Consider the following 57049-nt stretch of genomic DNA (forward strand, 5'->3'; position numbering starts at 1 on the left):
AGTGACAATCTCTTCCGGTTTATGACGCTTGATTCCCATATCTGATCCTCCGTTTCCTAACTATAGGGGCGGACCACTTCAAAGGGGGAGGATCAGCAAGGGCATCTTCCAATTCAACGCCGAGATACCGGACGGCGCTGTCCATTTTTGTATGCCCAAGTAGGAGCTGGACCGCCCTTAGGTTGCCAGTCTTCTTGTAGATCTGTGTGACTTTGGTCCTTCGCACCGAATGCGTTCCATACGCGCTGGCCTCCAGACCGATCGACATGACCCAATCCCGGACGATCCGGGCATACTGGCGTGTCGAGATGTGCAGACGTTCATGGAACCGACCCGGCCATAGGTACTCCGAGCCGACCATGAGTTCATCCTCCATCCACTTTTCTACAGAGGCGCGTGTGCCTTCGGATATCTTAAACCGCACGGGTTTCTTGTTCTTGCTTTGTAGTACAGATGCCCGTTCTTTGATCTGACCAGACGCCATGACGTCGACGACTTTCATCTTCACAAGGTCGCAACCGCGCAGCTTGCTGTCGATCGCCATGTTGAATAGTGCAAGGTCGCGATGATTTTCGGCCAATTCAAGTCGGACCCGGATCGCCCAGACATATTTTGGATTCAACGGTCGCTTCTGGCCGACGATCCGCCCCTTGTTCCAAGCGGGACGGAGTGCGCGAATGGCTGGTAGGTTCAGTGTGGTTTCCATGGCTGATCCTCCGATCCGCCATGTCCTCCCAGAACGACAACCCCGCGTTGCCATTTCGACGGTAGCACAAATCTCAAAAGAGCCTTCGGGCCTTAATCTATCCGACGCATCCACAGCATGCATCGCGCCGCGCATTCGACGGGATCAATAACCGTAGTAGACAGTTTGCTTCTAACCGTATCTGCGACTTCGACCATGCCTGCACAGCCAAGAATGATTGCGGATATGTCGTCTTCTTGTTCCGCAAGCAGAGCTTCTTGTGCAACCACCTTACAGGCACGTTTGGTGTTCGTTTCTAATTCCAGAACCGGAATTTCCGACGCGCGGACCTTCGATAAAACGTGATCGAACCCATACCGTTCAATATTTGACTGAATGATGGGCTTTGAGACTGAAAGAGTTGTTATGACGCTGAAACGCCAGTTTCTGAGGGCCGCATAGTGATAGGATGCCTGGCCAATGCCGATCACCGGGCAATCTGCCAAGCCTGCTGCGACCTCAAGCGCAGTGTCATCAAAGCACCCAATAATGATGCCGTTAGCGCCTTGCGAGGACGCTTGCTGGACCAACTTGAGCAATGGCGCGCGCGCAGCTTCTCCGTCGGTGACGCCTTGAATAGCAGGAGGGCCATCATGTGAGGTCCAGCCCTCGAACGCCAACTTGGGAGCTGACCTGCGTGCTTGGGCGAGCATGGCATCAGTCATTGAGCGCGTGCTGTTGGGGTTTATGATGATCACAGCCATCAGATCATGCCTTTGCCAGCATCGGACCCTTGGCGTGCGCGGCGGTGGTTCAATAGCCAAACGACAAGCAGAAAGACACCGATCACAAGCAGGGAAAACACGGTCGTCAGCGTGCCCAAGGCGAACAACACCGGCGTAGTCACGTTAGTCGTCATGCCGAAAATCTCGAGCGGCAGCGTGTTGTAGCTGCCGGAGGTCAGCAAGGTTCGGGCGAATTCGTCGTAGCTGAGCGTGAAGCCGAAGAGAGCAACTCCGATCAGTGAAGGCGCGATAATGGGCAGCACTACATGACGGATGACCTGCCACGGACTTGCCCCCAGATCACGTGCGGCTTCCTCGTAAGAGCGGTCAAAACGATTGAATACAGCGAACATGATCAGCAAGCCGAACGGCAATGTCCAAGTCAGCTGCGCGCCAAAACCGGAGCTCGACCAGTGCACTGGCAGGCCGGATTGTGACCAGATGAGTCCAACGCCCAGAGATATCAGGATTGAAGGGATCACCAGCGACGTAATGATGAGGTAGAACAGGACCGTGGACCCTGCAAAGCGCTTGCGAAAGGCCAGCCCGCCCATGACCGAGACCACAACAGTCGTCACCATCACCATTAGTCCCAGCACCAGTGAGCGGCTGAATGATCCCCATATATCGCCCACGGCTTGTTGTTCGAACAGGTCACGGAACCAATGCAGCGAAACGCCACGCATCGGGAAGGTCAAACCGCCGCCCGGGCCTTGGAACGACAGAATCCCAATCGTCACGGTTGGGCCGTAAAGAAAGATCAGGAACAGCACGAAGAAGGCTGTCAGCGCGTAAAATGATTTAGGCCGCGGCTCCATGATCACAGTTCCTTCCGGATATCGACGAGCCGTAGAAGCGTTCCGATCAGGATAAGAACCGTAACCAGCAGGATCACAGCGGTTGCTGACGCAGACGGGTATTGCAGCAGGGCAATGTCATTCTGGATCAGACGCCCCATGTTGGCGGATTGACTACCTGACATGAAACGCACCGTGATGAAATCGCCCATTACAAGTGCCACGACAAAGATTGTTCCGATCATGATCCCTGGTTTGGTAAGCGGAATGATCACATGCCGAAGCGTCTGCCAACCAGTTGCCCCCGCGTCTACCGCCGCCTCGATCAGAGATTTGTCGATCCGCATCATGGTGTTGAAGATGGGGACGACCATGAACAGCGTGTAGAGATGCACGAAGGCGAGGACGACGCTGAAATCGCTGAAAAGCAGCCATTCCAGCGGTTCATCAATGACACCCATGGAAATCAGCGTCGAATTGGCAATCCCATTGCGCCCGAGAAAGGGGATCCATGAGATCATCCGGATAATGTTCGAGGTCAGAAACGGGATCGTGCAGAGTAAAAACAGCGCGATCTGCCAGGTCAGGCTTCGGATGTGAAACGCCAAATAGTAAGCGACCGTAAACCCGATCAGCAGGGTGAAAGCCCATGTGATCGCGGCGTATTTGAACGTGTTGAAAAAGACCCGGTACGTCACATCCGAGGTCAACAGGAATTCATAATTGTCGAACAGAAATGCAGGGTAGATCGACCATTCAGTAGCGCCCCAGAAACTGACAACTACGATCATGACGATCGGGAGCACCAGAAAGACTACCAGCACAAGCGCTAGTGGCGCCGCCAAAAGCCAACCTATGACTGTATTGTTCCGCAAACCTGCCCCTGCCGTCTGTCCAAGGGTTTCTGTGTGCCGGAGGGCTAAAGCCCTCCGACGTGCATCGCTTAGGCTGCGATGAACTCGTTCCATTTGCGGACCATGTACTGGTTCTCGTCCATGACGGAGTTCCAGCAGACCACAGAGCCCATACGCTCGAGGAAGGAGCCGCCATCGCGGACTTCGCCGGGCCCGGCGAGCTTGGCGCCTGTCGGGGAGACGATATCGCCTTTGGATTCCTTGCCTTCGTACCAGTAGCCCCACTCATCTTCGGACATGAACTCTTTGGAGGTGCTTGGCACAGCAGAGTAATAGCCCTGACGCATCAGATAGCCGCCGACCCAGCCGGAGAGATACCAGTTGATGTACTCATAGGCCGCATCCAGTTCCATGCCCGACAGCGAGGCCGAGAGACCCAAGCCGCCACCCCAGGAGCGATAGCCCTCTTCAAGCGGCTGGTAGACACATGGGATGCCTTGGCTGCGGACAGCCGTGATCGCAGGCGACCACATGGACTGGATGACGACTTCGCCCGATGCCATGAGGTTCACGGATTCGTCGAAGGATTTCCAGAAGGCGCGGAACTGACCATTCTTCTTGGCCTCGGTGAAGATGCCAAGCGTCAGGTCGATCTCCTCTTTGGTCATGTTGCCTTTGTCGGGGTAGGTGTATTCGCCCATGGATTCCACGACGAGCGCCATATCCATGATCCCGATGGACGAGATGTCGAGGATCGAGGCCTTGCCTTTGAACTCGGGGTTCAGAAGCTCAGACCAGTTGTTGATCGGGCGGCCGATCAGGTCGGGGCGAATGCCCAACGTGTCGGCGTTGTAGATCGTCGGGATCAGGGTCATCCACCCCGACTCCTCCTGCACAAAGTCCTTGCCGTTCACACCGGATGTAAAGCCAACCGTGTGCGGCGCAGTGCCTTGTGCGATCGTGCTTTCGGGCGTCAGAAGACCGCTGCGGAAGGTGCCCGCGATGTTGTCGTATTGGGCAATCTTGGAAGTGTCCATCGCCTGCAGGTTGCCTGCGGCCCAGACTTTTTTACAGATAAAGTATTCGATATCCGCGATATCAAAGCTATTGGGCTGTGTCGCCGCTCGTTGGGTCACGCTGTCGGTGTCCAGGGCGGTCATTTCCAGATTGAAGCCCAAATCCTCTTTGACTTTCAGGGCTACGTCGTTCAGATTCGACACCCCGGTGCCAAACTGGCGCAAGGTGATGTCTTTCGTCTCTTGCCCCCATACCATTGGAGCCGGAAGCGCGGCGGCCGCCACCGCCGCGCCACCCGACTTTAGAAGTGAGCGACGCGAATAGCGTACTTTGGAGATTGTCGTCATGGTTCGTCCTCTCTGTTGAACGGTTCGTTATCCAGCCAAGGCATGTGCTGCCTCAGCCTCCCAGTCGAGGCCGATTGCCTCGCCCAACTCCTTCGGATTGCCGAAGAAATCCTTGTCAGACAGCAGCGCGGTAACTTCCTGCGCGCCAGGAACGGCGGCGGTAAGAGCGACATGCGTGCCTTGGTATTCGATGTTTGTGATGGTGCCCGGCAGCTTTGCTCCGGTCTGGTCCGTCACCTTCATGGCATCAGACCGCACAGCGACCAAGCCTTCGGGCATAACAACCACGTTGTGCGATCCCAGAAACCGCGCCACAAAGGCAGTACTGGGCGCGTCAAAGACCGCGCGTGTTTTGCCTGCCTGCTCAATCCTGGCGTCGTTCATCACGACGATCTCGTCGGCCAGCGCCAAGGCCTCATCCTGACCATGGGTGACATGGACAAAAGTTAGCCCCAGTTCCCGCTGCAGCTTTTTTAGCTCTGCCCGCATACGTATCCGCAGAAAAGGATCGAGGGCAGACAACGGTTCATCCAGCAACAAGACATCTGGTTTTGTAATCAAGGCCCGCGCCAGGGCCGCGCGCTGTTGCTGCCCCCCGGAAAGCTGTGCAGGCAGACGGTCCGTCATGGCTGTCATATCAACGAGCTCCAAAAGCTCGTTGGCTCGGGCGTGACGCGTGCCTTTGTCGACGCCTTTCATCGTCAGGCTGAAGGCTACATTGTCAAGCACACTAAGATGCGGGAACAGTGCATAGTTCTGAAACATCATTGCGGTGCCCCGCTTGGCAGGTGGCAATGTCGAGATGTCCCGGCCCCCAAGGGTAATCGCCCCATCCGAAGCAGTTTCATGTCCGGCAATCATACGCAGTGTCGAAGACTTCCCGCACCCTGACGGCCCCAAAAGACAAGCATAGGTTCCCGCATCGAAATGGTAGCTGATCGCGTCAACTGCGACCGTAGCGCCGTAGCGCTTCGTCAGGCTGATCAGTTCGAGATCGATCTTTTGAGTCATGCCGCCCCCAGATGTAGTGCCGAAACGCTGCCTCAAGCCCATTGTTGCAACAAAGGTGAATCTGCCAAACTTGTAAAAGCGCTTCTCCGACCTGCTAGAAATCAAGCAGGGCCATGCAAGTTTGTGCAATAAACAGGCAAAACTTGTATACAATCTGACCTCAGATTGTATGGGGTGTTGCCCCGAACCGGCCCGGTCAGCAGGGTTCTGGCGAAGGAATCGATATGTCAAACATCACCAAAGAGAAGCTAGCTGCAGAAGACATTGCCGCACAGCTGACAAACGCTGTGCATGAGCATCGGCTCAAGCCCGGAGCTAAGCTGCGCGAAGATGAGGTGAGCGACGTCTTTGGCGTCAGCCGGACTGTCGTCAGGCAGGCTTTGCGAGCACTGGCGTTTGAAGGCCTGCTGACAATCGAAAGGAACCGTGGGGCGTTCGTATCAAAGCCTTCGCTGAAGGAGGCCCATGAAGTCTTTCAGGCCCGCGCGCTGTTGGAACCCAGCACAGCGCGAGCCGCCGCCGAGCGCACAACAGCTGCTGATATTGTCCTGCTTGAACGGCACATCAAGGAAGAGCATGAGGCGCTTGATCAAGATCGGCCCGGTCTGGCATTGAAGCTTTCGGGGGACTTTCATCTGGAAATCGCCCGAATTGCGGATCAGCAAACGATTGAGCAATTCCTAAAACAGCTCGTGTCCCGTTCCTCGCTGGTTATCGCGCTCTACTGGAAACGGCGCAATGCCTTGTGCGAAAGCAACGCCCACCACGCCCTTGTTGATGCATTGCGCAACCATGACGGTTCCGCCGCCGAAGAACTTATGAAGGGCCACCTTCTGGACATCTATTCCCAGCTCGATTTGCGCGAATATGATGAGGGGGCAACGTCTTTGAAAGAGGCGTTGCGGAAATAAAGAACTTTCGAAACGCAGTCGGTTTTTTTCACTTAAACGAGACGTCACAGCGAATGTCAGGAATGGGGGCTGCAGCTGCGGCATTGATAGGTGCCAGCCAATGACCGCTCTGGGCCGGTTTGCGCCTGTGATTTCAATCCTTCGTTAGCTGGTAAGGGGATAAACTAGCTTCGAAGTACTCTATGAATTCGAGGGTCAAGAGAGACGGTTTCTTTAGGATTGGCCGAACCAATGAAAGGGAATGCGGTAAAGATGGATAGAACGGTCGGGAACAAAGACCGCTTTCCCTATATTTGACCGCATCCAGCTCGCTGACGATTGCCACTCCTGCGCCGTTGCAAACCAACTCGCAAGCGGCAGTAAATTGTCTAACTTCCACGCGCGGCTGAATAGGAACATGTGCATCGCTAAATGCCTTCGAAATTTGGTGGTAGAAGTCGCTGTCGCGGTGGGGTTGAATGAAGTCTTTGCCAACTAAGTCCTGAGGAGTGACGGTCTCTAGCTTCCCTAGGTCATCTCCCGTCGGAAAGACGCAAACGGTTCGAATGTCCACGTTTATGCTCTCGACTGCGGGGTGACCCGTGAAGCCATCAGTGATCCCAAAATCATATTGCTCGCCGATCATCCACTCCAAGATGCGTTCTGGGCGATCTGGTTCGATCGTCATTCTTACACCTGGTCGCTTCTCCAGAAACTTTGAGACAACACCGGGCAAATGGCTGGTTGCGAAACCGGGCAAACAGGCAACGCGAAGATGACCGGCTTGCCGGTTGGTGATGTCTTTGCTGACCTCCGAAATTTGCGACATCAGTTCCAAAACGCGCTGAATATCCGGCTGTAGCAATCGGGTTTCTTGCGTTGGAATCAAACGACCGTCTCGTTTGTCTAGAAGCTGAAAATCGAACTCTTTTGAAAGGTCAGAAAGCAATCGACTGGTCGCGGGTTGGCTAATTCCAAGGTCCGCGGCCGCAGCTGTCACAGAACCGTTGAGAATCACGGCCATAAGGGCCTCGAGCTGACGGATCCGAAGGGTGCGAGATTTTGACATAATGAGGTACCTAATCGATGAGCTTTCGCTTCATAACATCTTGTTATGCGAATTCAACAATTTGCACGCTTGCATTATGGATCGGTGGAGCTAAGCTCGGAATCTCCAACAGCTGCTGCCAATTCAACACGCGCACAGAAACAATTTCGCATCTGAAAGATGCCAGGGAGGAAACCATGAAAAAGTTATTGATCGGCGCTATTGCCGGCTCAACGTTATTATCGCCAATCGCGGCAATGGCTCAAACCGAAGTTCAATTTTGGCATGCCTTCACAGGTCGACTGGGTGAGCTTGTTGCGGCCCAAGTTGAAGAGTTCAACGCTAGCCAATCCGACTACGTCGTTGTCCAAAGTCATAAGGGCAACTACTCCGAAACACTGAACGCTGGGATCGCTGCGTTCCGCGCCCAAGAACAACCTCACATCCTGATGGTGTTCGAGGTCGGTACGGCCACAATGATGGCGGCCGAAGGTGCGGTTCGCCCAGTCTATGAAGTCATGGGCGAAAGTGGCGCAACCTTTGACCCGGATGCCTACATCGGTGCGGTTAAGGGCTATTACACATCCACAGATGGCGACATGCTATCGCTGCCCTTTAACTCATCCACACCTGTTCTTTGGGTGAACCGTAACGCGTTTGAAGCGGCTGGTGTCGATCCTGACATGGACCTGTCCACTTGGGAAAACGTGGGTGCTGCATTGGATGCATTGAAAGCAGGTGGCGAAGATTGCCCGCTTGTGACCGCATGGCAAAGCTGGATCCATCTTGAAAACTTCTCAGCTTATCATGACGTGCCATTTGCAAGCAAAGACAACGGATTTTCTGGTCTGGATACTGAGTTGATGCTGAATGGCCCAGCTCAGATTGCTCACCTAACTGCGATGCAAGAATGGGCGCAGGACGGCAAGTTCATCTACACAGGTCGGCGAAACGAAGGTGGTGCAAACTTCCGTGCAGGTGAGTGCGCTCTCTTTACCGAAAGCTCTGCCGGCTACGCAGGTATCAGTTCCGAAGCTGAATTCGACTTTGATGTGCGCCCGTTGCCGTACTGGAAGGCCGTTGCGGATGAGCCGCAAAATACGATTATCGGTGGCGCCTCTTTGTGGGTAATGGCAGGGCATGATGCCGAAGAATACAAGGGCGCAGGGGAATTCCTTTCCTTCTTGTCCTCTTCAGATGTTCAAGCATCTTGGCACCAGAACACTGGCTATCTGCCGATCACTGCAGAAGCAGGTGAAGCGACAAAGGCCGCAGGTTTCTATGAAGCCAACCCAGGCACAGACATCGCTGTTATGCAGATGACGGCGAATGAACCAACAGCAAACTCGAAAGGTTTGCGTCTTGGTTCATTTGACCAGATCCGCGGTATCATCGACGAAGAGCTTGAGGCCATCTGGTCTGGCGACAAGTCACCGCAAGAGGCGATGGACAGTGCGAAAGAGCGCGGCGATGCCCTACTACGCCGGTTCGAACAAGCCAACGGCTAATCAGCTAACACTGCGTGCGGGCCGAAATTGGCCCGCACCAAATTTACTGGGGACGAGCATTGGAAAAACGGGTCACATTCCGTGGCTGGCTGCTGCCAATCCTGCTGATCGCACCACAAGTGATCATTTCTGCCGTCTTTTTCTTCTATCCGGCCGGTCAGGCGATTTGGCAGTCATTATTCATCCCCGATCCATTTGGCCTATCATCGCAATTTGTCGGCTTTGGTAATTTCGAATTCCTTCTAAGCGACAAATTCTACCGCAAGTCATTTCTGACGACCGCAATTTTCTCAATCCTCGTAACGCTGTGTTCGATGATCCCAGCTTTGTTCTTGGCTGTGATTGCTGACCGGCTGATAAAGGGCTCCGGCGTGTATCGCACGATGTTGATTTGGCCCTACGCCGTCGCGCCTGCCGTAGCCGGTGTTTTGTGGCTCTTCATGTTCAACACCCGCGTTGGCGTCGTGTCTTGGTATCTCGGGCAGCTCGGTTATGATTGGAACCACGTCCTGAACGGCGGAGAGGCAATGGGCCTTGTCGTGGTTGCGTCTGCTTGGGGCCGCATCAGTTATAACTTTCTCTTCTTCTTCGCCGCCCTGCAATCTGTTCCACGATCGGTGATCGAGGCGGCGGCGATCGACGGCGCCCACTTCTGGAGGCGCTTTTTTGGCATTGTGCTTCCACTCATCACCCCTACGGCATTCTTCCTGCTTGTCGTGAATGTGGTCTACGCATTCTTCGAGACTTTCGGCGTTATCCACACGATCACAGCGGGCGGACCGCAGCAATCCACCACCATCCTGGTCTACAAAGTGTTTTCGGATGGCTTTGTCGGCCAAGACTTGGGGTCGTCCTCAGCACAATCCGTCATCTTGTTGGTCGTCGTTGGGCTGCTGACTGTGATTCAATTCAAGTATGTTGAAAAAAGGGTGCACTACTGATGGCCCAGCAACACGGAATGGTGGAAAAACGAGGGCTTGGTATTTGGATGACCCATGCTTTCATGATCTTGGGCGTCTTGGTGATCTTTTTTCCAATTTGGTTGGCATTTGTGGCTTCAACTGTCACCCAACCTGAGATCGTAAAGCCGCCAATGCCACTTTGGCCGGGTGATCAGTTTTGGGAAAACTACAGTCGGGCGCTGTTCTCTGGCGTGAATGTTCCCGTCGCGACAATGCTCTTCAACAGTCTCGTTATGGCCATTGGCATTGCTGTGGGAAAGATCATTATTTCGCTGCTGTCTGCTTTCGCGATCGTCTACTTCCGGTTTCCGGGCCGTCAAACTTTCTTCTGGATGATATTCATTACATTAATGCTGCCAGTCGAAGTGCGCATCGTTCCTACATTTGAAGTGGTTGCAGGTTTTGGAATGCTCAATAGCTATTATGGTCTGATCTTTCCCTTGATTGCCTCTGCCACTGCGACATTCCTGTTCCGACAGTTCTTTCTGACAATTCCAGATGAGCTTGCTGAAGCAGCACGTGTGGATGGCGCACGACCGATGAGGTTCTTTTGGGACATCGTTGTTCCAATGAGCAGGACGAACATTGCCGCCTTGTTTGTGATCCTCTTTATCTATGGCTGGAACCAGTACCTTTGGCCGCTGCTGATCACCACCGATCCAGAAATGAACACCATCGTGATGGGGATCAAACAAATGTTCCCGTCAGGTGACGATGTCGCTGAATGGCCGGTGATCATGGCGACGTCGATCCTTGCGATGATCCCGCCAGTGATCGTTGTGGTTTCAATGCAAAAACTCTTCGTCCGCGGCCTAGTTGATAGCGAGAAATAACCAATGGCAACTGTCTCCCTCAAGGATATCAAAAAGAGCTTCGGCTCCACCGACGTGATCCACGGGATCGATATGGATATCGAAGACGGTGAGTTCATTGTCATCGTCGGCCCATCGGGCTGTGGCAAATCAACATTGCTGCGGATGGTTGCTGGGCTCGAAACTGTCACGTCTGGCGACGTGATGATCGGTGGGGAACGCGCCAATGACAAGGAACCGATGGATCGTGATATCGCGATGGTCTTCCAAAATTACGCGCTCTATCCGCATATGTCCGTGCGTCAGAACATGGGGTACGGGCTCAAAATCGCGGGACTTCCGAAGGATCAAATAGAAGCCAAAGTTCAAGAAGCGGCAAAGCTGCTGCAGTTGGAGCCACTGCTTGACCGCAAACCCCGCCAATTATCGGGCGGGCAAAGACAAAGGGTCGCGATGGGGCGTGCAATCGTTCGCGAGCCGGCCGTGTTCCTTTTCGATGAACCGCTTTCAAATTTGGATGCAAAGTTGCGCGTCCAGATGCGATTAGAAATCCGAGAGCTGCAAGCAAATCTTGGCATTACGTCACTATACGTGACACATGATCAGGTGGAGGCAATGACAATGGCCGATCGCATGATCGTCATGAACGGCGGTGTCGCTGAACAAATTGGGTCTCCTCTTGAGGTGTATGAAAAGCCGAGAACTTTGTTCGCAGCTCAGTTCATTGGAAGCCCGGCCATGAACATTTTTGATGCGAATATATCGGACGGGAAGGTCAAAATTGCTGATCAAGTGATTGCGCGAACCGACGGCCCTGACGGCGCCGTCAAAGTGGGCATCCGCCCTGAACATTTGGAACAGGATGCCGGAGGACCGATTAGGACCTTTATTCAAATGTCTGAGCCCCTGGGGGCCAACACTTTGCTCCATGGTAAATTGGCAAGCGAAGCTTCGGCGATAACTGTCAGCCTTTCTGGGGTGCATACCATTGACCCAAGCGGAAAAGAGATGGCCTTTAAGGTCACGCCGGAAAATCTCCATTTGTTCGACATCCAGTCAGGGCGACGGCTCGCGAGGTCAACAGGTTCCTAAATTCTGCTTCACTAAGCATCGCTCAATACATCCGTTCGCGTTCACATGACTTTGGCTGCGCGAGATTTGATCCATTGTGCAAGTCGATTGGCGCGAAAGATCAAGGCTGCAAATCACTGCAGCGGATGGTCCATTCGACGTCTATCTTCTTTTCAAAAAATGATCCTAGTCCTGCTTGAGACATGATCTGAATGTCCGGTTCGACGGGCTGCGCTGCAGCATCGCGGGCATCCGGTGAACGTCGGCTTGGGGCGAGGCCAGACCATCCTAAAACAACGAGAAAGGATCAAACGAAAGACCATCGAAACGCGACGCTTGCTTCACAGCAAATCCGCCGCATAATTAAACCAACGAGATGAGCCTGACCCTCTCTTAGCTCAAGCGCCCATCTGTTCCAAAATCCCTGACGACGGACAAAAGCTGGCGGGACTTTTTGCAAGCTTCCGCACAACGTAACGTAAATAAGCCATATTTTTCAGGTGGTTTTGGCGACCCCGGCAGGATTCGAACCTGCAACCTGCCCCTTAGGAGGGATGCGTTCATAGCGCTATTCCTTATGTGATTTCTGCTGCTTGGGTGATTGTACAGGGTCATCCTGTACGTGATTTGTACGAAAACGAGCCCTGATGTCGGCCTCATCGGTCTCTGCGTGGGCATAGATTCGCATGGGCAAATTGGGGTCTGACCAGCGTCCAGCCTTGGCCGCCGTGACGGGATCGACGCCCTGACGGACAACAAGCTCCGTGAAGAAGCCGTGCCGTCCAGCTGGATGCGCTGATAGGTACGGAATGCCCGCCCGCCTGCAAATTGTCTTCCAGCGCGTGTTGTATCCGGTTGAGCTGCCATAGCCAAAAACACGCGCCTTCATCAGTTTACCGGTCTTCCGGTTCTTCGGGCGCTTCGGTGGCAGTGCGAGAAGTTCGTCCATCATCTGAGGCGAAACAGTGATCCAACTTTCCGGATGCCCCTTCTGCGCCTTCACGCGAACTTTGTTTTCGTGCGGTCGAAGGTCATCAGGCTCCAACGATACGGCCTGATCAATACGCGCGGCCGTCTCGAACATGAAACGGACCAGTGCAGCATTGTACGGATCAGCGGCACGGCAAAATGCCTCGATCCATTCCTTATCAGCTGGCGTGCGCTCGACGCGGCTAAGCTTCCCCCGTCGCTTGTCCTGCGCGATCCGCTCGAACTTGTCGTACGGCTTCACGCGGATCAGCGGCGTCCCCTCCAGTTCGTGCGAATTGTTGATGACAGCACTCGCGGGCGTCACAATTTCACGCCACCAGGTATCGGTCGACGCCTTGGGTTTCAGCTTTGGTCCAAGGCTCTTCAATAGCGCGCCAGAAATCGCGCCTAACGACAGGTCGCCGATTGCTTCGACAATCGGGATCAACTGCTTCGCTGCCTTAGGCGATGCGTTGTAGAGCATAATAGCATCGGAGAACGTCTTGCTCGGTTCGTCGCCCACGACATAGCGACGGATCTGACGTTCGGTCTCATGGTTTATCCAGTCCCGTGCGCCCTCTTCTGTAGATGCCTTAGTGCTTCGCCGGTATGGGCCGGCGATTGGCCTGCCGTTGTATTCAATCCACCCCTTGGCCCAGTAGACACGGCCCCTCTTGTAAATTTGGAGCGGCATGACTGGCCTCCTTCAAAAATCGTATCAATCTGCGCGGGCGTGATGAGCATGGTCCGCCCAAGGCGATAGAATGCGCCCGTCTCATTTGCTCGCTCGCGCAAAGTCCGCTCTGAAATATCGATCCCCATCCCGGCCATGACTTCGACCCACTGGGCGGGCGTTTTCCCAAGCCCCAGGATCTGAGAGCTGTCTGAATAGTTGGTCTCTGCCATTTCAGTCGTCCTTGTCCGCTAAAGTTGAATCAGCGACACGCATGGAATCGCTTGTTCTGCACCTTCTGACGTGGTCAGATGGGATTAACTGGAATTTTATGTCATTTTGTGCAGTTTCGCGCAATTTGACAGTCACGTCAATGGGAACCTTGCATGGCGCGGGATTTGAAGGCTGTCTTCTCGGCAATGGGTGCGCGACTTGCGATCGCGCGCAACGAAGTCGGCTTGACGCAAACCGCCATGGCGGACGCGATCGGCGTCTCACACCGCGCCTATCACAGCTACGAAAAAGGCCAGCGCGGCCTTCCTGTTGAGGCCTTGGTAGCGATTTCCGACAAGTTCGACGTGGACGCAGCATGGATCCTTTTGGGCACAAAATCTGTTAGGGCCGCGCATGACTTCGAAGCGCTAAAGAGGATCGAGATTTCGCTCGATCAACACCTCAGTGAGGAAAACATCAAAATTAAGAGCGAGAAGCGCGGAGCAATCGTAGCTCGCTGGTATCAGTCACACGTCGAAGGACGTGAAGTCAGTGACGACGATGTGCACACGTGGATTGAACTCGTCAGGGAGTAAAAAATGAGACACCTGCAGCCAACTAGCCCAAAACTACGCCGTGCAATGATTGAACGTGCAACACGGCGAGCCATCGAACCTCTCAATATCCTAAACGATCTCGCCGTTGTTACGTTTATCGTTTCTGCAACAGGTTTCGTGCGATTTCAGTACTTTGACCCTCTGGATGGATTTACCTTACTTAGTGCCGCTCAGCTTATCATCACGACCATCGCTATGGCGTTTGTGCCATTTTTTTTCGGAGCCATACTCACCCTTGAGCTCGCCCGGCGTCGCTTGGAAGCTATGACCGAATGTTAGGTGAGCTGTGCCAATGTTCTTTACAGATCAATTAACTCGACATGATCCACGCTCTAACAACAATACAATCAGAAAAAACAAAGTACCTGGCGCGCGTACAGTTTCTAACCTATAACAGCCTCATATCAATTGGACTAAACGAATGCGTTTCATCGATCTCTTTGCTGGCTGCGGCGGCCTATCACTGGGCTTATCCCTTTCCGGGTGGAAGGGCGTCTTCGCCATCGAGAAAAATGAAGACGCATTCAAGACACTCATCCACAACTTTCAGAAGAAAAAGAGCATCAGTTTTTCTTGGCCAGAGTGGCTTCCTAAAGAGGCAATGAGTACGTCAGATCTGATTGACAGATACCGCATTGACCTAATCGGACTGCGCGGCACCATAGACATGATTTGCGGTGGCCCTCCGTGTCAGGGCTTTTCTTTTGCAGGTCGCAGGAAAGTTGATGATCCGCGCAATCAGCTTAAGAATGAATACTTAGAGATTGTCGATCTCGTTCGACCCAAATTTCTGATGTTCGAGAACGTAAAGGGTTTCACTGCGCGCTTTCAAAACTCATCGGCCCCAACGCATTCAGAGCAAGTCGAGAAGCAACTTCATGACTTTGATTGGGGGGGGTACAAGACCTTCTCCAAGGTCATAAACGCTTCAGTTTTTGGCGTCCCACAGCCTAGGCCTCGATTTATCCTCATCGCGGTTCGCGCTGACCTACTCCAAGAAGGAGCGACTGTTGATGATCCCTTCGAGGCCATCGAAAGCCATGCAAGAGATTTCAGGGATAGGAAGAAACTCAACGGGCATGAGATAACCGTTAAGGAAGCTATTTCGGACCTAGAAGTGGCATTTTCCGGGACCATACCAAGCGTCGATACCAAAGGCTTTCAGCAAATCGTATACAACCGATCCAAAGGATCCACGTATCAAGCACTGATGAAGGCTGGGGTGAAGAAAGCGGCCTCAGTAAACAGCCTCCGTTTGGCAAAGCACCGACCTGAGACCATCCAAAGGTTTCAAGAAATTCTCGAAACTTGCCCGAAAGGCAAATCGTTGCCAAAAGCATTTCGTGAAAAGTACAACATTCGCAAACAGTGCTTTACCCCGCTGCACCCAGATGAACTGTCGAAAACAATTACAACGCTTCCGGACGACTTACTTCACTATAGCGAACCCCGCATTCTTACTGTGCGTGAATGCGCTCGTCTGCAATCGTTCCCTGATTGGTTTGAATTTTTGGGTAAATACACAACGGGTGGCGCCAGACGTAAACTAGAATGCCCTCGATATACTCAAGTTGGCAACGCGGTTCCCCCGCTCATGGCAGAAGCATTAGGCCATATAATTTTCGAAATGCATGAAAGCATTGGCTAGATGACAAGTGTAAGCAAAGAACTCGCTTTTCGCGCGAACGCGGGCATCAAAGATATTCTTGGTCAAGGACTTATTCTCGATGATAACATCGCGATCATCGAGCTGATCAAGAATGCCAAAGATGCATCCTCTCCGAACGTAAAACTTCGGTTCAAGGATAGGACGAAATCAGCCCCCTCCGAGTTGATCCTTAAGGACTTTGGGGATGGCATGAGCATTGCTGATATTAGCGATAAGTGGCTGAACATCGCCTATTCAGAAAAGAAGGTCGCAAACTCTGAGCGCAACAAGCCTTTCGCTGGGAGCAAGGGTGTAGGACGCTTCTCTTGCGACCGCCTCGGCAAGAAATTGACGCTTTATACCAAGGCTTCCACCGGCGATTTTATCAAGCTACCGATTGAATGGGCTCTTTTTGAAACAGGGATGATCGATGCCGAAATTTCCACAATCAAGCTTCGGTATGAGGTACTATCTAAACAAGAGTTCCTTGATGAGATCGGGGAACCGGACTTCAATACAGGCACGGTCCTAAGGATTTCAGATCTGCGTTCTAGTTGGGATGAACGGAGAATCTTAAGGCTAAGATCAGAGCTTGAAAAATTCATTTCTGACCCAGATTCAAGTTTTGAAGTAACGCTTCAAATCAACGAAGAGCCGGAGCAAAAGATATCAAACTCCGTATTCGAGGATCTAGCGCTACGCACCTACAACATCGAGTCAAACATTGATGCTGCAGGGGATCTATTGACTACCGAACTTCGTTATCACGGGGAACTTGTCTACAGCTACGAAGTTGAAAACCCTTATAAATTTCTGAAGAACATTAGGGTTAGTATTCATTATATGAACTTTAGCTCAAAACTCTTCTTTAAGAGGAAGACTGGATATTCTGCGAACGATTACGGGTCTGTTTTCATGTACTTAAACGGTTTTCGGGTTTCTCCGTTAGGAAACCCGAAAAACGACTGGCTGGGACTAGATCAAAGAAAAACTCAAGGGACGTCGAGATACTTAGGTACGCGCGATGTCATCGGGCAGGTGTCCGTCGTCGATTCTGAGAACCTATTCAAACCAGTCACAAGCCGAGAAGGCTTGGTACAAGACGAACCCTATCGTGAGCTCACAGCTTCAGATCCTGAAGCGAGAGTTAAACTTCGCAATGGCGAGACCGATTATGGCTACATTCCGCACATAATACGCCAACTGGAGCGCTTCATCGTCGACGGGGTTCATTGGGACGGCCTAATGGATCTATCGGATCCAAATCGGAGGAACATCTCCGAGAAGGACATCCGGGCAGACCCAAGCAACTTTGGTATTAGGACGATTGACCAGAGCGCAGTAAAGGATGCCATCGACAAGACACTCAGGACGTCCAATTTCGACATTCGATCGTTCCGCATCAATGAAGAGTTGATCGCGAAATTAGCGCACGAAGCTGAGGACGCCTACAACGAGTACGTACTGTCTTTCATTCAGAACACCACTGATAAGTCGTTTGAAGAGCTAAGCTCTATCGATAAGGGCAATTTTAAGAAGATCGCTCAGCGAAACATGGAGGCGATCAAAGCTGAGAAGGAGGCGCGCCTTGAAGCAATTGCTCAACGAATACGCGCCGAAGAAGCGGAAAGGCGGGCGGAACAAGAGAGGGCTCGCGCTGAACAAGCTGAAAAACAAGAGCATGATGCAAAAGCCCGCGAAGCAACCGCAGCAGCCGCTCGCGACGTTGCTGTTAAGCAAGCTAAGCTAGAAAAAACTGAACGTGAGAAGGTTGAGGCTCGCCTTCGAGTAACTGCCGATGAAAACATGTTTCTTCGTCTGGATGCGACCAAGGATCATGATCACGTATTAAACCTTCACCACCAGACCGCACTTTACAGTTCAATAGCTGCGACAGACGCTGAAAATCTCAAGCACATTCTCCTCGACGAAGACGATTTTGACCGCGATGAAGCACTCGAATACCTCGCATCGATAGAGGAAAGTATTGAAAAGATTTCGAAATTTTCAAACTACGCCACAGGTGGGAAATACAAGGTTGCTCTAAAGTCTGTGAAGGGAAACCTAACCAATTTCGTATCAGAATATCTGGAAGATCTGAAACAAAATCCCTCCGAACTTCGCCGTATCAATGTTGTCAACTCACTGAGTGAAGCCAGTGAGTTCGAGGCCCAGTTTTCGCCGCTAGACGTTATGATCCTAGTCGATAACCTTATATCCAATGCGAAAAGGCACGGTGCGAAAAAAATTGCCTTTCTGCCCTCTCAATCGAAGAGTGGTGTGTTTTGCATTGCCGACAATGGAACAGGATTGGACGCGTCGATCTCTGATCCAAGTCAGATTTTTCACAAGGGCTTTACGACTCGGACCGAGGGGTCAGGTCGCGGACTTTTTCATGTTGCGAACACATTGAGAGCAATCGATTTAGAGATATCAGTTTGCGACGAGCCTATTGATGGATGGTCAGGGCTTGCTTTGGAGGTAACGAGAATTGCTGATTAAGTTTTCGGTATTGTGGGTCGAGGATGACGATAGATGGTACCGAGCTTCGCATCGCGCTCTAGAGCGGTATCTTAAGGATCTTGGGTTTCATCTTGTCGTGACCCGGATATCTGATCCAGAAAATACTCAATGGGATCAACATTTTGTAAACACATCGCAGTATGACCTCATGCTGGTTGATTGGCGAGTTGAAGATACCGACAAGGTTGATAAGCCAGTCGGGGGTGACGTGATCGCGAAAATTCGGGAGCAAGTGCCTTACTCAGACATACTTTTTTACTCCGGCAGCGCTGGCTTGGAGCAAGAAGTATACGACAAGCGGCTGCAGGGTGTGTACACCGCCCAACGAAACGAGGTCCGTGACGAGGCCAGAGAGCTGATCGAGCACCTTTTGCACAAGACACTCCACCCAAAGATTATGAGGGGAATAATAGTCAGTTCGTTGTCCCAGATCGACGACATGTGTTTCAAGATAATCGAGCACAAGTTCAACGAGGAAGGTTGTGACAAGGATGCCTTTGCGGATGGATTTCGGAAAACACTCCTCAAGCAGGCCAAAGGGCAGTTGAAATACAAGGAAAAAGCCGCCGAAAAAGACAACGACGCATTCATAGCCAGCTTACATTCGACGATGATTTTGGACTCGCACAAGCGGGCAAGCAAAATTGTAGAACTAGCTGAGGGTGATCTGCATAAAGATGATCATACGACGCTTTCAAGTTTGCCAGACACAATATCGAAACGTAACTGGCTCGCCCACTGGACTCGCATTGAAGAAACGGATGCACAGATTGTTTTGGCTGAAGACGGAAAGGCAAATTATATTTTCGATCAAACTGAAGCAATTCGCATGCGTAAAGAGATCAACAAAGCCGCCGACATCTTAAGCAAGTACGTCGCAAGCTTGACTAGCGGATAGGCACAGCGATGTTGACAGCGCTTTTCGACATCGACGGGACTTTAGCGAAAATTGACCATAGACGGCCCCTCGTTGTTGGAAAAAATCCAGATTGGAAGACGTTCAACTCTCTAATGGGCGACGACCTTCCAAACGAGCCGATTGTTGACCTATATAGGGCTCTTTGGGAGTCTAATAACTACGAATTGATCCTAGTCTCAGGGCGTGGCGAAGAATTTCGCTCGGTTACCGAGACCTGGCTCACGTGGAATTTGATCCCCTTCGGCAAGCTCTTGATGCGTCCGCACGGGGATTTCAGATCAGATGTTGAAATCAAACAGGACATTTTAGACGGACTTTTGTCCGAAGGTAAAACAATCTCATTTGTCGTCGATGACCGCGACTCAGTAGTAGAAATGTGGCGACGAAACAACATCACTTGCCTACAATGCGCTGAGGGTGACTTCTAAGTGATGGAAATCCTCCGGTAATCCCCCCATCTACTGGAAGTCGAGTAGGAGATTCCAGTCTTCGTCCGGATTGTACCCCTGAGAATTCTCATCTTCGCTGACCCAAGCACCAAAGAAGTCTTCCAATAAACCGTGCGTTCCTAGCGAAACCAGTTCTGATGGATACCTGTATTTCCGAACAAAGTACCCAACACGATGGTAGTCATCATCATCTATCAGCTCCTGCGTCTTTGTGTTGTAACGCATCAGGTCCCAAAGGTTATCTTGCCCTCCAACCTTGAAGGACAACTCCGTGTGTTTTCGAACTGCCGCTTCCAAACAGGATAAGTTAAACTGAGCCAACTCTGCTAAAAATCTCGCCGTTTCGATGGCTTCCTCGACCTTGATCAGATCGTCTTTGAATACACTCAATCCGGTGGCTGGAAATCGGTAAGAAAACAACTCCCTCTGCTTCTGGCCGATCAACAATCTAGATTTGATGGCTAACGCTATGCTCCCATCAACACGCCTGAGTTTGTCTCCAGCTGTATTGATGATATTCTGATGCGTCATTTCTATGGATTTTTCGTCCTTCCATTCGACGCACGGCAGCGTAAAAATGAAAGCCCTCGTACAATTTAGCATCGTATAGTAGTTCAGGTAAGGCAAAGTTATTTTGAGGTTTTCATTGTCAGCGTGGTTTGCAGATGTACCAAGCACGGTCGAAGCGAGAACGAATTTCAAGGCTAAATAGCTGCGGATGAGCCACTCAGCGTTCTTGTCGTCGTCGAAAGACTTTGCAACCGGACCAAATAGCTCTCGTGTTCTCGCCGCATAGTTCTGCAATGATTTATCCGCGATTTTTGTTAACTCTTGATAACGGCAGATTGTATTCAGGCCGGTAAGTGACACTACGTCTTCGTGATCCATTCTTCGCCTTTACCACAGTGATTCAGTTACCTGATCTATCTAGAAAGAACCACTCACCGCCAAAGAAAATACTTGGTGCCAAGCTGATTTGCGGGCACCAAGAAGTGTGGTTCGGCATCGCCACATCAATGTGTCAGCCCTCGATCCGTCTCCACATCCCGCTCTTCTAGCTCTATCTCAATCTCTCTTCGGCGGCTTTCACTAATTTCAAGCTGGTCTCGAGTTGCGTGCGCAGCCTCCCGTAGTTCGAACCCTCGCTCAACAAGCCGTGCAACGCAGCTACGGACGCTGTTTGCGATTGAATGAGCACTGACACGCAGGCGGCCAATCCATCCATCTGGCTCTGCATTCTGGTCGTCGAGCGCGCCTCTAACCCGCTCAATTCCTTTGCTGAGACCTCGCAGGCCGTCACCAACCGCTCGACGCAGGCGAGCAAGTCGCGTTCCAAGGCTGTTAGGGGCTGCGTCATCTAAGGCTCCTTGATCTCGATGCAGATGATTGGTGTTTGCGCCATCGTGCAGGTCTTCAACTCCGTCTGGTTCGGCTCCAACGTAACCCACGTCTGTCCAGCCTGTTCGATCCGCGTCAGACCCAACTCCTTCAATTCCGAGCGCGTGATCAAACCCGTCCAGAACCAACTCGCCATCAGCACTGTTGCGATCCAGACTAAGACCATCCCCACGATCACCCATGGCGAGATCGTCAACCAGCGGCGGATCGTCTCGCTCCGCCTCTCCAACTCGCTCTTGCTGTCGCTGAGAAAGAACCTGATATCGGTCTCGATTGTATGCAGCGCGCTGGTCGCAATGCTGCTGAAATCGCTCCTGAAGTTCTCCAGTTGAGATGCCATCAAGGCGGCGTGGTCGCGCCTGATCGTCTCCAGGTCCGCGTTCAATTTCTCGGCTAGACGGTTCGGCTTGCCAGTCGTCATGGAAAATCTCTCCTTTCAATCGCCAGCGCTCGCCGGTGTCGGGGTCTTGGGCGGTGACGTAATTCTTGCTGGCACGGGGGATCTCGAAACCCGCGTCAGTGAGTGCACCGATCATGCTGGCGCGGTCGTTGATGGTTCCGACGCTGATCTGATCGAGGATCCACTCGTGCAGCTCTTCACGACCTTGCGCGCGCGTCGGTGCTTCAATCGTCGCCCGCACTTCGCGGGCGCGTTCTGGGTCCAAAGGGTCTGCCCAACCGTGCGTCTTGTTCAACAGGTCGCGGAGGCTGGAAAAGGCGGTCTCATGGCCTGGCGGCGCGATGTTCAGCGCTTTGCCGGTGCTGAGTTCAAGGCGTGGCGTGCAGAAGTGGAGCTCGACGTTGCCCTCATGCGAGTGGCGCACCCAGAGACAATCGTATTGATCCCTGTCCAGCCCAGCAAAGGCCAGAGCCTCAAATAGCTCAATGGCCTCTTGCTGGGCGTCGGGACTGGGATCATCGCTATCGGCAAAGCTGATCACGCCTGCGGTGTAGCTCCACTTGTTGGGGCTCGCATCGATCAGGTCGCGGGTCTGATCGGGATTGCCGTGCAGCACCTCGGGCAACGGGTCGCGGATCTTGGTTTGCGGCTGGCCGGTGTCGTCGCGGATCAGGTTGCGGTTCTCATCATAGGCCAGAACTTCGCGCGCGGTCAGGTAGTCAACGGGGGCCGTACCGCCGCCGGTGCCAGTGGAGAAGAACGAGATGATCAAGCGTCACCGCCTGCGTGTGCCGCCACGATCTGCGCTAACTGCCGTTCGATGACCACTAGCTGCGTCGCGACCTTGAGCGCATCGATCTGGCTTGCACGACCAGATTTGACCGCGCCGTTGATCCAGCGGGAGAGCTGGTTGAGGTTGCCGCCGACGCGGGCAATCGCAAAGGTCAGCTTCGGGTCAACACGTGGGACGGGCTTGCGCCGACGTGCCTCGGTCAGCCCCAAGGCCTCCCGCATCAGCGTGGCATTTGGTAGACTAGCGGCGCGCGCTTTGGCCACAAGCGCTGCCTTTTCTGACGGTGTGCATCGAAAGATCACGGTCTCGGAAAGGCTCTCTTTGACGCCGCTTGCGCGCGTCTGGTTGGGGTTTGAAGGGGAGGCTTGCCGCCCCTCACAAGTCCCGCCGATGTAATCGGTGGGTAACCTTGCTCTCTGCTCTTCGTGGGGATCGGTCGCGTTCATGATCTCAGCCCCGCCGCCTCGATTTCAGCAGGGCTAACCAAGTTTGCGGCCAGCAACGCGGTCACTTGGCCGGGTGTGATGTGGCGACACAGCGGATGGTGGTCCGTGACCCAGTCGGCCAAGCCTTTCAGCAACTCGGCCTCTTTGGCCTTGCCCGCTTCTCGTGCCTCCTCAACGTCGTGAAGATATTTCAACCAACGGCCAGAGGTGAACCAGTTGTCGGAGAAGCACACCTTGGATCGTGTGAAACCTTCGCTCTCACTCGCATAGGCCCGCACGGCGTCCTCGAGGTCTTTGGCATCCACGCCGTCGGCCAATGCTTGGCGGATCTGTGAGATGCAAACCGCTTTCCCGCGAACGCGATCCTCGGGATAGGCGGACAAAATCTTCTCAGAAACATCATCCTCCACCGCCGCCTTCGCGTGCGAAGGATTTGGTTTTTGATATGGTTTATATCTGTTCTTATAGGATTTGCCCTCTCGGGCAGATGGCTTGCCCTCAGGGGCAAATGCATCATTTTCCCTTTCGGTCGGATCGATTTGCCCATTTGGGCAAATGGAGTTGCCCAGGGCATACCAGCAGGTCCGATCATAACGATCATCGCTGAAATTACCCTTGATGATCAGCTCTGCGCTAACCAGCTTTTCGAGGGCTGTTCGGATCTGCTTTTCGCTCAGATAAGGGAACAGCTCACCGAAGGCCGAGATCGAGTTGTAGGTCCAATACCGCCCGTCGCGAAGGTTCCGGCGATTGGCTTGGTTCTTCTCGATCCAGAAGGTGATGTTCTGGAAAATCACCGCCGCGTTCAGGCCAACACGTCCGGCGATTTCAGGATCAAAGCTATGGCGGCTCATGATTGACCCCTGAAATACGCACAAACGTGCGAATTTTGTACAGTTTTTGTACGAGAAATCGGCCGTTTTAGCTGATTTCGACCTGAAAGCTCACGGGCCTTTTTGCAGGCTTCCGCACAACGTCCTGTAAATAAGTCATATTTTTCAGGTGTTTTTGGCGACCCCGGCAGGATTCGAACCTGCAACCTGCCCCTTAGGAGGGGGCTGCTCTATCCAGTTGAGCCACGGGGCCTTGCACTGTTCCTCGCCCAGAAAGCTGCGATCGTCAACGCTTTGACTTGGAATGGGTCCGCCCATTGGTTAGACAGTGATAACTGTCAAGAACACAGGACCACCTCTGTGACCGATCCAAGCAAGCGCCCTCTCACTCTTCGCGATGTCTCTGAAGCCTCTGGTGTCAGTGAAATGACCGTTAGCCGGGTGTTGCGAAACAAGGGTGATGTTAGCGCAGCGACGCGCGAAAAGGTGCAGGAAGCGGCAAAACGCCTTGGCTATGTGCCGAATAAGATCGCGGGTGCGCTCGCTTCCCAGCGCGTTAACTTGGTGGCTGTGATCATTCCGTCGCTCGGGAACATGGTGTTTCCAGAGGTTTTATCTGGCATCTCCGAAATGCTTGAAAACACCGAATTGCAACCTGTGGTCGGCGTGACAGACTACCTTCCAGAAAAGGAAGAAAAGGTTCTATTCGATATGCTATCTTGGCGACCCGCCGGTGTGATTATCGCGGGTTTGGAACATTCCGATGCGTCAAGAGCGATGTTGGCGCAAGCTGGTGTTCCCGTTGTTGAGATTATGGACATAGACGGAGATCCGGTCGACGCTTGCGTCGGTATTTCACATCGTCGTGCGGGCCGGAAAATGGCCGAAGCCATTATCGAAGCGGGATATCGCAAAATCGGTTTCATGGGGACCAAAATGCCGCTCGACCACCGTGCCCGGAAACGGTTCGAAGGGTTCACGCGCACGCTCGCCCAAAGTGGTATCGAGATCGCGGATCAAGAATTCTATTCTGGCGGCTCTGCCTTGGCCAAAGGGCGCGAAATGACAGAGACAATGATGGATCGCACGCCCGATTTGGATTTCCTCTATTACTCCAACGATATGATCGGCGCAGGCGGATTGCTGTACTTGATGGAAAGCGGTCGTAAGATTCCAGAAGACATTGGGCTTGCGGGATTCAACGCTGTCGAGTTGTTGGAAGGATTGCCGCAGCAACTTGCGACCATGGATGCTTGTCGGAGTGAGATTGGCCAAAAGGCTGCGGAAATCATCGTCGCTCGTCATCAAGGTCAGGCTGATGTCGAAAACACGGTCAGCTTGCGACCAACGTTGCAGCCTGGTGAAACACTGATCCGCAAAAAGTAAAAAGCCGGAGTTGTGGCTCCGGCTTTGTCTATCTGTGTTTGTGGTCGAAGAGTTCGAAAATCTCTTCCCCTGTTCCAAGGGCCGCGTGAGAGGCGACCGCGATGACTAGGATCGCGCCGCCTGTGACCCAATAGAACCGCGCTGACAGCCGGATCACGCTGGAACCTCGTTACCTGTCACAACAGTTTCAGCTTCTGCTTCAACATCAGCAGCAACGTTCTGTGCTTCTTTTTCGGCTTCCTTGACCACCGCTGTGACAGTACCCGCTGCAATCAGCGCCAGACCGAATGTCAGACCCAGCATCATCAAACCGAAGAGTGCGACGAAGGGCGCTAGAATAACGGCCACGACGATGCCAAAAGATACGGCGAGGAAGTTTTTGATCGAGTTCATTTGTTTGTCCTTTCGTTGTCTATGAAAGGAATATGCGCACCCCACTATACCGTCGCATGGCGTCACTCTTACAAAGATGTAAAGTTACGACTTTTTTGAAAAATCGACTTTGACGATCAATCCGGCGGACTCGCTTTCTGGATTTTCGGACAAGGTCAGCGCCGCTCCATGCACATCCGCAATGGTTTTGACCAATGCAAGCCCAAGCCCTGCGCCATCTTGCGTGCGGCTTTTTTCCAACCGGTACGATGGTTTGATGACGTTTTCATACTCATCCGCAGGAATTCCCGGCCCAGTATCGGCCAAACCAATCGATGCGCCTTCTGCAAACAACGTCAAATCCGACCCGTCCGGCGTATATCGGATGGCATTTTCGATGAGGTTCGCCAAAAGCTGTAACAACAGCACTCGATCGCCGTTGATGATGGTAGGCGATGACAGCTCCAGCTTTAGCACTCTTCCCCCATGCTCCACGACCGGCGCATAAGTATCCTCGATCTCGGTCAGCAAGGCGCCTAGCGCGATGGGTTCAAATTTTGCTTGGGCCGTGCCGGATTCTAATTTCGCGATACGCAGGAAAGCATCGAAAATCGAGATCACCTCATCCGCTTGTTCGAGCGCGGAACCAATCTCCTCAACACTATCGCCTTCGTCGATCTCCGTCGTAAGCGCCTTCTCCAACCTGATCCGCAACCGTGCCAAAGGCGTCTTCAGGTCATGTGCAATATTCGCTGAAAAGTCGCGTGTTTGACGGATCAGCACATCGAGCTGCTCAATCGTATCATCCACCTGATGGGAAAGTTCATCCAAATCGTCACGAGACCGCGTAACGCCGGTTCTGGCGTTTAGGTCACCGTCAGCAGCTGCAGCCAAGGTCCGCGATATCCGCGTCATACGCCGCTGCGAACGCCAACCGAAATAGACGCCCACGCATAGGGTAATCAGGCCGGCACCGAGACCAACAATCCCCATCGCCTGTAAGATGACTTCCAAAAACTCTTCTCGACGGCCAAGGTTGGTTCCCACAACCAAATACTCGTCGCCGACCTGCCCAACGAGGTAAAGCCAATCGCCGTTATCGCGAAGCCTACCATCCGGTCCAGGCCGATGCTCATGGAAACCAAGCCGGACATCGCTCGATTCCGGCAAGACAGAGACATATTCCGTGCCCGTGCGCGGATAAGATGACGCGACGAACCCGCGCTCAGACACATCGGCCGACACAACCACGAAACGGCCGCGCAACTCATCCTCGATGCGGTTTTCAAAGACGCGCTCGAACTCAATGATCGAAAAAACACCTGCCAGAAACAGCAGGACGAGAAATGTCAGGGACAAAACTACGGCCTGCCGCAAAGCGGACAGGCGCGTTATGCGGATCGCGCTAGCCCGTAGGTTCGAAAACATAGCCAGCCCCGCGGCGGGTTTTGATTACGCTGTCGCCAAACGGCTTTTCGATTTTGCCCCTCAGACGGCTGATATGGGTTTCGACAACGCTGGTGGTTGGGTCAAAGTTCATATCCCAAACCTTCTCCAACAACATATTCCGCGTCAGAACACGCCCGTTGGATCGCACAAAAGCCTCCAACAGACGAAACTCCTTCGCGTTAAGGTCGATCACCTCGCCCCGCCGCGTACACCGTTGTTTCAAAAGATCGAGCGAAATGTCCCCTGCCGTCAGTGCCGTGACTTCACCAGTGTCACCACCTGAATTGCGCCGCCCCAATGCGGATACTCGCGCCTCAAGTTCTGTGAACGCAAACGGTTTCGGCAGATAGTCGTCGGCTCCGGCCTGAAGACCCTCAACCCGATCGTCCACATCGCCGAGGGCCGTCAGAAAAATCGCAGGCGTCATGTTCTTGGTCGCGCGCACGGCCTTGAGCACGGAAAGCCCATCCAGCTCTGGCGTCATACGATCCAAGATCAGAAGGTCAAATTCCTGAGTAGTTGCGGCAACAAGCGCATCGCGGCCGTTTTCGTGCCAATCGACAACATGGCCTGCACGGCTAAGCCCGTCGCGCACCCATTCGCCGATTTCCTTGTCATCTTCCAACAGCAAAATCTTCATAGACAAAGAGTTAGTCGAAGTGACCCCAAAGGGCCACCTCAACTTCTGCATCGACCAAGGCCTATGCTTCTTCTTCATCGGACTGGCTGTCGCCATCCTCCAGCTCATCTTTGTCGTGACCTTTGCGGTCATCGCAGTCATCGCGATCCCCCCTTGTGGTCCGACTAACCCGCTCCGCAAACTGCGATGCGTCTTCGACAGTGATCTCTGCGACGACGTCTTCACTGATCCGCGCCGTGTTGGTTTGCGCATATGCGACCGTACCAAGTGCCAATGTTGCGACTGAGCCAGCGATCAAGAATTCACGAAATGCCATTTTATCTTCCTTTCCCTTGTGCGCATTAGTGCGCCGATGAAAGGAACTTAAGTCGAGCACCTAACGCCTGCCTCGCGTCAGCCTTACAAGTTTGTAAGCTTCAAAGAGGGGCCTTGCCCGATAGTCGCAGCAAAGTTTGCCCATCCTTGTGGAATGTTATATTATAACGTAAAGAGCGCTTGAACGAATCTGAGGCCACACCATGGGACAACGCGGCGAACAGCTCCAAGCAGAAATGCTAACGATCATGGACCAAAATTCCGGTCCTATCTCTGCCTATGACTTGCTAGAGAAACTGCGATCAAGCAATGCAAAGATGGCACCTACCACCGTCTATCGCGCATTGGCCAGCCTGACAGAGCAAGGCCGCATCCATCGGCTTGAGTCCATGAATGCTTATGTCCCCTGCCAGCACGACCACCATCACCAATCGTCGATCCTTTCGATCTGCGATGATTGCGGCAGTGTTGAAGAGAATGTAGCCCCTGACGTGCTGAACCAGCTCGAAACCGTCGTGGGCGAAAACGGGTTTTCCGCCAAACGTCACGTGATTGAAGTCCACGGCCTTTGCGGCACATGCGATTCCGAAGAGGCCGTTCAGTGAAACTCGACAGCACAGCCACCCAGCTCCTCTTGGTTGGAGCATTGCCAAGGCTCGCCATCGCTGGAGCTGTTGTTGTGCTGTTGTGGCTCGGATTTATCTGGGCAACAGCCACACCGGGGGGCCTATGACAGCTAGCGTCGCATTTCAGAACCTGACGCTGGGTTATGACAGGCACCCAGCTGTCCATCACCTGGATACAGAGATTTCGGAAGGAAGCCTGACGGCCATCGTTGGGCCAAACGGCGCTGGGAAATCGACCCTTCTTAAAGGAATGATGGGAAGCCTGTCTCCGCTCGAAGGCACCATCGATTTCAGCGGATTTGAGCGTGAAGAGATCGCGTACCTCCCACAGCAGTCCGAAATTGACCGGAGCTTTCCAATCTCGGTTTTGGACCTCGTGTCCATGGGCCTTTGGCGCGAAATCGGCGCGTTCGGCAGGCTAGGTCGTGCCCGGCGCACTCAGGTCAGTGATGCAATCGCGGCTGTCGGCTTGACTGGTTTCGAAAAACGCCCAATCGGTTCCCTATCTGGTGGCCAAATGCAGCGCGCCCTTTTTGCGCGCCTGCTCTTGCAAGATGCAAAGCTTGTGCTCTTAGATGAACCCTTCACGGCCATCGACGCCAAAACGATGCGCGATCTCGTGGAGATCATCGAGAATTGGCACAGTGAAGGCCGGACCGTTCTTGCTGTCTTGCACGACTATGAACTCGTCGGGTCGCACTTCCCTCAAACACTTATGCTCGCCCGCGAGCTGGTGGCGCATGGCCCCACCAATACCGTGCTGACAGCGGAAAACCGGTTCCGTGCGCGGCAGATGTGCGAAGCCTGTAACAGTACGCCCCATATCTGCGGGAAATCTGCTGCATGATTTATGATTTCTTGGTCGCGCCCTTCGCTGACTTTGGGTTCATGCGGCGGGCCTTGCTTGGCTGTATCGCAGTCGCCCTCGGAGCCACCCCTGTCGGCGTATTCCTAATGCTGCGACGAATGAGCCTGACCGGCGATGCCATGGCTCACGCCATCCTACCCGGCGCGGCGATTGGCTATCTGGTGTCCGGCCTCTCTCTCGGAGCAATGACCATCGGCGGCTTGATTGCGGGCATGATCGTTGCTCTTGGTTCAGGCTTTGTTGCGCGCTTCACTGCCCTGCGCGAAGACGCGAGCCTCGCGGCGTTTTACCTGATCTCCTTGGCATTGGGTGTCCTGATCGTTTCGACACGCGGCGGCAACGTCGATCTGATGCATGTGCTGTTCGGAACCGTTCTCGCTTTAGATGACAGCGCGCTCATCCTGCTCTGCTCTTTTGCTAGCATATCCCTAATCACATTGGCGATCTTCTTCCGACCCTTGGTTCTCGAATGCGCCGATCCGCAGTTCCTCCGCTCCGTCAGCAAACTCAGCGCGATCACGCATTTCACCTTCCTAACCTTGGTAGTGATGAATTTGGTCGCTGGCTTCCACGCATTGGGCACACTCATGGCCGTGGGCATCATGATCCTACCCGCTGCAGCCGCGCGATTCTGGGCCCAAGGTATCGGAGGTTTGATCGCCGCAGCCGCTGCCGTCGCAATCCTGTCCAGCTTCATCGGCTTGCTTTTGTCGTTCCACTATAGCCTACCGTCCGGCCCCGCCATTATTCTGGTCGCCGGCGGTGGCTACGTCCTCTCTCTTATTTTTGGCCCGGTTGGAGGCATCGTTGCCCAGAACCTGCCACGTCAACACTTCGAAACTTGAAAGGTTAGTTATGCCGTCTCGTCGTTCCATTTTAATCTCTGCCACAGCGATTTCCGCGCTCACTGTCGCCGCACCCACTTCCGTTTGGGCAGATGAGCCACTTCCGGTCGTTGCGACCTTTTCCATCTTGGGCGACATGGTGGCCGAAATCGGAGGTGAGCATATTGCGCTGACCACACTCGTCGGCCCCGACGGGGACGCACATGTCTACCAGCCAACACCGCAAGATGCGCGTGCTGTTGCTGATGCTGAGTTGCTTTTCATGAATGGTCTCGAATTCGAAGGTTGGCTCGAACGCCTCGCTGAAGCCGCGTCCTTTGATGGCGAGTTGGTTGTTGCGACAACCGGCATCGAACCTATCGAATTCGACGGACACGAAGGTCACGACGACCATGATGACCATGATGACGAACACGCGGATCATGACAAGCATGACGACGATGAAGATCACGAGCACGACGAAGATGAACACGATGATCATGACCATGACGGGCACGACGATCATGGCGACGACAAAGATCACGATGATCACGATCATGACAAAGAAGACGATCATGCGGGCCACGAAGGCCATGATCATGGGGAATTCGACCCACACGCGTGGCAGAGCCTTGATGCAGCGATCATCTACGCCGACAACATCGCAGCCGGCCTAGCGAGGATCGATCCGGACAATGCAGGCGACTACTATGCCAATCGCGCAAGTTTTGTGGCCCAGATCGAAGCCTTGGAGGAAGAAATCCACGCACTGATGGATGCGATCCCAGCGGACAAGCGCACCGTTGTCACGTCGCATGATGCTTTTGGGTATTTCGGGCGGGACCATAACCTCGAATTCCTCGCCCCTCAGGGACTAAGCACGAACAGCGAAGCCTCCGCCGCCGACGTCGCCGCCCTTATCGAGCAAATCAAAGAAGACGGCATTGCAGCGGTATTTGTTGAATCGCTCACCGACAGCCGACTTATCGAACAGATCGCCAACGAAACTGGCGCGACCATCGGCGGAACGCTGTACCCAGGTGCGTTGTCTGGACCTGAGGGCCCTGCTCCGACCTACCTCGACATGATGCGCCACAATGCAACGACGCTTTCGCAAGCACTGAGCAACTGAGCAAAAAAGAAGCGGTCGAAAACCTCGACCACTTCAAGTCTTTCAAAAACCAGCGAGGGCGAACCTCTCGCTGGTTTTTTCCGGGGGAATTACCCTTTGCCTTTCCAAGGCACCAACCACTTTTCAAGCTGACGCATCAGCATATCGATGCTGAAACCGATGATTCCGATCAGGATGATACCCATGATCACGATGTCAGTGTTCTGGAACTTCGACGCCGTCATGATCATCATACCGGCCCCTTTCTGAGCTGCGACCAATTCCGCCGCAACAACTGTACCCCAGCAGACACCCATGGCGACCCGAGCGGCTGTGAAGATTTCAGGCAGAGAGTTCGGGATGATGACATACCGCATGATCTGCCACTTGCTCGCACCCAGTGAATAGGCCGCATGGACTTTGGAAATCCGCACGCCAGAAACACCGGCCCTTGCACCAATGGCCATAATCCAGAGCGCCGCGAGGAACAGTAGGATGATTTTACCTTCTTCACCGATGCCGGCCCAGATGATGACCAGCGGGATCAGGGCAAGTGGCGGTACTGGACGCATGAATTCCACAATCGGATCAAACCAGCCACGGAACCAATCGGACAAACCCATGGCGTATCCCAGAGGAATACCGACCAACGCACCGAGCAAGAAGCCTACGATCACACGGAACAATGAGTACCCAAGGTGCTGCGCAAGGGTGAAGTTACGGAAACCATCCGTGGTGATTTCGCCCATACGCTCCCAAACGCGTTCTGGGGAAGGCAACCAAATGGGCTCCATCTGCCAACCCGTGGAAGGCACGATATTCAACGTACCCTTTTGCGACATGTTCACCTGACCGAACTCAGTGGAAACACTACCACCAGGCTCAATTGGCGTACCGTTCACATGAGAGACAACAGCGCCTTCATCGCGACCAAGTTCGTCGTTAAGGTCAACGCGCAGCAATTCAGATCGATACGCGGCAATTGCAATGCTGTCGTTCTTGGCAAAGCCATCGCCAAGCTCAACCTCTGGCGCTTCGACATCTTCGCCCGTCTGGAACACCAGAAAAGTAACTTCAGCGTCATCGCTCTGATCGCCCGCGGTCGCGGTATAAACAAATGTTCCCTCGCCAGTGAAAGCACCCGGCATATGCATGAAGCCTGGCAAAAGCTTCGACCCTGTGAACGCACCCCAAAGAACGAAGATCAACAGGATCGAAACGACAGACGCGACAGTGTTCGACGTAACCGCGCTTTCATCGCCGAATGTTACCGTCTTAAGCGAGCCGAAATCGCTTTTTGGTGTCAGAACGCGCTTCACCAAATTCCAAATGAACAGGAACAGAAGGATTAGAAGGATGTACCCAGCGATATACGGAATCGCTGCGACAAGGGTGGACAGAACGGCAAGAAGCTCGTTGAACAGTTCGCTAAAAATACTCATGCGCCTGCTCCCTCAGTCCGACCCATAATTTCTTCTTCCATATCCCAGATCATTGAGAGGATTTCTTCGCGCACCTGACCGAAACGCGGGTCTTTCTTGACCTCGCGAAGGTCTTGCCCAACGCCCATATCCGCAAACGGCAAGTTGTATTCCTTATGGATACGACCCGGACGCGGCGCCATAACGATCAGCCTTTCGCCCAACAAAAGCGCTTCTTCAACCGAGTGCGTGATCAAAATGATCGTCTTGCCGGTTTCTTTCCAAAGCTTCAGCACGAGCCCCTGCATCTTTTCGCGGGTCAAAGCGTCAAGCGCACCCAAAGGTTCATCCATTAGGATGACGTCTGGGTCGTTGGCCAAACACCGCGCCAATGCAACTCGCTGCTGCATCCCTCCAGAAAGTTCGTAAATCGCCTTCTCTTTGAAGTCCTGCAGACCGACGACATCCAACAAATGATCGACTTCTTGACTATACTCAGCGGCTTTTTGCCCCTTCATCCGAGGGCCAAAGCTCACGTTGTCACGCACGCTCATCCACTCGAACAAAGCACCTTGCTGGAACACCATGCCGCGTTCTGGGCCTGGTCCTTCAACGGTGTTGCCGTTCAGCTCGATTGTCCCTTCAGTAGGGGCCAAGAAGCCTGCAACGATATTTAACAAGGTGGTTTTACCACAACCCGATGGCCCAAGGACCGACATCAGCTCCCCAGCTTTCAGGTCCAACGACACGTCTTTCAAAGCCTGAACGGATGACCCGTTCGGCAAATCGAAGCGCATCGAGATACTGTTTATTTTGAGTCCCGACATTCCCTACCCCGTTCTATACTCAGAGAAGCTCCGCCGGTACGAGCTTGCCAGAATATAGAGGCTGTGTGCCGAGCGCCGCAAAAGCGACGCCCGGCGGATCTTCAAGCTTACATGGAGCTTACAGTCATCAGCGCGTCTTTAGAGATCGCACCTTCGTAGCTGTCCAATGCGGATGGAATAGAACCCGCACCCACGAAGACATCTGCAACGCCTTTCATGAAGGATGCAGCATTGCCGCCCAACCATGCTTCGGAAAGCTGATCTTCTACAGTTGGGAAGACGAACGTTGCCATTGTTGCAGCTGTCGCATCTTCGTCCATACCAGCGTCCTTTGCGATCACTGGCAGCATTTCAGCCTGCATATCGCCCGCATTCCACATTTCGTTCGCTTTGGCAGTAACTTCTGCAAACTTCGCTACCATTTCTGGGTTTTCAGCGATGAAGGATGCTGGCGCAGTGGTTGCGTCAAACACGAGGATGCCCAGCGCTTCTTTCTCCGCACCAGTCAAAAGAACGTTGCCATGCTCTGTCATGCGACGCAGCGCACCGCCCCAACCACAGGCCATATCAACCTGACCCTGAGCGATCGCAGCAGCACCATCTGCTGGAGCCATGTCAACGATTTCCATTGAAGCAAGGTCAACGCCGAAGTGTGCCATTTGAGACAGGAAGCCGTAGTGCGCAGCCGTACCGAGCGGCACAGCAACTTTCTTGCCAGCAAGCTCGGACGCAGAGTCTTTGTCGATCTCAAGTCCGGATGCCACAACACAGTTGTCGTTGTCAGCGTAGGAAACAGCAACGTCGATGATCTGAAGGTCTTGACCCGCAGATGTTGCAACCACGAATGGTGGGATACCTTGCGATACAGATATCTGTACGTCGCCAGACGCCATCGCTGCAGACATCGCAGTACCGGTGTCGAAGCTGACCCAGTTGATGTCGACGCCAAGCGCTTCTTCATACATCTCGTTCACTTTTGCGAACTGGAATGGCATTGGCCACTCAAGGAAGTACGCAACAGTGATTTCGCCGTGGCCATCCGCCATAACAGCAGATGAAGAAACGGTCATCGCAAGACCAGCTGCGATGCTCAAAACAGTTTTTTTCATGATATTCTCCCGGTTGGTTATTTGAAGCTTTCTCGCGCCAAGCTCCGTATGCGGAACTTTATTTCCACGCACGAATGCTAGTTGTCACATTATTGTTGCGTCAAATGTTTTCTCTCTACATTCGACCAGTCCGAAGCCCCCTGTATAGGATTCTTGAACGTGTCCATGAATTGATCAAAAACGGGGCGAAAATTATATCCAAATCAACGTTTTTCTGAGGCCAGAAGTCGATTGTGATCAACCTGTGAACGAACGGTTTAAACGCGTTATTGCACGCGTTCTTCAATCCTGATTACTGTCACACCATAAAAACCCGCAAACAAGGGATTCGGAAGAAATGTCACGAGCCGCCTTTACGCCAATGGATCCTTTGCTGTTGGATCATCAATTGGAAGATGATGAACGCATGATCGCAGAGGGTGCACGCGCGTTTTGTGCGGATCGTTTGCAACCTCGCGTGACCGATGCGTTTGAAACAGAAAAGGTGGAGCCCGAGATATTTGCCGAAATGGGCGAACAGGGCCTTTTGGGTGTTACCATTCCAGAAGAATACGGCGGCATCGGTGCGGGATATGTCTCCTATGGCCTTGTGGCACGTGAAGTTGAACGTGTTGACAGCGGCTACCGCTCGATGATGTCCGTTCAATCCTCGTTGGTAATGTACCCGATCCACGCCTACGGAACCGAAGAGCAGCGCCAAAAATACCTGCCCAAGCTCGCATCCGGCGAATGGATAGGCTGTTTCGGCCTGACTGAACCTGATGCAGGGTCTGATCCCGCAGGAATGAAAACTCGCGCCACTAAGGTTCAGGGCGGCTATGTCCTGAACGGATCAAAGATGTGGATTTCGAACAGCCCGATCGCGGATGTCTTTGTCGTTTGGGCAAAATCCGATGAACATGACGGCGCCATCCGCGGCTTTATTCTTGAAAAAGGAACCAAAGGTCTATCGGCCCCGAAAATCGGTAAGAAACTCAGCCTGCGCGCTTCCGTCACCGGCGAAGTCGTAATGGATAACGTTGAGGTCGGTGAGGACGCGTTGCTGCCAAATGTCGAAGGGCTCAAGGGTCCGTTCGGATGCCTGAACCGCGCGCGCTACGGCATCGCTTGGGGCGTTATGGGCGCGGCAGAGGATTGCTGGAACCGTGCTTTACAATACGGATTGGATCGCACCCAATTCAACAAACCGCTGGCACAGACGCAGCTATACCAGTTGAAACTCGCAAATATGCAGACCGAAATCGCTTTGGGCCTACAGGCCGCGCTGCGCGTTGGACGCCTGTTTGACGAAGGCAAAGCCGCGCCGGAGATGATTTCCCTGATCAAGCGGAACAATTGCGGCAAAGCACTCGAAATAGCCCGCCATGCTCGCGACATGCACGGCGGCAACGGGATTTCCGGCGAATTCCAAGTAATCCGCCACATGATCAATTTGGAAACCGTCAACACCTATGAAGGCACGCACGACATTCACGCGTTGATTTTGGGTCGGTCACAAACCGGACTTCAGGCGTTCTTCTGACCCTAAAACGTGCCCGTTTAGTTGCGGTTAACGGCCATAGCCTCTATTTGCCTTGATAACTTAAGGAAATTGAGCATGGCCAACCACCTCTACAAAAACGACCTGCCAGACGGGCTGGACCTTGGCCCGATCGTGGCCATCGACTGTGAAACCATGGGCCTCAACCCGCATCGCGACCGCCTGTGCCTGATCCAGATGTCTGGCGGCGATGGCGATTGTCATCTAGTTCAGGTTGAAATCGGCCAGACCGAGGCACCAAACCTAGTTGCGATGCTCGAGAACCCAAATGTGCTAAAGCTTTTCCACTTTGGTCGCTTCGACATCGCCGCACTGTTCCACACATTCGGCGCAACAACCGTACCGGTCTATTGCACCAAAATCGCATCCAAAATGGTGCGCACTTTTACAGATCGACACGGGCTCAAGAACCTTCTCCAAGAACTGCTGAACGTCGACATTTCAAAGCATCAACAGCAAAGCGACTGGGGCGCAGCTGACCTAACAGCGGCGCAGTTGGACTATGCAGCGTCCGACGTTTTGTACCTGCACCAATTGCGCGATGAACTGAACATCCGGCTGGAACGCGAAGGCCGCACTGACCTTGCTCAAGCTTGCTTTGATTTCCTGCCAACCCGTGCCAAGCTTGATATCGCAGGCTGGCCCGAAGTTGACATCTTCGCACACTGATGTCTGACGTGTCCCAACACCTCGACACGGCCCGCCGCGTCATCAGAGAAGAGGCCGCAGGGCTTGAGGCCTTGGCCAATGGACTCGGCGATGGTTTTGCCGAAGCCGTTGCGATGATCCTCTCCGCCAAGGGTCGGATCATCGTTTCTGGTATTGGGAAATCCGGCCATATCGCCCGCAAAATCGCGGCGACTTTGGCCTCCACCGGCACGCCAGCACAGTTCGTCCATCCAGCAGAAGCCAGCCATGGCGATCTGGGCATGGTCACAAGTGACGACATCGTTCTAGCCCTGTCCAACTCCGGCGAAGCACCAGAGCTCGCAAACCTCGTCGCTTACACTCGCCGATTTCAGATCCCACTGATCGCGCTCAGCAGCCGCCCCGGCAGCACCCTCGCGACACAAGCCGACGTGCGTCTCAACATTCCACAATTGGGCGAGGCATGTGGCCACGGCGTCGTGCCAACAATCTCTACAACAATGTCCCTCGCAGTGGGTGATGCTTTGGCCATTGCCCTGATGGAAGCGCGGAATTTCACGCCTGAAAATTTCCGCGAATTCCATCCCGGCGGCAAACTCGGTGCACGATTGGCAAAAGTCTCAGACCTAATGCACGACGGTGATGCGATCCCTCTGACCTCGCCAGATACATCCATGAGCGAGACACTGCTGGTCATCAGTGAAAAAGGATTGGGTGTCGTTGGATTGAGTAACCAAGATGGTACCCTCGCGGGCATCATCACCGATGGTGACCTACGCCGCCATATGGACGGTCTACTCGATAAGCATGCTGGCGACGTCATGACAGAGAACCCGACGACAATCGAACCAAGCGCTTTGGCCGAAAAAGCTGTCGCTATCATGAACGAAAAACAGATCACCTGCTTGTTTGTTGTCGATAACAACACCAAACCCGTTGGCGTCCTAAAAATCCAAGATTGCCTACGCGCAGGCGTGGTCTAGGCTCGTGTCCAGCGACATCAATTTTCATTCCCGTATGGTCGGCTGGGCAAAAGTGATCTTACCCGTCATGGGTATCGCGCTTTTGTCGACACTGTTCCTATTCTCTCGCAGCTCATCGGACTCAAACGAAATCCCCTTCGCGCAGCTCAGCGAGCTAGCCGAAGAACAACGAATCAATGCACCGGAATTCTCCGGCGTGGCCGCTGACGGATCGATTATCAAAATCTCCGCCAGAAGCGCGCAACCGCTCGAAGGCAAGCTCGATACATTGTCGATTGACGGACCCAGCTTAAGGTTGGATTCACCCGATGGTACAGAACTCACCATTTCCGCCGGCGAAGGCCTCATCGATGGCCCTAGTCGCTACGCAGAACTCAGTGGCCTCGCGCGACTCGAAACATCGTCTGGTTACATGATGGAAACCGCCGGACTTCGAGCAGACCTCGCGACCGGAGAAATTGTCTCGGATGGACGGCTTAAAGTCCTCGCCCCTTTCGGCGAACTCGAAGCGGGCAACGTCAGCATTTTGGTACCCTCCATGGACGAAGGCCAACAGATGCATTTTACCGACGGCGTCAGAATGCTATACCAACCGCAATCTAGAATTGAGGAATAGTACTTTGACGCTCTTTCGTATCCTCATTGCGAGCCTTTTGATTTCATCTGCATCAGCCGCGCCAGCGCAGACCAGCATTGATCTAGGCGGCATCGCCGCAAACGCCTTTTTGCCGGTTGAGATTTCAGCGGATTCCCTGTCGGTCGATCAGGATACCGGCAAAGCGACGTTTTCAGGAAACGTGGTGATCGGCCAAGGCGATCTTCGCATGTCCGCCGGAGAAGTCGAAGTTGTTTACGCCGAGGGCGCCGGCCAAATTGCGAGCCTCAAGGCCTCTGGTGGCGCTACCTTTGTAACCGCAACCGAAGCAGCAGAAGCAGAAACGGCGGAATACAATCTCGAAACCGGGTCTCTCATCCTCACGGGCGACGTTCTTTTGACCCAAGGATCAAGCGCCATTTCCGCGGAGCGAATGGCAATCAACCTCAATACCGGAAGCGCTGAACTCACGGGGCGCGTTCGGACAATCATCCAGCAAAGCGGCAACTGATGGCAGAGCTTTCGGTACAAGAAGGTGATCTTGGGCTTCGCATCGTAAACTTGCGAAAATCCTACCGAAAGCGCTTGGTCATCCGCGATGTCAGCATGGATCTTGGCCGCGGCGAAGTCGTTGCCTTGCTCGGGCCAAACGGGTCAGGCAAAACGACCTGTTTCTATTCCATCGCCGGATTGGTCACACCAGAAGGCGGGCAAGTCATCATCGACGGACGCGATGTGACCTCTCTCCCCATGTACCGCCGGGCTCAGTTGGGCATTGGGTATCTGCCGCAAGAGATGTCGATCTTTCGTGGGATGACCGTCGAAGACAATATCATGGCGATCTTGGAGATTGCCGAACCGAAACGGCATCTTCGTCAAAAGAAACTGGACGACCTTCTGTCAGAGTTTTCCATCGAACATATCCGCCGCGCACCTGCGCTGGCTTTGTCTGGCGGTGAACGGCGTCGTGCGGAAATCGCCAGATGCCTCGCCGCGGGCCCAAAATACGTACTTTTGGACGAACCTTTCGCCGGTGTTGATCCGATCGCGGTAGGGGAGATCAGACATCTTGTCGCAGATCTCAAGAACCGCGGCATCGGTGTCTTGATCACCGATCACAACGTCCAAGAAACCCTTCAGATCGTTGACCGCGCCTACATCTTGCACGATGGTCGCGTCTTGATGAGCGGGACGACCGAAGAAGTCGTCCAAGATGAGAACGTGCGCCGCGTTTATCTTGGTCAAGGCTTCCGCGTTAACTAAAAACTTTGCGAAATCTTCTATCTCTTCATTGACAACGCGCCCCTCAATGGCGCTCAATGAAGGAGATGACAGACTCAGTTATCATCTCTGCACTATTCTGGAGCGAGCTTCGTGCCAGCCAGAATAATGCAATAAAAACTGAGTGTTATCTTTTTACAAAGGCATAAATCAGCCTCCCGCAAGACTTGTCTTGCGGTGAATATGTTTTTGAAGCTGAAGGAGAGCAAATGAGATACCAGATTAGCGGCAAACAGATTGATATTGGTGCAGCGCTGCAGACCCACGTAGAAAGCGAATTGTCCGATTTGCTTGAAAAATATGCGGGCCGACCGACAGATGCAGTGGTCACATTCTCAAAATCTGGTCACGAATTTGTCTGCGAAACGGTAGTTCATTTGTCGACAGGCTTGAACGTACAAGCCAAGGGATCCAACCACGAAATCTATGCAGCTTTTGATGCAAGTTCCGAAAAAATGGATAAGCAACTGCGCCGAAACAAGCGTAGGTTGAAAGACCATCACAAAGAACGATCACAACCCGTTGAACTTTCCGACGCAGGCTCCTATATCCTCGCCTCAAGTGACGACTCAGATGTCGCGGAAGAGCAGGATTTTACACCTGTCATCGTGGCGGAGATGGAGACGAAAATACCGTCAATTTCGGTTGGCGAAGCGGTGATGCAAATGGAATTGGCGAATTCGTCAGTCGTTGTGTTCCGTAACGAAAAAAACAATTCGGTTAATGTTGTCTATAAGAGAGACGACGGAAACATAGGTTGGATAGACCCCCGCGCCGACGCATAGACCGGCTGAAACGAACGGACGTATACGAAGATGTTGATGTCAGATATTCTGGATGCCAACGCGGTCAAGGTTTTGAGCGGGTGCACCAGCAAAAAAAGGTTGTTCCATGACCTTGGCGCGCTTGCAGAAGGCGTCCACGGACTCGACCCAACAGTCGTTATCGAAGCGCTGATTGAGCGTGAGAATCTCGGGCCAACTGCTGTGGGCAAGGGCATTGCTTTACCTCATGCGCGATTCGATGGGATCGATGAGGTTTGCGGCATGTTTGTCCGTCTCGAAAAACCTTTGGAATTCGACGCAGCAGACAAGCAACCTGTTGATTTGATCTTCGCGCTTCTCGCGCCAGTAAATGCTGGCGTCCAGCACCTCAAGGCGCTGGCTCTCGTATCTCGCACAATGCGAAACGCTGACATCTGCGCGAAGCTGCGGGCAAATTCAGACGTCGCGGCCTTGCACACCTTGCTGACCGCGACAGAGACAAATCAGGCAGCCTAAGGCCTCCAGTCTTCAAAACCAAACGTGAAATAGTCGCGCGCATAGGCATTGCGCGCGGCTTTTTCGATTTTGGAGCTATAGATCGCAGCGAGCCGGTCGGCGTATGGGTCTGTCTCACCAAGCAGTTCTACATCACCCGCATCTGAAAGCAGGAGCGGCAGGTCCATTTGAAGCTGATCTTCCCTCAAGATCAGATCAATCGGCGCAAACTCATTCATCCCTTGCACCAGCGCGACCTGACTGGCCCATGCTGGATCAACCCGCAACGAAGTTTGTGCATTGAGGTTGTTTTTCACAAACTTCAGAAACCCATGAAACGCTTTGGCATGGGCCTCCATATCGTACTGTTTATCAGTTTCGGGGCGCAGTTCGCGCTTTGGGAGCTTCAAACCGTAGGCAGACTTCAACGTCTGCCTGATCTCGGCATAACCGCCACCCGCCTGCTCAAGGAAATGCTGGCAAAAGGCCGCGTGCGCACGGGCTACAGGATGCCGCACCACGGTAAACCTCCGATGACCGGCGTGGTCCTGCATCCATTGCCGCATCTCTCCTTGCTTCAATCCACTGCTCAATTCGTCCGTCGAAACGCCTTCCAACTGCGCCAACCAACTTAGAACGGCGGCATTGGGGCCCGACTTTATCGGAAGGTAGATCAAATTACTCTTTGGAGCGGCGACATATTTCGTCACCATCGGCCCACGCCAAGGTTCAAAATTTGGGGTCCGGCTCAGATCAAACCGATCCAGTTTGGCCAACCCCGCTTTCATCGCATCGTAGTTGCTCACCTTGTCGGACAAAGGGGCTGGGTTTTGCTTTTTTAGCTTATCATCCAAAGCATCAAGCTGGATATGCGATCCTAGGAACTGCGCAAGGCCATTGATCACATCGATATCGTGCAAATCGTCATAGCCGATATAGAAGGCCGACTGACCGGACACTTGCATCGCCTTTTGGATCTTCAACTGAAAATCTTGTTGAGCTTTCAAATGATCCGCGAACTCCTCCAAATCAAAGCTGATCTGCGTTGATTTCTCATGCTTCGCGTTGGTCATTTTCCATTGATCGGTCTGCGTCGCAATCTTAAGGCTGACGTAACTTTCAATGGGGTTTCGCGTTAAAATAACCTTGCCGCAGCGCTGATCTGCCAGAAGCCGGTCCAAAATTCTCGGGTCATGATCATGAAAATAGCGAAAGCCATTCGTCCCCACCGCAACCTGAATCGCATCCAGCAATAGATGAGGATTGTCCTCGCGTTGTGACAGCGTCACGCCCAGAACAGCCTCTGACTTCGGATACCCAATGAAATGCGAATTGAACGCCTCACCCAAACACGCAAGGTCATCAAATCGATTCAGATTGGCTTCGAGCAAGTTTGATCCGGTGCGCATTTCCGCAAAGACAACGAAGTAGTCGAATTTGGCCATAGTCTAGCGCACCAAATAGGGCTTGCGGCGCTTTTCGGGGCGATGCTCTGGCGCTTGATCTAACGGGAAATCGCCCATCAAATAGGGATGCATCCCCTGGTTCTTGAGGTTCTGCAGGAACTGACCAAATCCGGTCAAGTCATACATCCGCGGTGCCTCGGTCAATCGGCGCTGCGTCTTACCCGTCATTTCGTCCACCACGATTTGCAACGCCTCCATAGGCGTTTCGATGAACTCTGCCATCGACCAAATACGCACCCGTGCCTTGGTATAGGGCGAACGCAAGATAGAAAGGTGGTCATTCTCGATCTGTTGCAACCGCGCGGCCTCATTACGCAAATCGGCAAAGTTTCGATTGGTCTGGAAAAGCGGCACAGCCCAGCATCCAGAGATCACCGAAATCTGTGCATTGGGATCAAGCGCTATTTTCCAATTGATCTCTTGATTATCAAATGGACCAAACTGAAAACACTGCCGTTCGCCTTGCGTGTTCCAAAGAAGGTTCGCAAGGAACATCTGCGGGTTGTGATCGCGCAGCTCCGGCGCATCGGCCAAAGCACCACTGAAATGAGTTTGCCTACCGTCAAACTCAACTCGTTTTGGACCAAAAAGGTGCCCATGCACACGCGTACCAGTTTGTTTGGCCAGCCATGGCTCAAAATTCTCAAAGAGCTCGGTAAATCCTTGGAACACCGAATAGGGCTGGCTGGTTACTCCGCCTTCCCACTCATTGTAGGGGAACCGGCTCTGCATATAGAGCCCCTGCCGACCCCGCATTCGGCGATCCACTGCTTTCGCGAAAATGCGGTCGATTTTCCCGGGGTTCGGCTCCGTCCCGCTCAGGATGGAGCCATCTCCATCAAGGAAGGTCTTATAGAGCCGCGTCGCTTTAGGCCAAATCTTCCGCGCAACAAAACAATCGGACCGTCTGAGCAATTGCAGATGATCGTCGTAGAAAATATGTGGCTTACCCTGATAATCGAACTTTGAAAGCGTCAGGGACCGGCTTTCGATCTTGCCGGAGTATAGCCGCGCCAGCGTCTGGAAATAGCTTTCGTCAGGTATCCAGACCCGTTTGAAATATTTGTCGTACGCTGGCCTATCCGGATCCTGCAAAATGGCCGAAAGCGTATAGCGCGACAAACACCACCACTGTGACCCCATGTGCGGAACAAGGCCTTCTGGAATGCGCCGCTTGAACCCAACAGCCCGCTGCATCGAGACATAGCCATCAAAAAGCTTCCGCTGTGTTTTCCACGAAAACGGAAAGCGCAGGGTAAACCGTTCGCTGTCCAAACCCCCGATGGTCCAAGGCACATCGGCTGTAGTCGCACTCTCGATAAAATCGGTGCGCGGTCGGTCGGCGAGGTACTTTTTCAACTCCTGAATAGGTCGAAGCGGCAAACAGGACCCAGAGGCCAGATACACATGCGTCACATCTGGGAAATCGCGCAGCATCATCTCACACGCGGATTGCGTACCAGCGACAATACCCCACTTCCCCCATTCGCATTTATGACGCTTGGAGAATTTGACCGTCTTCACATCAGAAAGGTCGGCTACAAATCGATCGTAGTCAGCAACGGGCACTTTCTTATCGACGTGGATAACAACAGGGCAGCCGCCCTTGACCCAATGGCGCACCACCTGTTCCGCCCGATCAAGCGCGGTGTGCACCAACATGACGACCCCGACGGTCACGCCCAATTCCCCTTGGACATGATCCCCAAAATCTCAAGCTGACGCCAGTTGATGTATTTCTCGCTCCACTTACACCACAGATCAGGGTTCTGATCATTGCCCGCCGCATAGGCCTTATACTCGCGACCATTGGCATAGTGCTGATTGCGGATCAGCTCTTCATTCGCTTTGTCAGCGAACGTGTCGAGGAATTTCGTATGAAGAAGCGCGCCAGAGGCTTTCTCCCCGCCAACCTCATCATAAACAAGGTTCAAACCACGCGGCAGCAGGTTGTGGGTCGAACTGACGTAGGCGTAGTTCTTTTTCCATTTGACGAGCGGTACCTTGTTCAGTGCCGGTGCACGCTCCGGTTCTTTGCTAAAGAACATCCGTGCCCGCGGGCCACCTTGAATCCAAAGGTTCCAGAAGAGCGAGTTTTTGGAGAAGGAGTAGTTCCCAGAATCAAACCAATTCGCAATCTCGAGCGGGTCTTGTCCGCGCACATACTTTGCATCACCCAGTCGTCCCTTGGGATACATATCCAGCAACATCGCACCGAACGAACGAATGTTGGAACTATCCAACCAATCGGTAAGCGCATGGATCGGGCGACTGTCGCAGAACGGATAAACGAACAGCTCATCCGGATCGACTGTCAGAATCCAATGATCGGTGCCGTATTTGCGTTGCAAATAGTTCAGCCAATCCACGCCATATCGCGCGCTGCGATAGCTGCCTTTCGCGTGCCAAAGCGAAACGTCCTTTTGCTCGGCCAAGTAATCGCCGCCACTGTCGGTGCTTTCGTTGTCGACCATGATAAAATGATCAACGCCCAGCGCGCGATAGTAGGACAAGAAGTAGGGGAGCCGAAGATTCTCATCACGGAACGTGCTAAAGACAATCACATCATCCGGCTTAATCTGGTCAGTGCGGTCAGCAATAGATTTCAGTTCAAAGCTTTTGCGATAGGCCCTGCCCTGCCAGCGCTTCCGCTGCCATCTCAAACGATATGAGGTTGCTACACCCAAGTCGTCTCCCGATTACTGCTCCGCCGGTGTCTTTCGCGGGTCTTAGTGGACCCATCATGCACCTAATATTATTGAGGAATATTCAATAAACGAGCGGGGGCTTTAAGCAAGCCAGCAATTCAGTTTTCAGGCAACTGTCCCTTTGAAATCAGCCCCAACTCAACCAAAAGGTGTGAATTGGTGTATTTTTGTGCCGTTTCGACCCATAAATCGGGGCCTTCCGCCAGTGTTTGGTGATAGTTTTGGTAGAGGTCACTGTTTTGAAAATGCTGTTTTCGGACCAATTCTTCCAGCGATTTTTCCATGATGCTCGGCAGGAATTTTGTGTGAAGAAGAGCTCCAGAGACATGTTTTTGGGTGTCCAAATCCAAGAACTGATGCAGCTTCACTGGCAAAATTTGGTGCGTTGAATTCACATAGGCGTAGCGCCTGTTCCATTTGACCAACGGAAACTTGTTCAACGTCGGCGCGCGCGAAGGGTCGGATACAAAGAAGTACCGGTCCCTCACTCCACCTTGAATCCATTCATTTTCATAGGTCTGGTGAATCTGCGTGCGGTAACCATTTGCGTCGAACCACGGCAGGCTTTCAATCGGGTCTTCGCCAGACTGATAAACCACCTCGCTGATAGACCTACGCGGAAACATATCCAGCATGACCGCACCGAGCGCAGTTTGCCCTACACGCTCCATTTCGGTGGTCAGGTCCGCTAAACCGCGCGTTTCGCAGTCCGGATAAACCAACAATTCATCCGCATCGACGGTAAGGCACCAATGGCCTCCGCCATATCGAAATTGCAAGGCGGTCAACCAATCGACGCCAAAGCGAGAAAGGCGATAGCTCTGATCGGTCGACCAAAGCGAAACGTCATCTTGGCGGCGCAACAGTTCACCGGTGCCATCGGTGCTTGCATTATCGACGAAAAGGAAATGATCGATCCCTAGTCGCCGGTAGTAGTCCAAGAAATAGGGGAGGCGCTCCTCCTCATTCCGGACAGTCACAAAAAGTAGAATGTCCGTCCTTTTGATGCCGGTCGTGCGATCCTGCTTTGGCACTAATTCAGAACGCTTTCGAAGCGAACGAACCAAAAACCTGCGGCGTTTCCACCGCAGGCGATACAGTTTCAAAGCTCGAGAGAGTTTAGCAGGCTGGGTAAAGGGCCGTGTTCGCTGGAACGGTGATTTCGCTTGTCCCGCGTTACCCAATCAATGCACTTTCCTTATTGAGCAGCTTTGCGCACAGCCGTCATATTATCGAGGTAATCCGCAAACCCATCTTTCAGCTCTGGATGCGCCAAGGCGAACGCAACAGTCGCTTCCAAATAGCCCGCTTTGGACCCGCAATCGTAGCGCTGACCGTCAAAGCAGTATCCAAACACATCTCGGCCTTGCGTGATCTCAGCCGCGATCGCGTCTGTTAATTGGATCTCACCACCAGCACCTTCGCCGATTGAATCCATATTGTTCAAAACATCCGGCGTCAGGATGTATCGACCGATCACAGCCAAGTTCGACGGCGCTTTTTCCGCAGCTGGTTTCTCAACCATGGCTTTGACTTTCATCACTTTGCCAAGGTCAGTCTCAACATCCAAAACGCCATAAGACGAAATCTGCTCAGGCGCGACCTCCATGGCAGCAACCATGGCACCGCCAGTATCTTGATACGCTTCGACCATCTGTTGCAGACAAGGCCGCTCGGCAGCAATCACATCGTCCGGCAAAATGACCGCGAACGGTTCGTCTCCGATCAAGCGGCGGGCACACGATACCGCGTGGCCCAGACCCATCGCTTTGTGTTGACGAATATAAGCAATCGCACCGCTGTCCATATTGGTGTTTTCCAAAATTCTTAGCAGATCATTTTTGCCCTTTGCGCGAAGTGACGCTTCGAGATCAGGTGCATGGTCAAAATAGTCTTCTAACGCAGATTTTCCACGAGACGTCACAAAAATGAACTCAGTGATCCCTGCCGCACGCGCTTCGTCAATCGCGTATTGGATTAACGGGCGATCAACCAAAGTCATAATCTCCTTTGGGACCGACTTGGTCGCAGGAAGAAACCTTGTTCCAAGCCCGGCAACTGGAAAAATAGCTTTGGTTACTTTTCTATTCATTTTGTCACTGCCTTACGTGTTTCCCACGTTTCTCCAATCAGATTAGCGATATTTTGTGTCAGACCCAAGGCGAGAAGGTGAATTGTATTCATTTTGAAACCAATTCGTTGGCCAATACAACCATTGGTCGCAAACAATGCGCTTTCTTCATTACTTCACAGATCCTTCAATGCAGTTTGCTTAATGCTGGCGGAATTACAATTTGAGGAATTCCTTACTTCTTTGATCGCCAGTGCTAAGCGATGCCCATTTCTTGTAACATCTTTTCGATCTTCGGAACGTCTTCAGGATTGTTCACTTCCCAAAACTGTCGCCCCTTTGCCTCCACTTCGACACACAAAACATTGTGACCAGCCTCAAGAAAACGAAGCTGCTCTAAACCCTCTAGTTTTTCATATATTCCAATAGGATGCGTCAAATATTCCCGTAATGCTTCAGGGCGATAGGCATAAACGCCGACATGGTGAAAGACCGGCGTTGGTTGATCTGCATCAAACTCTTCCTCGACAAAGGGAATAACCTCTTTCGAGAAATACAGAGCTTTCATATCGTGGGCAAAAACTGCTGTAGTCCCGCCGACGCGCCCATTGCGGCGATCTTCCTTGAGACCGGCCAAAGTCGCACCATCAGCGCACAAAACAGGTGTCGCAACATCGAAGCTCTGATCGTCGCGCAGCCCCTTCACCAAATCCTCGATAAACCAAGACGGTGTGAGAGGCGCATCTCCTTGAAGATTAACAACAATTTCGTAATTCTCACCAATCCGTTCGAGCACTTCGGCACAACGCTCGGTTCCGTTCTTACATTCGCTCGACGTCATCACAACTTCGGCCCCAAACGCCTGTGCAGCATCCCGAATTCGATCGTCATCGGTCGCCACTACAACCCGGTCAGCCCCGTTCACCGCCATTGCAGCGCGCCAGCTTCGCTCGATCAGACTTAGGCTTTCACCTGTAGCACCGACTAATGTCGCCAATGGTTTCCCAGGAAACCGAGACGACGCATAGCGCGCGGGAATGACGATGATAACGGACATTACCGCGCCTTCAGTTCAACGCCGGGAGAATACGCGATGAAGAAAGGGTTGGCGAAGGTATCTTTGCCATAGGTCAACGGCGTATGGTCATCAAAACGAATAACGTCTCCACCCGCCCCTTTCAAAACGGCGTGTCCAGCTGCCGTGTCCCACTCCATCGTGCGGCCAAGGCGCGGATAAATATCAGCCTCGCCCGTCGCAACAAGGCAGAACTTCAGCGAAGACCCTGCGCTCTTCATATCCTCGACCGCATATTTTGAGATGTAATCATCTGTCGCCTGATTGCGGTGCGATTTTGACGCGACAACCAGCAAGGATGAATTGTTCGGATTAGACACTGAAATCGGCCGCGTTTCGCCAATTTCGGCCTTGGAAAACGGCCCTGTTTCCTCAACCGAAGACCCATCAGCTTGCGTGTAGAACAACCGATCTTTCGCAGGGGCGTAGACGATGCCCAGCACAGGCAAACCATCAACGACATAAGCGATATTGACAGTAAAATCACCGCGACGATGCACAAATTCCTTTGTTCCATCCAGCGGATCAACAATCAAAAAGGTGGATGCCGTTTCTGCGTGAGAGGCGGCTTGCTCTTCCGTCACAAGCGCCACATCTGGAAAGGTTTCCCGCAAACCAGCGCTGATCAGAGCATCGGCGGCTTCGTCCGCTTCTGTCACCGGGCTTTCATCAGATTTGGTTTTCACCTCAAAATCCGGACCATTGTAGATGCGCATAATCTCATCACCCGCCTCCAAAGCCAACGTCCGCATCGTTGCAACCAATTTCGCGTTATCCAAGTGCCGCTCTCCACCTCTGAAATGCCTAAGGACGAAAGTTTGATCTTTGCCCTATCTGGCCTTATGGTAGCCCTTAAAGCGAACAGCAAGAATTTCGTGCAATAACATCAGGCTTAACCGCCCCGGCAGGACAAAACATGTTCCAGACGTCTTACAATCGATCAAAGACGCGCAGCGCATTTGCGTTGTTGGAAATCATGTATCACACGATTGTCCGCGACATTCGGAAAGGTCATCGCAACGCTTTCATTGGCCTTTTGTTGAATATGATGCAGGCAATCATCTTTGTCGTCGTATTTTTCGCAATGTTTGAAATTTTGGGCATGCGCGACGCCGCGATTAGGGGGGATTTTCTTCTATATATCATGTCCGGGATCTTTCTGTTTCTGACTCATACTAAGGCAGTCAGTGCAGTTGTTGGCGCCGAAGGACCTGCATCGCCGATGATGCAACACGCACCAATGAATACGGCGATATCGATTACCGCGGCTGCGATCTCGTCGCTTTACACCCAAGTCCTCTCGCTGTTGGTGATCCTGTTTATTTACCATGTCGCATTTACGCCGGTGGTGATTGAAGACCCCGTTGGCGCATTCGGAATGCTCCTTTTGGCTTGGTTCACCGGCGTTGCAGTCGGAATGGTATTCCTGGCGCTCAAGCCATGGTTGCCAGAATTGGTCGGCATTCTAACGATGCTTTACATGCGTGCGAACATGATTGCGTCTGGCAAAATGTTTGTCGCAAATTCTTTGCCAGGTAGCATGCTCGTTCTTTTTGACTGGAATCCACTATTCCATGCAATCGATCAAAATCGCGGATTTGTTTTTATCAACTACAACCCACATTTCAGCTCAATCAGTTATCCATTGTACGTCGGTCTGGCTCTCATTCTGATTGGCCTGATGGGTGAATTTTACACCCGCCGCCACGCATCCCTCAGCTGGGGTGCCGCGCGTTAATTTCTGAATCCACCGAAGTGACCTTCGGGAAGGTCTGAAAATTCGCGCAAACACCCATTTTTCTTGATTCTGTGCCGCTTTGACCGTTGCAGGCCCAAAACCGCATCCCTATATACGCCAAGATCGTCGATCATGGGTCAATCCTATGGTCGAAAAACTTCCAAATAGGCGCGGGTGCCACAACGGGTTCGCGCCGTTCAAACCGCCTAAACGTAAAGGGATTTGAAATATGGCCAAAGTCATTGGTATTGACCTCGGAACAACCAACTCTTGTATCGCGATCATGGACGGATCCGAGCCGCGTGTGATCGAAAACGCCGAAGGTGCGCGTACTACACCTTCTATCGTCGCTTTCACAGACGACGAACGCCTCGTTGGCCAGCCGGCCAAACGACAGGCAGTCACCAACCCAGAAAACACCATCTTTGCAGTGAAGCGTCTGATCGGCCGTCGGTTCGATGACAAAGACCTCGCCAAAGACAAAAAGAACATGCCATTCGCTGTCGTAGACGGTGGTAACGGTGATGCTTGGGTCGAATCCAAGGGTGAGACATACTCCCCATCCCAAATTTCCGCTTTCATCCTCGGAAAGATGAAAGAAACGGCTGAGAGCTATCTTGGTGAGCCTGTCTCCCAAGCGGTGATCACGGTGCCTGCATACTTCAACGACGCACAGCGTCAGGCGACAAAAGACGCCGGTAAGATCGCTGGCCTCGAAGTCCTGCGCATCATCAACGAGCCGACAGCAGCCGCACTCGCCTACGGTCTTGATAAGAAAGACACACAAACCATTGCGGTTTACGACCTTGGTGGTGGTACATTCGACGTCACCATCCTTGAGATCGACGACGGCCTCTTCGAAGTGAAGTCCACCAACGGTGACACGTTCCTTGGTGGTGAAGACTTCGACATGCGCATCGTCAACTACTTGGCGGATGAGTTCAAAAAAGAGAACTCCGTCGATCTGACCAAAGATAAGATGGCACTGCAGCGTCTGAAAGAAGCGGCTGAGAAAGCCAAGATCGAACTCTCCTCTTCTGCCTCCACAGAGATCAACCAGCCGTTTATCTCTATGGGGTCTGACGGTCAGCCACTTCACATGGTGATGAAGCTCACACGCGCGAAGTTGGAAAGCCTCGTTGGTGATCTGATCAAATCTTCCATGAAACCATGCCAAGCCGCGATCAAAGACGCGGGCCTCAGCACCGGTGACATTGATGAGGTTGTCCTCGTCGGTGGTATGACCCGTATGCCAAAGGTTCAGGAAGAAGTTGAAAAGTTCTTCGGTAAGAAGCCACACCAAGGCGTGAACCCAGACGAAGTGGTCGCCATGGGCGCCGCTATTCAGGCTGGCGTTCTGCAAGGCGACGTGAAGGACGTTGTTCTGCTCGACGTGACACCACTCTCCCTCGGTATCGAAACCTTGGGCGGTGTCTTCACACGCCTGATCGACCGTAACACCACGATCCCAACGAAGAAGTCTCAAACCTTCTCCACCGCGGAAGACAACCAGAACGCCGTGACCCTGCGTGTGTTCCAGGGTGAGCGTGAGATGGCAGCCGACAACAAAATCCTCGGCCAGTTCAACCTTGAAGACATCCCGCCTGCCCCACGTGGCATGCCGCAGATCGAAGTCACTTTCGACATCGACGCCAACGGCATCGTATCCGTGGCTGCGAAGGACAAAGGCACCGGCAAAGAACAGTCGATCACGATCCAAGCCTCCGGTGGTCTCTCTGACGAAGACATCGAAGCAATGGTGAAGGATGCGGAAGATAACGCCGAGGCCGATAAAGAACGTCGCGAGTTGATCGAGGCGAAGAACCAAGCGGAAAGCCTTATCCACTCGACTGAGAAGTCCTTGGAAGAGCATTCCGATAAGGTCGACCCAACAACTGTTGAGGCGATTGAACTGGCGATCGCAGCACTGAAAGACGACCTCGAGGATGAGAAAGTCACAGCCGACAAACTGCAAGCTGGCGTTCAGAACGTGACCGAAGCCGCGATGAAACTTGGCGAAGCGATCTACAAAGCAAGCCAAGACGAGGCTGATGGCGACGAACCTGCGGGTGCTGACGAAGACGACATCGTGGATGCCGACTTCGAAGACCTCGACAGCGACAAGCGCGACTAGTCGCAGCGTTTCAAAGCAGGCCGGCCCTGACCGGGGCCGGTTTGTCTATTCCCGAGGGGGATAAATATCATGTCAAAACGCGATTACTATGAAACGCTCGGTGTCTCGAAAGGCGCTGACGCTGCCGAGATCAAAAAAGCCTATCGTCGCAAGGCGAAAGAGCTGCACCCGGATCGCAATGCAGACAACCCAGATGCCGAAGCTCAGTTCAAAGAAGCGAACGAAGCTTATGAAGTTCTGAAGGACGCGGAAAAGAAAGCGGCCTACGATCGCTTTGGTCATGCGGCGTTCGAAGGCGGCATGGGCGGCGGCGGCGGTGGCCCACGCGGCGGTCACGGCGACTTTGCCTCTGCCTTCTCGGACGTGTTCGACGATCTCTTCGGCGATATGATGGGCGGTCGCGGCGGCGGCGGGCGCAACCGCGCCCAGCGCGGCAACGATCTACGCTACAACCTGCGCGTAAAGCTCGAAGATGCTTATGCAGGGATGCAGAAGACGATCACCGTGCCAACTGCCGTCAGCTGTGGGTCTTGTAACGGCACCGGTGCCGAAGGCGGTTCAGAGCCACAAACCTGCCCGACCTGTTCCGGCATGGGCAAGGTCCGCGCGCAACAAGGGTTCTTTACCGTCGAACGCACCTGCCCGACCTGCAACGGCGCAGGCCAGATCGTCAAAAACCCATGTAAGGTGTGCCACGGCCACGGGCGTGTCGAGAAAGAGAAGTCACTCTCCGTCAACATCCCCGCTGGCGTCGAAACCGGCACCCGCATCCGTCTCGCCGGTGAAGGCGAAGCCGGAATGCGTGGTGGTCCATCTGGCGACCTCTACATCTTTATCGAAGTGCAGGATCACCAGATCTTTGAACGCGACGGGGTGAACCTCTATTGCCGCGTACCTGTCTCTATCGCCTCCGCCGCTTTGGGTGGAGAGATCGAAGTTCCAACAATCGACGGCGGTCGCTCCCGCGTGCGCATCCCCGAAGGCAGCCAATCCGGCCGCCAAATGCGTCTACGCGGCAAAGGTATGCCTGCACTAAGAGGCGCTGGCACTGGAGACATGTTTATCGAACTGGCCGTTGAAACACCGGTGAAGCTAACCGCGCGTCAGAAGGAAATCCTGAAAGAATTCGACACGCTGAGCGAAGAAAACAACCCTCATGGGAGCAGTTTCTTTAGTTCGGTAAAGAGCTTTTGGGATTCGATGAAAGGGTAGATGTACTTTTCGTTTCGTTTCCCAGTGTGTAAAATTCGTACTTTTCAAACGAGTATAGCGGCATGGGAGTAACCCAAAAGTACAATGCCGCATTGGGCACAAACTTTGCTCTAACGGTCCTGTCGACTTTGGCCTATGCGCTGATCATCTTTTGTGTAGTCGGCCTAGTTCTCTCAAGATTTGGCCTTCCGTTTGGGGTAACTTCAATGGTGATTGTACTCTTTGAGTTGCCCGCGTTTTTTGGGATGCTTTTGATTGCTCGGCGGATGTTCAAAAAAGATCACGATTTTTGGTGAACCAAGAACCGCAATCGCTTCCTGCAAAATATCAAGGCATTTGGTGATCAGCCACAAGCCGATCTAATCGCCGGACCGAGGGTTGGCGACCCGCCATCTCCCGCAGAATGCTTTATGGCAGCAAAGGACATCTTCCTTCGCGGCGGATTGCAAGACTAACAAAATCGTCGACCCTCTGGGTCGGTCCGGCGATCAGACCGGCGCCTTCGGCTTGAGTCCGGTCTGCCTCTCTAAACCCGCTCCCGCAACTCCGCACTCAGCTTCCCTAACAAATCCGCCAACTGCTCCCGCTCCTCAGTGGTCAAAACCCCGTCAAACAGTGCAGTGTTCATCTCGATCAGCTCATCCACAATCTGCTCCGTCAGGTCAGCGCCTTTCTCCGTCAGACGCGCCAAAGTGCTGCGAGCATCATCAGGGTTCGGAAACCGCTCAATCAAACCCATCTCCGCCAAGCCCGCCAACATCTTCGCCGTCCCACTCGAACTGGCCTGAGCTGCCTCATATAGCTGCGTTGGTGTCAGCGTGAGCGCCTCATTCGTGAACCGTAACGCCCGCAAGATCAGAAACTGGGTCCATGTGATCCCGTGCTGTTCCGCCACCTTATGATCGTTGTTCCACACGTAGTTCCGACTACGGAACAGACCGGCCACGATCCGTGTTGCCGTATTGGGCGTGGCCTTCCAGGTCCGAGGCTTTGGTGAAGTCACAACGAGTCTCCCTTCAGTCCCACAAAGGATAATCTCAAATCCCCCTTGCTCCCAGCCAGATATTCATTTATCTCTCTAGAGAGATAAATAGGAGACAGCAATGGAACTGGTAAAACAACCCCTCTGGCAACGTGCGCTCCTTGGCGTTCTCGCCCTCATCTTGCTTGTCTTCACCGTCCCCGCCTACATCGACACGGCGAACAACCCAGGCCTCGCGAACCTGAATGGAGAGGTTGCATCACTTGGGTCCGTCGCAGGCGCATTCTTGGCACGTCAATTGGCCTAGGTCCTGATCGCAATTTACGGCGCGGTCAACGGAACCAAACAACCGGTTTTGATCGGGGCTTTTGGCATCGGCTTCTTCAACCTGCACGACGCAGTTTTCCTATCCCTGCTCGGCGAAGGCGGTGCAGGTGCCATCACCGGATTGGTCATCGGCGGGTTGGCATTTGTCGTCCTGATCACGGCGGCGCGAAAATCCAACTAAACTACGCCCAGAAATGGATAGCTCTCAAAAGGAGCTAACCACTCGTTAACCATCATTCCTGCATCTTGGCGCAAATGCCAAATTTTGCCGAGACCCAAACCATTTTCCCGATACCCGAGGCCAAATCGACCAAGAACGATCAACCGGCCTATGTTGCGGGCTATCGCAAACGGATCAGGACAAGATTCAAAGATGGCGGCGCGGATGCGATGCCAGACTATGAGCTTTTGGAACTCATCCTGTTTCGGTCAATAAGACGTGGGGACCCAAAACCACTTGCCTATGAGCTCATCAAGCAATTTGGCGATTTCAACCGCGTACTCGCCGCGCCGCTCGACCAACTTACAAAAGTTAAATGTATCGGCCCGGCAACCGCACTTGAAATCAAAATCGTGGAGGCCGCCGCTCACCGTATGGCACAGTCTCAAGTGTTGAAGCAGCATGTAATTTCAAGCTGGGACGCACTCATTAAATACTGCCACACGGTCATGGCCCACCGCGAAGCCGAACAGTTTCGCATCCTCTTTCTCGACACGAAAAACACCCTGATCGCGGATGAAGAACAGGCCAAAGGCACCGTCGATCACGTCCCTGTCTACCCGCGTGAAGTCGTCAAACGCGCCCTCGAACTCAACGCAGCGTCGATCCTTTTGGTCCACAATCACCCCTCCGGCGATCCGACCCCATCGCAGGCCGACATCACGATGACCGATCAAATCGTTCAAGCGGCTCAAGCGCTTGGCATCATGGTCCATGACCACCTGATTATCGGGAAATCGCGTGAGCTGAGCTTCCGAGCAGCAGGTTTACTCTAACCCTTCACCCAAAGCTCAACACGCCGGTTGGTTCGTTGGCCCAATTCAGTATCATCGCAAGCCATTGGCAAAGCCTCTCCAAACGCCGCGATGTCCAAAGCCACATTCTCCGCAGCATCGCCTAGGCGAGACAGCAAGGCTCGCCGCACCGCCTCCGCCCGCGCACCAGACAACTCGCGGTTCGCGCTCGCATCACCGATCCCATCGCTGAACCCAATCAACTTCAGCTCTTGCCCATCGTATTCGCCGTTCCGAATAGCGGCTGCCAAATCCATCAGGTTCGATCGGGACTGCGCATCAAGTTCTGCCGATCCCGCTTCAAATCGAAAACTCAAAGACAACCGCGTTTGATCCGAAATCAGGCGGACAAAGCGCTGAAGCTCATCAAACGGCACTTCCGTCCCGACTCGTTCAATCGCATTGGCAAACCGCTGGCCCTGCGCGTCCAATGGAATAGGAACCACCGTCTGATCCACATACCCCGTCCGACGCACGATTAACTGAGCTGCAGGAGACCGCGTCCATTCCACGAAATCCTTGAACACCTGCGGCATGATCCGTGGGGGAAGGTACAGAAAGATGGGCGCCGTCAGCGGATAGTCTTCCGTCTTTATGCCGATGGGCGACGGCGCACTGAGGAACCCACAATCATCCAAAAGCGCTACAGGCCTCGCGCCACCCGTTCGCAAGACCGACGACAGGCCAATCGCATTGCGATCCGAGACGACAGCATTGGCCATATCTGCTTGTGTCTCGTGGTAGGTCACACCAACCGGTTCGGCGCCTCCGATCAGATAGCGCAAAGCGGTTTGCGTCGATCCCGATCCTTCTGGTCCCAGATGGACCTGCAGAGGCGCAGCAGACTCGCCAAAGGCTTCCCAACCTGTCACCTCACCTTTCAAAGCACGTTGCAGTTGAACCAACGACAGCGAACGCGTTTTGCGCAACGGCGAAACGATGGGCGTCATCGCATCCAATCCCAATATCCGAGACCGCGTTGAGCTTTCTAAGTCGTCCAATCTTTGGGTTCGGGCGGTGGAGAGTTCTTCATCCGTAATCTCGCGTGTTGCAACAACCGCATTGGCTTTGTGGTCGAACAGATCGGCAAACCCCTGATCGGTTGAAGAACTGGAAATCTCCAGCACAGCCTCGACCGTGCCAGCGGAATTTGTCGCCACGCCAATAGACCCGCCGTCCAGTTCATCAAACTGGGTCGACCATCCTTGAGTCCGAGCAAACCCATCCCACAAGGCCGGAAGCAAAACATCGGCAATCGCCGCCTCGCCCGCAAATTTGAGCCGCGCGACAAAGTTGTCCGGGTCGGGGCATTCAGCGCCCGCGCAATCCACGCGCGCAAAGGACAGGCTCACTGGGCCATACTCTGTTGCGATCTGGATGTATTCGCCATCAAAACCCAG

At 53.3% G+C, this 57049-nt stretch carries 59 protein-coding genes and 1 tRNA gene (1 of these 60 cut by a window edge); 30 read left to right on the forward strand and 30 right to left on the reverse strand.

Features of this window, described 5'->3' with window-relative positions; translation table 11 throughout:
• Positions 1 to 19: 19 nt before the first annotated feature.
• The 6 genes from BUA85_RS10440 to BUA85_RS10465 form a co-directional block, all read right to left on the reverse strand.
• Entirely contained in the window at positions 20 to 706 is a 687-nt protein-coding gene (locus BUA85_RS10440; protein WP_242649046.1) for a tyrosine-type recombinase/integrase, read from the reverse strand.
• 92 nt (positions 707 to 798) lie between these two features.
• Positions 799 to 1449, reverse strand: a complete 651-nt coding sequence (locus BUA85_RS10445) for an aspartate/glutamate racemase family protein (RefSeq protein ID WP_072900912.1) — start codon at positions 1447 to 1449, stop codon at positions 799 to 801.
• Positions 1449 to 2288 (reverse strand): ABC transporter permease, encoded by an 840-nt coding sequence (locus tag BUA85_RS10450; RefSeq protein ID WP_072900913.1) that lies wholly within the window; start codon positions 2286 to 2288, stop codon positions 1449 to 1451. The genes BUA85_RS10445 and BUA85_RS10450 overlap by 1 nt, the downstream gene beginning before the upstream one ends.
• A gap of 2 nt (positions 2289 to 2290) precedes the next feature.
• A complete protein-coding gene (locus BUA85_RS10455; RefSeq protein ID WP_083526251.1) occupies positions 2291 to 3235 on the reverse strand; it encodes an ABC transporter permease in 945 nt (314 codons plus the stop codon).
• Positions 3211 to 4476: an ABC transporter substrate-binding protein gene (locus tag BUA85_RS10460; RefSeq protein WP_110559091.1), complete on the reverse strand. Its 1266-nt coding sequence runs from the start codon at positions 4474 to 4476 to the stop codon at positions 3211 to 3213. Before BUA85_RS10460 ends, BUA85_RS10455 begins: the two co-directional genes overlap by 25 nt.
• 36 nt (positions 4477 to 4512) lie before the next feature.
• Positions 4513 to 5496: an ABC transporter ATP-binding protein gene (locus tag BUA85_RS10465; protein ID WP_072901453.1), complete on the reverse strand. Its 984-nt coding sequence runs from the start codon at positions 5494 to 5496 to the stop codon at positions 4513 to 4515.
• Between the two features lie 218 nt (positions 5497 to 5714).
• Here BUA85_RS10465 and BUA85_RS10470 point away from each other — a divergent pair, with 218 nt between their 5' ends.
• Positions 5715 to 6407, forward strand: a complete 693-nt coding sequence (locus tag BUA85_RS10470) for a GntR family transcriptional regulator (protein WP_423219907.1) — start codon at positions 5715 to 5717, stop codon at positions 6405 to 6407.
• A gap of 133 nt (positions 6408 to 6540) precedes the next feature.
• On the opposite strand, the gene BUA85_RS10475 is transcribed toward BUA85_RS10470, so the two are convergent.
• The gene (locus BUA85_RS10475; RefSeq protein ID WP_072900919.1) at positions 6541 to 7455 is read right to left on the reverse strand and encodes a LysR substrate-binding domain-containing protein; all 915 of its coding nucleotides are present in this window, start codon (positions 7453 to 7455) and stop codon (positions 6541 to 6543) included.
• A gap of 176 nt (positions 7456 to 7631) precedes the next feature.
• On the opposite strand from BUA85_RS10475, the gene ugpB reads away from it, so the two are divergent.
• From ugpB to BUA85_RS10495, 4 genes are read left to right on the forward strand one after another with little or no spacing between them, the layout of a single operon-like run.
• Positions 7632 to 8942, forward strand: a complete 1311-nt coding sequence (gene ugpB / locus BUA85_RS10480; RefSeq protein ID WP_072901455.1) for a sn-glycerol-3-phosphate ABC transporter substrate-binding protein UgpB — start codon at positions 7632 to 7634, stop codon at positions 8940 to 8942.
• 59 nt (positions 8943 to 9001) lie between these two features.
• Complete coding sequence (gene ugpA, locus BUA85_RS10485) at positions 9002 to 9883, forward strand: sn-glycerol-3-phosphate ABC transporter permease UgpA (RefSeq protein ID WP_072900921.1); 882 nt, start codon at positions 9002 to 9004, stop codon at positions 9881 to 9883.
• 17 nt (positions 9884 to 9900) lie between these two features.
• On the forward strand, positions 9901 to 10737 hold the full coding sequence (ugpE, locus tag BUA85_RS10490; RefSeq protein WP_072901457.1) for a sn-glycerol-3-phosphate ABC transporter permease UgpE: 837 nt from the start codon (positions 9901 to 9903) through the stop codon (positions 10735 to 10737).
• A gap of 3 nt (positions 10738 to 10740) precedes the next feature.
• Positions 10741 to 11808 (forward strand): sn-glycerol-3-phosphate import ATP-binding protein UgpC, encoded by a 1068-nt coding sequence (locus tag BUA85_RS10495; protein WP_072900923.1) that lies wholly within the window; start codon positions 10741 to 10743, stop codon positions 11806 to 11808.
• Positions 11809 to 12355: 547 nt separating this feature from the next.
• Here the strand turns inward: BUA85_RS10495 and BUA85_RS10505 are convergent.
• Positions 12356 to 13450, reverse strand: coding sequence for a tyrosine-type recombinase/integrase (locus BUA85_RS10505; RefSeq protein ID WP_072900925.1), 1095 nt, complete (start codon positions 13448 to 13450; stop codon positions 12356 to 12358).
• Between the two features lie 365 nt (positions 13451 to 13815).
• On the opposite strand from BUA85_RS10505, the gene BUA85_RS10510 reads away from it, so the two are divergent.
• The 6 genes from BUA85_RS10510 to BUA85_RS10535 all read left to right on the forward strand — a co-directional run bounded on the left by BUA85_RS10510 (position 13816) and on the right by BUA85_RS10535 (position 19777).
• Positions 13816 to 14238: a helix-turn-helix domain-containing protein gene (locus BUA85_RS10510; protein WP_072900927.1), complete on the forward strand. Its 423-nt coding sequence runs from the start codon at positions 13816 to 13818 to the stop codon at positions 14236 to 14238.
• 3 nt (positions 14239 to 14241) lie between these two features.
• On the forward strand, positions 14242 to 14538 hold the full coding sequence (locus BUA85_RS10515; RefSeq protein WP_072900929.1) for a hypothetical protein: 297 nt from the start codon (positions 14242 to 14244) through the stop codon (positions 14536 to 14538).
• A 142-nt stretch (positions 14539 to 14680) separates the two neighbouring features.
• Positions 14681 to 15907 (forward strand): DNA cytosine methyltransferase, encoded by a 1227-nt coding sequence (locus BUA85_RS10520; RefSeq protein ID WP_072900931.1) that lies wholly within the window; start codon positions 14681 to 14683, stop codon positions 15905 to 15907.
• Positions 15908 to 18409, forward strand: a complete 2502-nt coding sequence (locus tag BUA85_RS10525) for an ATP-binding protein (protein WP_072900933.1) — start codon at positions 15908 to 15910, stop codon at positions 18407 to 18409.
• 169 nt (positions 18410 to 18578) lie between these two features.
• Positions 18579 to 19328, forward strand: a complete 750-nt coding sequence (locus BUA85_RS10530; protein ID WP_165611608.1) for a hypothetical protein — start codon at positions 18579 to 18581, stop codon at positions 19326 to 19328.
• Positions 19329 to 19336: 8 nt separating this feature from the next.
• Positions 19337 to 19777, forward strand: coding sequence for a phosphatase domain-containing protein (locus tag BUA85_RS10535; protein ID WP_072900936.1), 441 nt, complete (start codon positions 19337 to 19339; stop codon positions 19775 to 19777).
• Between the two features lie 30 nt (positions 19778 to 19807).
• Here the strand turns inward: BUA85_RS10535 and BUA85_RS16860 are convergent, their stop codons facing one another.
• The 5 genes from BUA85_RS16860 to BUA85_RS10560 all read right to left on the reverse strand — a co-directional run bounded on the left by BUA85_RS16860 (position 19808) and on the right by BUA85_RS10560 (position 23921).
• On the reverse strand, positions 19808 to 20686 hold the full coding sequence (locus BUA85_RS16860) for a hypothetical protein (RefSeq protein ID WP_207548146.1): 879 nt from the start codon (positions 20684 to 20686) through the stop codon (positions 19808 to 19810).
• Between the two features lie 125 nt (positions 20687 to 20811).
• Positions 20812 to 22368, reverse strand: a complete 1557-nt coding sequence (locus BUA85_RS10545; protein ID WP_072900938.1) for a relaxase family protein — start codon at positions 22366 to 22368, stop codon at positions 20812 to 20814.
• The gene (locus BUA85_RS16925) at positions 22365 to 22835 is read right to left on the reverse strand and encodes a plasmid mobilization protein (protein WP_242649047.1); all 471 of its coding nucleotides are present in this window, start codon (positions 22833 to 22835) and stop codon (positions 22365 to 22367) included. The genes BUA85_RS10545 and BUA85_RS16925 overlap by 4 nt, the downstream gene beginning before the upstream one ends.
• Positions 22832 to 23689, reverse strand: coding sequence for a hypothetical protein (locus BUA85_RS10555; RefSeq protein WP_072900940.1), 858 nt, complete (start codon positions 23687 to 23689; stop codon positions 22832 to 22834). The genes BUA85_RS16925 and BUA85_RS10555 overlap by 4 nt, the downstream gene beginning before the upstream one ends.
• 155 nt (positions 23690 to 23844) lie before the next feature.
• Positions 23845 to 23921, reverse strand: a tRNA-Arg gene (locus tag BUA85_RS10560).
• Positions 23922 to 24028: 107 nt separating this feature from the next.
• On the opposite strand from BUA85_RS10560, the gene BUA85_RS10565 reads away from it, so the two are divergent.
• Positions 24029 to 25054, forward strand: coding sequence for a LacI family DNA-binding transcriptional regulator (locus BUA85_RS10565; protein WP_072900941.1), 1026 nt, complete (start codon positions 24029 to 24031; stop codon positions 25052 to 25054).
• Positions 25055 to 25082: 28 nt separating this feature from the next.
• Here the strand turns inward: BUA85_RS10565 and BUA85_RS17030 are convergent, their stop codons facing one another.
• From BUA85_RS17030 to BUA85_RS10585, 5 genes are all read right to left on the reverse strand, one after another.
• A complete protein-coding gene (locus BUA85_RS17030; RefSeq protein ID WP_278246405.1) occupies positions 25083 to 25211 on the reverse strand; it encodes a hypothetical protein in 129 nt (42 codons plus the stop codon).
• Complete coding sequence (locus tag BUA85_RS10570) at positions 25208 to 25447, reverse strand: hypothetical protein (protein ID WP_072900943.1); 240 nt, start codon at positions 25445 to 25447, stop codon at positions 25208 to 25210. The genes BUA85_RS17030 and BUA85_RS10570 overlap by 4 nt, the downstream gene beginning before the upstream one ends.
• A gap of 84 nt (positions 25448 to 25531) precedes the next feature.
• Positions 25532 to 26854 (reverse strand): sensor histidine kinase, encoded by a 1323-nt coding sequence (locus BUA85_RS10575; RefSeq protein ID WP_083526252.1) that lies wholly within the window; start codon positions 26852 to 26854, stop codon positions 25532 to 25534.
• A complete protein-coding gene (locus BUA85_RS10580) occupies positions 26832 to 27515 on the reverse strand; it encodes a response regulator transcription factor (RefSeq protein WP_072900945.1) in 684 nt (227 codons plus the stop codon). The genes BUA85_RS10575 and BUA85_RS10580 overlap by 23 nt, the downstream gene beginning before the upstream one ends.
• Before the next feature lie 61 nt (positions 27516 to 27576).
• Positions 27577 to 27831 (reverse strand): hypothetical protein, encoded by a 255-nt coding sequence (locus tag BUA85_RS10585; protein WP_072900947.1) that lies wholly within the window; start codon positions 27829 to 27831, stop codon positions 27577 to 27579.
• A gap of 202 nt (positions 27832 to 28033) precedes the next feature.
• Here BUA85_RS10585 and BUA85_RS10590 point away from each other — a divergent pair, with 202 nt between their 5' ends.
• The 4 genes from BUA85_RS10590 (at position 28034) to BUA85_RS10605 (ending at position 31280) form a co-directional block, all read left to right on the forward strand.
• Positions 28034 to 28435 (forward strand): transcriptional repressor, encoded by a 402-nt coding sequence (locus tag BUA85_RS10590; protein ID WP_072900949.1) that lies wholly within the window; start codon positions 28034 to 28036, stop codon positions 28433 to 28435.
• 124 nt (positions 28436 to 28559) lie between these two features.
• Positions 28560 to 29303, forward strand: coding sequence for a zinc ABC transporter ATP-binding protein AztA (aztA, locus tag BUA85_RS10595; protein ID WP_072900951.1), 744 nt, complete (start codon positions 28560 to 28562; stop codon positions 29301 to 29303).
• A complete protein-coding gene (locus BUA85_RS10600; protein WP_072900953.1) occupies positions 29300 to 30169 on the forward strand; it encodes a metal ABC transporter permease in 870 nt (289 codons plus the stop codon). The genes aztA and BUA85_RS10600 overlap by 4 nt, the downstream gene beginning before the upstream one ends.
• Positions 30170 to 30179: 10 nt before the next feature.
• A complete protein-coding gene (locus BUA85_RS10605) occupies positions 30180 to 31280 on the forward strand; it encodes a metal ABC transporter solute-binding protein, Zn/Mn family (protein WP_072900955.1) in 1101 nt (366 codons plus the stop codon).
• An 89-nt stretch (positions 31281 to 31369) separates the two neighbouring features.
• Here BUA85_RS10605 and BUA85_RS10610 read toward each other — a convergent pair whose 3' ends face one another.
• From BUA85_RS10610 to BUA85_RS10620, 3 genes are all read right to left on the reverse strand, one after another.
• Positions 31370 to 32701, reverse strand: coding sequence for an ABC transporter permease (locus tag BUA85_RS10610; RefSeq protein ID WP_083526253.1), 1332 nt, complete (start codon positions 32699 to 32701; stop codon positions 31370 to 31372).
• A complete protein-coding gene (locus BUA85_RS10615; protein WP_072900957.1) occupies positions 32698 to 33507 on the reverse strand; it encodes a taurine ABC transporter ATP-binding protein in 810 nt (269 codons plus the stop codon). The genes BUA85_RS10610 and BUA85_RS10615 overlap by 4 nt, the downstream gene beginning before the upstream one ends.
• 107 nt (positions 33508 to 33614) lie before the next feature.
• The gene (locus BUA85_RS10620; protein WP_072901465.1) at positions 33615 to 34616 is read right to left on the reverse strand and encodes a taurine ABC transporter substrate-binding protein; all 1002 of its coding nucleotides are present in this window, start codon (positions 34614 to 34616) and stop codon (positions 33615 to 33617) included.
• A gap of 337 nt (positions 34617 to 34953) precedes the next feature.
• Here BUA85_RS10620 and BUA85_RS10625 point away from each other — a divergent pair, with 337 nt between their 5' ends.
• The 8 genes from BUA85_RS10625 (at position 34954) to BUA85_RS10660 (ending at position 40943) form a co-directional block, all read left to right on the forward strand.
• Positions 34954 to 36138, forward strand: coding sequence for an acyl-CoA dehydrogenase (locus BUA85_RS10625; RefSeq protein WP_072900959.1), 1185 nt, complete (start codon positions 34954 to 34956; stop codon positions 36136 to 36138).
• A 75-nt stretch (positions 36139 to 36213) separates the two neighbouring features.
• Positions 36214 to 36825: a ribonuclease D gene (locus BUA85_RS10630; protein ID WP_072900961.1), complete on the forward strand. Its 612-nt coding sequence runs from the start codon at positions 36214 to 36216 to the stop codon at positions 36823 to 36825.
• Positions 36825 to 37787, forward strand: a complete 963-nt coding sequence (locus BUA85_RS10635; RefSeq protein ID WP_072900963.1) for a KpsF/GutQ family sugar-phosphate isomerase — start codon at positions 36825 to 36827, stop codon at positions 37785 to 37787. Before BUA85_RS10630 ends, BUA85_RS10635 begins: the two co-directional genes overlap by 1 nt.
• A 4-nt stretch (positions 37788 to 37791) precedes the next feature.
• Positions 37792 to 38403: a hypothetical protein gene (locus tag BUA85_RS10640; RefSeq protein WP_083526254.1), complete on the forward strand. Its 612-nt coding sequence runs from the start codon at positions 37792 to 37794 to the stop codon at positions 38401 to 38403.
• A 4-nt stretch (positions 38404 to 38407) separates the two neighbouring features.
• A complete protein-coding gene (gene lptA, locus BUA85_RS10645; protein ID WP_072900967.1) occupies positions 38408 to 38893 on the forward strand; it encodes a lipopolysaccharide transport periplasmic protein LptA in 486 nt (161 codons plus the stop codon).
• A complete protein-coding gene (gene lptB / locus BUA85_RS10650; RefSeq protein WP_072900968.1) occupies positions 38893 to 39645 on the forward strand; it encodes an LPS export ABC transporter ATP-binding protein in 753 nt (250 codons plus the stop codon). The genes lptA and lptB overlap by 1 nt, the downstream gene beginning before the upstream one ends.
• A gap of 227 nt (positions 39646 to 39872) precedes the next feature.
• Positions 39873 to 40448, forward strand: a complete 576-nt coding sequence (gene hpf / locus BUA85_RS10655) for a ribosome hibernation-promoting factor, HPF/YfiA family (protein WP_072901467.1) — start codon at positions 39873 to 39875, stop codon at positions 40446 to 40448.
• A 30-nt stretch (positions 40449 to 40478) separates the two neighbouring features.
• A complete protein-coding gene (locus BUA85_RS10660) occupies positions 40479 to 40943 on the forward strand; it encodes a PTS sugar transporter subunit IIA (protein WP_072900970.1) in 465 nt (154 codons plus the stop codon).
• Here BUA85_RS10660 and BUA85_RS10665 read toward each other — a convergent pair.
• The 7 genes from BUA85_RS10665 to cysQ form a co-directional block, all read right to left on the reverse strand.
• The gene (locus BUA85_RS10665; protein ID WP_072900971.1) at positions 40940 to 42367 is read right to left on the reverse strand and encodes a sulfotransferase family 2 domain-containing protein; all 1428 of its coding nucleotides are present in this window, start codon (positions 42365 to 42367) and stop codon (positions 40940 to 40942) included. The genes BUA85_RS10660 and BUA85_RS10665 overlap by 4 nt on opposite strands.
• A 3-nt stretch (positions 42368 to 42370) precedes the next feature.
• Positions 42371 to 44068, reverse strand: coding sequence for a DUF5927 domain-containing protein (locus tag BUA85_RS10670; protein ID WP_072901469.1), 1698 nt, complete (start codon positions 44066 to 44068; stop codon positions 42371 to 42373).
• Entirely contained in the window at positions 44065 to 45075 is a 1011-nt protein-coding gene (locus tag BUA85_RS10675) for a glycosyltransferase family 2 protein (protein WP_072900973.1), read from the reverse strand. The genes BUA85_RS10670 and BUA85_RS10675 overlap by 4 nt, the downstream gene beginning before the upstream one ends.
• A gap of 119 nt (positions 45076 to 45194) precedes the next feature.
• Positions 45195 to 46130 (reverse strand): glycosyltransferase family 2 protein, encoded by a 936-nt coding sequence (locus BUA85_RS10680; protein WP_242649048.1) that lies wholly within the window; start codon positions 46128 to 46130, stop codon positions 45195 to 45197.
• Positions 46131 to 46294: 164 nt separating this feature from the next.
• The gene (gene galU, locus BUA85_RS10685) at positions 46295 to 47188 is read right to left on the reverse strand and encodes a UTP--glucose-1-phosphate uridylyltransferase GalU (RefSeq protein WP_072900975.1); all 894 of its coding nucleotides are present in this window, start codon (positions 47186 to 47188) and stop codon (positions 46295 to 46297) included.
• A 235-nt stretch (positions 47189 to 47423) separates the two neighbouring features.
• The gene (locus BUA85_RS10690; RefSeq protein WP_072900977.1) at positions 47424 to 48224 is read right to left on the reverse strand and encodes a 3-deoxy-manno-octulosonate cytidylyltransferase; all 801 of its coding nucleotides are present in this window, start codon (positions 48222 to 48224) and stop codon (positions 47424 to 47426) included.
• Entirely contained in the window at positions 48224 to 49021 is a 798-nt protein-coding gene (gene cysQ / locus BUA85_RS10695) for a 3'(2'),5'-bisphosphate nucleotidase CysQ (RefSeq protein WP_072900979.1), read from the reverse strand. The genes BUA85_RS10690 and cysQ overlap by 1 nt, the downstream gene beginning before the upstream one ends.
• 137 nt (positions 49022 to 49158) lie before the next feature.
• On the opposite strand from cysQ, the gene BUA85_RS10700 reads away from it, so the two are divergent.
• The 3 genes from BUA85_RS10700 to dnaJ all read left to right on the forward strand — a co-directional run bounded on the left by BUA85_RS10700 (position 49159) and on the right by dnaJ (position 53326).
• Positions 49159 to 49980: an ABC transporter permease gene (locus tag BUA85_RS10700; protein ID WP_072900981.1), complete on the forward strand. Its 822-nt coding sequence runs from the start codon at positions 49159 to 49161 to the stop codon at positions 49978 to 49980.
• A 229-nt stretch (positions 49981 to 50209) separates the two neighbouring features.
• A complete protein-coding gene (gene dnaK / locus BUA85_RS10705) occupies positions 50210 to 52114 on the forward strand; it encodes a molecular chaperone DnaK (protein ID WP_072900982.1) in 1905 nt (634 codons plus the stop codon).
• A gap of 69 nt (positions 52115 to 52183) precedes the next feature.
• On the forward strand, positions 52184 to 53326 hold the full coding sequence (gene dnaJ / locus BUA85_RS10710) for a molecular chaperone DnaJ (protein WP_072900984.1): 1143 nt from the start codon (positions 52184 to 52186) through the stop codon (positions 53324 to 53326).
• Between the two features lie 526 nt (positions 53327 to 53852).
• On the opposite strand, the gene BUA85_RS10720 is transcribed toward dnaJ, so the two are convergent.
• Positions 53853 to 54329: a MarR family winged helix-turn-helix transcriptional regulator gene (locus tag BUA85_RS10720; protein ID WP_072900987.1), complete on the reverse strand. Its 477-nt coding sequence runs from the start codon at positions 54327 to 54329 to the stop codon at positions 53853 to 53855.
• 100 nt (positions 54330 to 54429) lie between these two features.
• Between BUA85_RS10720 and BUA85_RS10725 the strand changes: the two genes are divergently transcribed.
• From BUA85_RS10725 to radC, 3 genes are all read left to right on the forward strand, one after another.
• Positions 54430 to 54615 carry a hypothetical protein gene (locus tag BUA85_RS10725; RefSeq protein WP_072900989.1) on the forward strand — a complete coding sequence of 62 codons (186 nt, stop codon included), beginning with the start codon at positions 54430 to 54432 and terminating at the stop codon, positions 54613 to 54615.
• 48 nt (positions 54616 to 54663) lie between these two features.
• Positions 54664 to 54816 carry a hypothetical protein gene (locus BUA85_RS16810; protein ID WP_165611609.1) on the forward strand — a complete coding sequence of 51 codons (153 nt, stop codon included), beginning with the start codon at positions 54664 to 54666 and terminating at the stop codon, positions 54814 to 54816.
• Positions 54817 to 54890: 74 nt separating this feature from the next.
• Entirely contained in the window at positions 54891 to 55631 is a 741-nt protein-coding gene (gene radC, locus BUA85_RS10730) for a RadC family protein (RefSeq protein WP_072900990.1), read from the forward strand.
• On the opposite strand, the gene BUA85_RS10735 is transcribed toward radC, so the two are convergent.
• Positions 55628 to 57049: the 3' portion of a phosphate ABC transporter substrate-binding/OmpA family protein gene (locus tag BUA85_RS10735; RefSeq protein ID WP_072900992.1), read on the reverse strand. Its footprint extends 150 nt past the window's final position; 1422 of the gene's 1572 nt are visible here — the last part of the coding sequence; its start codon lies off the right edge, out of view — the gene reads right to left on this strand; its stop codon occupies positions 55628 to 55630. The two genes, radC and BUA85_RS10735, sit on opposite strands and share 4 nt — an antisense overlap.

Origin of the sequence: Cognatiyoonia sediminum (assembly GCF_900129845.1) — a bacterium.
GTDB classification, from domain to species: domain Bacteria; phylum Pseudomonadota; class Alphaproteobacteria; order Rhodobacterales; family Rhodobacteraceae; genus Cognatiyoonia; species Cognatiyoonia sediminum.

Bases quoted from the DNA above. Each gene is read 5' to 3' on its own strand.
- BUA85_RS10555 (WP_072900940.1), bottom strand. From the start codon at position 23,689: ATGAGCCGCCATAGCTTTGATCCTGAAATCGCCGGACGTGTTGGCCTG.
- BUA85_RS10665 (WP_072900971.1), bottom strand. From the start codon at position 42,367: ATGGCCAAATTCGACTACTTCGTTGTCTTTGCGGAAATGCGCACCGGA.
- radC (WP_072900990.1), top strand. From the start codon at position 54,891: ATGCCAAATTTTGCCGAGACCCAAACCATTTTCCCGATACCCGAGGCC.
- BUA85_RS10725 (WP_072900989.1), top strand. From the start codon at position 54,430: ATGGAACTGGTAAAACAACCCCTCTGGCAACGTGCGCTCCTTGGCGTT.
- BUA85_RS10515 (WP_072900929.1), top strand. From the start codon at position 14,242: ATGAGACACCTGCAGCCAACTAGCCCAAAACTACGCCGTGCAATGATT.
- BUA85_RS10585 (WP_072900947.1), bottom strand. From the start codon at position 27,831: ATGGCATTTCGTGAATTCTTGATCGCTGGCTCAGTCGCAACATTGGCA.
- BUA85_RS10525 (WP_072900933.1), top strand. From the start codon at position 15,908: ATGACAAGTGTAAGCAAAGAACTCGCTTTTCGCGCGAACGCGGGCATC.
- BUA85_RS10520 (WP_072900931.1), top strand. From the start codon at position 14,681: ATGCGTTTCATCGATCTCTTTGCTGGCTGCGGCGGCCTATCACTGGGC.
- BUA85_RS10575 (WP_083526252.1), bottom strand. From the start codon at position 26,854: ATGTTTTCGAACCTACGGGCTAGCGCGATCCGCATAACGCGCCTGTCC.
- BUA85_RS10580 (WP_072900945.1), bottom strand. From the start codon at position 27,515: ATGAAGATTTTGCTGTTGGAAGATGACAAGGAAATCGGCGAATGGGTG.
- BUA85_RS10630 (WP_072900961.1), top strand. From the start codon at position 36,214: ATGGCCAACCACCTCTACAAAAACGACCTGCCAGACGGGCTGGACCTT.
- BUA85_RS10660 (WP_072900970.1), top strand. From the start codon at position 40,479: ATGTTGATGTCAGATATTCTGGATGCCAACGCGGTCAAGGTTTTGAGC.
- BUA85_RS10495 (WP_072900923.1), top strand. From the start codon at position 10,741: ATGGCAACTGTCTCCCTCAAGGATATCAAAAAGAGCTTCGGCTCCACC.
- BUA85_RS10590 (WP_072900949.1), top strand. From the start codon at position 28,034: ATGGGACAACGCGGCGAACAGCTCCAAGCAGAAATGCTAACGATCATG.
- BUA85_RS10625 (WP_072900959.1), top strand. From the start codon at position 34,954: ATGTCACGAGCCGCCTTTACGCCAATGGATCCTTTGCTGTTGGATCAT.
- BUA85_RS10600 (WP_072900953.1), top strand. From the start codon at position 29,300: ATGATTTATGATTTCTTGGTCGCGCCCTTCGCTGACTTTGGGTTCATG.
- lptB (WP_072900968.1), top strand. From the start codon at position 38,893: ATGGCAGAGCTTTCGGTACAAGAAGGTGATCTTGGGCTTCGCATCGTA.
- BUA85_RS10610 (WP_083526253.1), bottom strand. From the start codon at position 32,701: ATGAGTATTTTTAGCGAACTGTTCAACGAGCTTCTTGCCGTTCTGTCC.
- hpf (WP_072901467.1), top strand. From the start codon at position 39,873: ATGAGATACCAGATTAGCGGCAAACAGATTGATATTGGTGCAGCGCTG.
- BUA85_RS10615 (WP_072900957.1), bottom strand. From the start codon at position 33,507: ATGTCGGGACTCAAAATAAACAGTATCTCGATGCGCTTCGATTTGCCG.
- BUA85_RS16925 (WP_242649047.1), bottom strand. From the start codon at position 22,835: ATGAACGCGACCGATCCCCACGAAGAGCAGAGAGCAAGGTTACCCACC.
- BUA85_RS10465 (WP_072901453.1), bottom strand. From the start codon at position 5,496: ATGACTCAAAAGATCGATCTCGAACTGATCAGCCTGACGAAGCGCTAC.
- BUA85_RS10455 (WP_083526251.1), bottom strand. From the start codon at position 3,235: ATGGAACGAGTTCATCGCAGCCTAAGCGATGCACGTCGGAGGGCTTTA.
- galU (WP_072900975.1), bottom strand. From the start codon at position 47,188: ATGAATAGAAAAGTAACCAAAGCTATTTTTCCAGTTGCCGGGCTTGGA.
- BUA85_RS10450 (WP_072900913.1), bottom strand. From the start codon at position 2,288: ATGGAGCCGCGGCCTAAATCATTTTACGCGCTGACAGCCTTCTTCGTG.
- BUA85_RS10505 (WP_072900925.1), bottom strand. From the start codon at position 13,450: ATGCCGCTCCAAATTTACAAGAGGGGCCGTGTCTACTGGGCCAAGGGG.
- BUA85_RS10445 (WP_072900912.1), bottom strand. From the start codon at position 1,449: ATGGCTGTGATCATCATAAACCCCAACAGCACGCGCTCAATGACTGAT.
- BUA85_RS10440 (WP_242649046.1), bottom strand. From the start codon at position 706: ATGGAAACCACACTGAACCTACCAGCCATTCGCGCACTCCGTCCCGCT.
- BUA85_RS10570 (WP_072900943.1), bottom strand. From the start codon at position 25,447: ATGAACTCGATCAAAAACTTCCTCGCCGTATCTTTTGGCATCGTCGTG.
- BUA85_RS10635 (WP_072900963.1), top strand. From the start codon at position 36,825: ATGTCTGACGTGTCCCAACACCTCGACACGGCCCGCCGCGTCATCAGA.
- BUA85_RS10700 (WP_072900981.1), top strand. From the start codon at position 49,159: ATGTTCCAGACGTCTTACAATCGATCAAAGACGCGCAGCGCATTTGCG.
- BUA85_RS10605 (WP_072900955.1), top strand. From the start codon at position 30,180: ATGCCGTCTCGTCGTTCCATTTTAATCTCTGCCACAGCGATTTCCGCG.
- ugpE (WP_072901457.1), top strand. From the start codon at position 9,901: ATGGTGGAAAAACGAGGGCTTGGTATTTGGATGACCCATGCTTTCATG.
- BUA85_RS10510 (WP_072900927.1), top strand. From the start codon at position 13,816: ATGGCGCGGGATTTGAAGGCTGTCTTCTCGGCAATGGGTGCGCGACTT.
- BUA85_RS10620 (WP_072901465.1), bottom strand. From the start codon at position 34,616: ATGAAAAAAACTGTTTTGAGCATCGCAGCTGGTCTTGCGATGACCGTT.
- BUA85_RS10690 (WP_072900977.1), bottom strand. From the start codon at position 48,224: ATGTCCGTTATCATCGTCATTCCCGCGCGCTATGCGTCGTCTCGGTTT.
- aztA (WP_072900951.1), top strand. From the start codon at position 28,560: ATGACAGCTAGCGTCGCATTTCAGAACCTGACGCTGGGTTATGACAGG.
- BUA85_RS16860 (WP_207548146.1), bottom strand. From the start codon at position 20,686: ATGGATCACGAAGACGTAGTGTCACTTACCGGCCTGAATACAATCTGC.
- BUA85_RS10475 (WP_072900919.1), bottom strand. From the start codon at position 7,455: ATGTCAAAATCTCGCACCCTTCGGATCCGTCAGCTCGAGGCCCTTATG.
- dnaK (WP_072900982.1), top strand. From the start codon at position 50,210: ATGGCCAAAGTCATTGGTATTGACCTCGGAACAACCAACTCTTGTATC.
- ugpB (WP_072901455.1), top strand. From the start codon at position 7,632: ATGAAAAAGTTATTGATCGGCGCTATTGCCGGCTCAACGTTATTATCG.
- dnaJ (WP_072900984.1), top strand. From the start codon at position 52,184: ATGTCAAAACGCGATTACTATGAAACGCTCGGTGTCTCGAAAGGCGCT.
- BUA85_RS10535 (WP_072900936.1), top strand. From the start codon at position 19,337: ATGTTGACAGCGCTTTTCGACATCGACGGGACTTTAGCGAAAATTGAC.
- BUA85_RS10530 (WP_165611608.1), top strand. From the start codon at position 18,579: ATGCTGGTTGATTGGCGAGTTGAAGATACCGACAAGGTTGATAAGCCA.